53 protein-coding genes and 1 pseudogene (2 of these 54 running past the window's edge) are annotated in these 56,232 nt (G+C 70.8%); 45 read left to right on the plus strand and 9 right to left on the minus strand.

Features of this window, described 5'->3' with window-relative positions; translation table 11 throughout:
- The 7 genes from ACH0BZ_RS01340 to ACH0BZ_RS01370 all read left to right on the plus strand — a co-directional run.
- Positions 1 to 456, plus strand: partial view of a glycosyltransferase family 4 protein gene (locus ACH0BZ_RS01340; RefSeq protein WP_406896062.1) — the final stretch only. Its footprint begins 933 nt before the window's first position; 456 of the gene's 1,389 nt are visible here — the last part of the coding sequence; its start codon lies off the left edge, out of view; it ends in the stop codon at positions 454 to 456.
- On the plus strand, positions 450 to 1,175 hold the full coding sequence (locus ACH0BZ_RS01345) for a class I SAM-dependent methyltransferase (protein WP_406896063.1): 726 nt from the start codon (positions 450 to 452) through the stop codon (positions 1,173 to 1,175). Before ACH0BZ_RS01340 ends, ACH0BZ_RS01345 begins: the two co-directional genes overlap by 7 nt.
- Positions 1,176 to 1,180: 5 nt before the next feature.
- Entirely contained in the window at positions 1,181 to 2,290 is a 1,110-nt protein-coding gene (locus ACH0BZ_RS01350; RefSeq protein ID WP_406896064.1) for a prenyltransferase, read from the plus strand.
- Between the two features lie 209 nt (positions 2,291 to 2,499).
- A complete protein-coding gene (locus tag ACH0BZ_RS01355) occupies positions 2,500 to 3,357 on the plus strand; it encodes an LLM class F420-dependent oxidoreductase (RefSeq protein ID WP_406896065.1) in 858 nt (285 codons plus the stop codon).
- Positions 3,358 to 3,378: 21 nt separating this feature from the next.
- The gene (locus ACH0BZ_RS01360) at positions 3,379 to 4,275 is read left to right on the plus strand and encodes an SDR family NAD(P)-dependent oxidoreductase (RefSeq protein WP_406896066.1); all 897 of its coding nucleotides are present in this window, start codon (positions 3,379 to 3,381) and stop codon (positions 4,273 to 4,275) included.
- Positions 4,272 to 5,297 carry a pirin family protein gene (locus ACH0BZ_RS01365; RefSeq protein ID WP_406896067.1) on the plus strand — a complete coding sequence of 342 codons (1,026 nt, stop codon included), beginning with the start codon at positions 4,272 to 4,274 and terminating at the stop codon, positions 5,295 to 5,297. Before ACH0BZ_RS01360 ends, ACH0BZ_RS01365 begins: the two co-directional genes overlap by 4 nt.
- 65 nt (positions 5,298 to 5,362) lie before the next feature.
- Positions 5,363 to 5,824: a carboxymuconolactone decarboxylase family protein gene (locus ACH0BZ_RS01370; protein WP_406896068.1), complete on the plus strand. Its 462-nt coding sequence runs from the start codon at positions 5,363 to 5,365 to the stop codon at positions 5,822 to 5,824.
- 13 nt (positions 5,825 to 5,837) lie between these two features.
- Here ACH0BZ_RS01370 and ACH0BZ_RS01375 read toward each other — a convergent pair whose 3' ends face one another.
- The 5 genes from ACH0BZ_RS01375 to ACH0BZ_RS01395 form a co-directional block, all read right to left on the minus strand.
- Positions 5,838 to 6,497, minus strand: coding sequence for a class I SAM-dependent methyltransferase (locus ACH0BZ_RS01375; RefSeq protein ID WP_406896070.1), 660 nt, complete (start codon positions 6,495 to 6,497; stop codon positions 5,838 to 5,840).
- 299 nt (positions 6,498 to 6,796) lie between these two features.
- Positions 6,797 to 7,213, minus strand: a complete 417-nt coding sequence (locus ACH0BZ_RS01380; protein ID WP_406896330.1) for a carboxymuconolactone decarboxylase family protein — start codon at positions 7,211 to 7,213, stop codon at positions 6,797 to 6,799.
- Positions 7,214 to 7,272: 59 nt separating this feature from the next.
- On the minus strand, positions 7,273 to 8,259 hold the full coding sequence (locus ACH0BZ_RS01385) for an NAD(P)-dependent oxidoreductase (protein WP_406896331.1): 987 nt from the start codon (positions 8,257 to 8,259) through the stop codon (positions 7,273 to 7,275).
- Between the two features lie 83 nt (positions 8,260 to 8,342).
- On the minus strand, positions 8,343 to 9,095 hold the full coding sequence (locus tag ACH0BZ_RS01390; RefSeq protein WP_406896071.1) for an SDR family oxidoreductase: 753 nt from the start codon (positions 9,093 to 9,095) through the stop codon (positions 8,343 to 8,345).
- A 46-nt stretch (positions 9,096 to 9,141) separates the two neighbouring features.
- Positions 9,142 to 10,611 carry an aldehyde dehydrogenase gene (locus tag ACH0BZ_RS01395; RefSeq protein WP_406896072.1) on the minus strand — a complete coding sequence of 490 codons (1,470 nt, stop codon included), beginning with the start codon at positions 10,609 to 10,611 and terminating at the stop codon, positions 9,142 to 9,144.
- A gap of 125 nt (positions 10,612 to 10,736) precedes the next feature.
- On the opposite strand from ACH0BZ_RS01395, the gene ACH0BZ_RS01400 reads away from it, so the two are divergent.
- The 9 genes and pseudogenes from ACH0BZ_RS01400 to ACH0BZ_RS01440 all read left to right on the plus strand — a co-directional run bounded on the left by ACH0BZ_RS01400 (position 10,737) and on the right by ACH0BZ_RS01440 (position 19,158).
- Positions 10,737 to 11,309 carry a TetR/AcrR family transcriptional regulator gene (locus ACH0BZ_RS01400; protein WP_406896073.1) on the plus strand — a complete coding sequence of 191 codons (573 nt, stop codon included), beginning with the start codon at positions 10,737 to 10,739 and terminating at the stop codon, positions 11,307 to 11,309.
- Positions 11,310 to 11,317: 8 nt separating this feature from the next.
- Positions 11,318 to 12,511, plus strand: coding sequence for a cytochrome P450 (locus ACH0BZ_RS01405; protein ID WP_406896075.1), 1,194 nt, complete (start codon positions 11,318 to 11,320; stop codon positions 12,509 to 12,511).
- Positions 12,508 to 13,302: an SDR family oxidoreductase gene (locus tag ACH0BZ_RS01410; RefSeq protein ID WP_406896077.1), complete on the plus strand. Its 795-nt coding sequence runs from the start codon at positions 12,508 to 12,510 to the stop codon at positions 13,300 to 13,302. Before ACH0BZ_RS01405 ends, ACH0BZ_RS01410 begins: the two co-directional genes overlap by 4 nt.
- Positions 13,299 to 14,702, plus strand: coding sequence for a cytochrome P450 (locus ACH0BZ_RS01415; RefSeq protein ID WP_406896078.1), 1,404 nt, complete (start codon positions 13,299 to 13,301; stop codon positions 14,700 to 14,702). The genes ACH0BZ_RS01410 and ACH0BZ_RS01415 overlap by 4 nt, the downstream gene beginning before the upstream one ends.
- A complete protein-coding gene (locus ACH0BZ_RS01420) occupies positions 14,702 to 14,902 on the plus strand; it encodes a ferredoxin (protein ID WP_406896079.1) in 201 nt (66 codons plus the stop codon). The genes ACH0BZ_RS01415 and ACH0BZ_RS01420 overlap by 1 nt, the downstream gene beginning before the upstream one ends.
- Positions 14,903 to 14,923: 21 nt before the next feature.
- Positions 14,924 to 15,499, plus strand: a complete 576-nt coding sequence (locus ACH0BZ_RS01425; protein WP_406896080.1) for a nuclear transport factor 2 family protein — start codon at positions 14,924 to 14,926, stop codon at positions 15,497 to 15,499.
- Between the two features lie 5 nt (positions 15,500 to 15,504).
- The gene (locus tag ACH0BZ_RS01430; RefSeq protein WP_406896081.1) at positions 15,505 to 16,773 is read left to right on the plus strand and encodes a hypothetical protein; all 1,269 of its coding nucleotides are present in this window, start codon (positions 15,505 to 15,507) and stop codon (positions 16,771 to 16,773) included.
- 13 nt (positions 16,774 to 16,786) lie between these two features.
- Entirely contained in the window at positions 16,787 to 18,442 is a 1,656-nt protein-coding gene (locus ACH0BZ_RS01435; protein ID WP_406896082.1) for an AMP-binding protein, read from the plus strand.
- Positions 18,443 to 18,483: 41 nt separating this feature from the next.
- Positions 18,484 to 19,158, plus strand: a pseudogene (locus ACH0BZ_RS01440) (SDR family NAD(P)-dependent oxidoreductase).
- A gap of 145 nt (positions 19,159 to 19,303) precedes the next feature.
- Here ACH0BZ_RS01440 and ACH0BZ_RS01445 read toward each other — a convergent pair.
- A complete protein-coding gene (locus tag ACH0BZ_RS01445; RefSeq protein WP_406896083.1) occupies positions 19,304 to 21,016 on the minus strand; it encodes an AMP-binding protein in 1,713 nt (570 codons plus the stop codon).
- A gap of 185 nt (positions 21,017 to 21,201) precedes the next feature.
- Here ACH0BZ_RS01445 and ACH0BZ_RS01450 point away from each other — a divergent pair, with 185 nt between their 5' ends.
- The 5 genes from ACH0BZ_RS01450 (at position 21,202) to ACH0BZ_RS01470 (ending at position 27,416) form a co-directional block, all read left to right on the plus strand.
- Entirely contained in the window at positions 21,202 to 22,728 is a 1,527-nt protein-coding gene (locus ACH0BZ_RS01450) for a CoA-acylating methylmalonate-semialdehyde dehydrogenase (protein WP_406896085.1), read from the plus strand.
- 43 nt (positions 22,729 to 22,771) lie between these two features.
- On the plus strand, positions 22,772 to 23,923 hold the full coding sequence (locus ACH0BZ_RS01455; protein WP_406896087.1) for an acyl-CoA dehydrogenase family protein: 1,152 nt from the start codon (positions 22,772 to 22,774) through the stop codon (positions 23,921 to 23,923).
- A 3-nt stretch (positions 23,924 to 23,926) separates the two neighbouring features.
- Positions 23,927 to 24,808: a 3-hydroxyisobutyrate dehydrogenase gene (gene mmsB / locus ACH0BZ_RS01460; RefSeq protein WP_406896088.1), complete on the plus strand. Its 882-nt coding sequence runs from the start codon at positions 23,927 to 23,929 to the stop codon at positions 24,806 to 24,808.
- Between the two features lie 45 nt (positions 24,809 to 24,853).
- Entirely contained in the window at positions 24,854 to 25,717 is an 864-nt protein-coding gene (locus tag ACH0BZ_RS01465) for a LuxR C-terminal-related transcriptional regulator (RefSeq protein ID WP_406896089.1), read from the plus strand.
- Between the two features lie 268 nt (positions 25,718 to 25,985).
- Positions 25,986 to 27,416 carry an MFS transporter gene (locus ACH0BZ_RS01470; protein ID WP_406896091.1) on the plus strand — a complete coding sequence of 477 codons (1,431 nt, stop codon included), beginning with the start codon at positions 25,986 to 25,988 and terminating at the stop codon, positions 27,414 to 27,416.
- 112 nt (positions 27,417 to 27,528) lie between these two features.
- On the opposite strand, the gene ACH0BZ_RS01475 is transcribed toward ACH0BZ_RS01470, so the two are convergent.
- A complete protein-coding gene (locus ACH0BZ_RS01475) occupies positions 27,529 to 28,035 on the minus strand; it encodes a MarR family winged helix-turn-helix transcriptional regulator (RefSeq protein WP_406896092.1) in 507 nt (168 codons plus the stop codon).
- Between the two features lie 76 nt (positions 28,036 to 28,111).
- Here ACH0BZ_RS01475 and ACH0BZ_RS01480 point away from each other — a divergent pair, with 76 nt between their 5' ends.
- Positions 28,112 to 28,564 (plus strand): hypothetical protein, encoded by a 453-nt coding sequence (locus ACH0BZ_RS01480; protein WP_406896094.1) that lies wholly within the window; start codon positions 28,112 to 28,114, stop codon positions 28,562 to 28,564.
- Positions 28,565 to 28,810: 246 nt separating this feature from the next.
- Entirely contained in the window at positions 28,811 to 30,211 is a 1,401-nt protein-coding gene (locus ACH0BZ_RS01485) for an acyclic terpene utilization AtuA family protein (RefSeq protein WP_406896096.1), read from the plus strand.
- A gap of 56 nt (positions 30,212 to 30,267) precedes the next feature.
- On the opposite strand, the gene ACH0BZ_RS01490 is transcribed toward ACH0BZ_RS01485, so the two are convergent.
- Positions 30,268 to 31,923, minus strand: coding sequence for a class I adenylate-forming enzyme family protein (locus ACH0BZ_RS01490; RefSeq protein WP_406896098.1), 1,656 nt, complete (start codon positions 31,921 to 31,923; stop codon positions 30,268 to 30,270).
- 141 nt (positions 31,924 to 32,064) lie between these two features.
- Between ACH0BZ_RS01490 and ACH0BZ_RS01495 the strand changes: the two genes are divergently transcribed.
- The 16 genes from ACH0BZ_RS01495 to ACH0BZ_RS01570 all read left to right on the plus strand — a co-directional run bounded on the left by ACH0BZ_RS01495 (position 32,065) and on the right by ACH0BZ_RS01570 (position 52,253).
- Positions 32,065 to 32,817 carry a TIGR03084 family metal-binding protein gene (locus ACH0BZ_RS01495; protein WP_406896099.1) on the plus strand — a complete coding sequence of 251 codons (753 nt, stop codon included), beginning with the start codon at positions 32,065 to 32,067 and terminating at the stop codon, positions 32,815 to 32,817.
- A complete protein-coding gene (locus tag ACH0BZ_RS01500; protein WP_406896100.1) occupies positions 32,814 to 34,589 on the plus strand; it encodes an acyclic terpene utilization AtuA family protein in 1,776 nt (591 codons plus the stop codon). The genes ACH0BZ_RS01495 and ACH0BZ_RS01500 overlap by 4 nt, the downstream gene beginning before the upstream one ends.
- Positions 34,586 to 35,764, plus strand: coding sequence for an acyl-CoA dehydrogenase family protein (locus ACH0BZ_RS01505; protein ID WP_406896102.1), 1,179 nt, complete (start codon positions 34,586 to 34,588; stop codon positions 35,762 to 35,764). Before ACH0BZ_RS01500 ends, ACH0BZ_RS01505 begins: the two co-directional genes overlap by 4 nt.
- On the plus strand, positions 35,761 to 37,359 hold the full coding sequence (locus ACH0BZ_RS01510; RefSeq protein WP_406896103.1) for an acyl-CoA carboxylase subunit beta: 1,599 nt from the start codon (positions 35,761 to 35,763) through the stop codon (positions 37,357 to 37,359). Before ACH0BZ_RS01505 ends, ACH0BZ_RS01510 begins: the two co-directional genes overlap by 4 nt.
- Before the next feature lie 11 nt (positions 37,360 to 37,370).
- The gene (locus tag ACH0BZ_RS01515; RefSeq protein ID WP_406896104.1) at positions 37,371 to 39,425 is read left to right on the plus strand and encodes a biotin carboxylase N-terminal domain-containing protein; all 2,055 of its coding nucleotides are present in this window, start codon (positions 37,371 to 37,373) and stop codon (positions 39,423 to 39,425) included.
- Between the two features lie 5 nt (positions 39,426 to 39,430).
- Entirely contained in the window at positions 39,431 to 40,615 is a 1,185-nt protein-coding gene (locus ACH0BZ_RS01520; protein ID WP_406896106.1) for an acyl-CoA dehydrogenase family protein, read from the plus strand.
- 86 nt (positions 40,616 to 40,701) lie between these two features.
- A complete protein-coding gene (locus tag ACH0BZ_RS01525) occupies positions 40,702 to 40,968 on the plus strand; it encodes a hypothetical protein (RefSeq protein ID WP_406896107.1) in 267 nt (88 codons plus the stop codon).
- A 52-nt stretch (positions 40,969 to 41,020) separates the two neighbouring features.
- Positions 41,021 to 43,705 (plus strand): DNA methyltransferase, encoded by a 2,685-nt coding sequence (locus ACH0BZ_RS01530; RefSeq protein ID WP_406896109.1) that lies wholly within the window; start codon positions 41,021 to 41,023, stop codon positions 43,703 to 43,705.
- The gene (locus ACH0BZ_RS01535) at positions 43,692 to 44,480 is read left to right on the plus strand and encodes an enoyl-CoA hydratase family protein (protein ID WP_406896110.1); all 789 of its coding nucleotides are present in this window, start codon (positions 43,692 to 43,694) and stop codon (positions 44,478 to 44,480) included. The genes ACH0BZ_RS01530 and ACH0BZ_RS01535 overlap by 14 nt, the downstream gene beginning before the upstream one ends.
- A gap of 200 nt (positions 44,481 to 44,680) precedes the next feature.
- Complete coding sequence (locus tag ACH0BZ_RS01540; protein WP_406896111.1) at positions 44,681 to 45,814, plus strand: NDMA-dependent alcohol dehydrogenase; 1,134 nt, start codon at positions 44,681 to 44,683, stop codon at positions 45,812 to 45,814.
- Positions 45,815 to 45,831: 17 nt separating this feature from the next.
- Positions 45,832 to 46,455, plus strand: coding sequence for a TetR family transcriptional regulator (locus ACH0BZ_RS01545; RefSeq protein ID WP_406896113.1), 624 nt, complete (start codon positions 45,832 to 45,834; stop codon positions 46,453 to 46,455).
- A gap of 269 nt (positions 46,456 to 46,724) precedes the next feature.
- Complete coding sequence (gene rpsL, locus ACH0BZ_RS01550; RefSeq protein WP_406896114.1) at positions 46,725 to 47,096, plus strand: 30S ribosomal protein S12; 372 nt, start codon at positions 46,725 to 46,727, stop codon at positions 47,094 to 47,096.
- Positions 47,096 to 47,566, plus strand: a complete 471-nt coding sequence (gene rpsG / locus ACH0BZ_RS01555; RefSeq protein WP_406896115.1) for a 30S ribosomal protein S7 — start codon at positions 47,096 to 47,098, stop codon at positions 47,564 to 47,566. Before rpsL ends, rpsG begins: the two co-directional genes overlap by 1 nt.
- Positions 47,567 to 47,769: 203 nt before the next feature.
- The gene (gene fusA, locus ACH0BZ_RS01560; protein ID WP_406896117.1) at positions 47,770 to 49,881 is read left to right on the plus strand and encodes an elongation factor G; all 2,112 of its coding nucleotides are present in this window, start codon (positions 47,770 to 47,772) and stop codon (positions 49,879 to 49,881) included.
- Positions 49,882 to 50,057: 176 nt separating this feature from the next.
- The gene (gene tuf, locus ACH0BZ_RS01565) at positions 50,058 to 51,248 is read left to right on the plus strand and encodes an elongation factor Tu (protein ID WP_406896118.1); all 1,191 of its coding nucleotides are present in this window, start codon (positions 50,058 to 50,060) and stop codon (positions 51,246 to 51,248) included.
- Between the two features lie 186 nt (positions 51,249 to 51,434).
- Positions 51,435 to 52,253 carry a hypothetical protein gene (locus ACH0BZ_RS01570; protein ID WP_406896120.1) on the plus strand — a complete coding sequence of 273 codons (819 nt, stop codon included), beginning with the start codon at positions 51,435 to 51,437 and terminating at the stop codon, positions 52,251 to 52,253.
- 51 nt (positions 52,254 to 52,304) lie between these two features.
- Here ACH0BZ_RS01570 and ACH0BZ_RS01575 read toward each other — a convergent pair whose 3' ends face one another.
- Positions 52,305 to 52,586, minus strand: coding sequence for a hypothetical protein (locus tag ACH0BZ_RS01575; protein ID WP_406896122.1), 282 nt, complete (start codon positions 52,584 to 52,586; stop codon positions 52,305 to 52,307).
- A gap of 513 nt (positions 52,587 to 53,099) precedes the next feature.
- Between ACH0BZ_RS01575 and rpsJ the strand changes: the two genes are divergently transcribed.
- From rpsJ to rpsS, 6 genes are all read left to right on the plus strand, one after another.
- On the plus strand, positions 53,100 to 53,405 hold the full coding sequence (gene rpsJ, locus ACH0BZ_RS01580; RefSeq protein ID WP_003938093.1) for a 30S ribosomal protein S10: 306 nt from the start codon (positions 53,100 to 53,102) through the stop codon (positions 53,403 to 53,405).
- 69 nt (positions 53,406 to 53,474) lie between these two features.
- On the plus strand, positions 53,475 to 54,140 hold the full coding sequence (gene rplC / locus ACH0BZ_RS01585) for a 50S ribosomal protein L3 (protein ID WP_406896124.1): 666 nt from the start codon (positions 53,475 to 53,477) through the stop codon (positions 54,138 to 54,140).
- Positions 54,137 to 54,829, plus strand: coding sequence for a 50S ribosomal protein L4 (gene rplD / locus ACH0BZ_RS01590; RefSeq protein WP_406896126.1), 693 nt, complete (start codon positions 54,137 to 54,139; stop codon positions 54,827 to 54,829). The genes rplC and rplD overlap by 4 nt, the downstream gene beginning before the upstream one ends.
- Positions 54,826 to 55,128 carry a 50S ribosomal protein L23 gene (gene rplW / locus ACH0BZ_RS01595; protein WP_406896129.1) on the plus strand — a complete coding sequence of 101 codons (303 nt, stop codon included), beginning with the start codon at positions 54,826 to 54,828 and terminating at the stop codon, positions 55,126 to 55,128. Before rplD ends, rplW begins: the two co-directional genes overlap by 4 nt.
- Positions 55,129 to 55,159: 31 nt before the next feature.
- Positions 55,160 to 55,996 (plus strand): 50S ribosomal protein L2, encoded by an 837-nt coding sequence (gene rplB, locus ACH0BZ_RS01600; protein ID WP_406896130.1) that lies wholly within the window; start codon positions 55,160 to 55,162, stop codon positions 55,994 to 55,996.
- 14 nt (positions 55,997 to 56,010) lie between these two features.
- Positions 56,011 to 56,232, plus strand: the 5' portion of a protein-coding gene (gene rpsS / locus ACH0BZ_RS01605) for a 30S ribosomal protein S19 (protein WP_017838195.1). Its footprint extends 60 nt past the window's final position; 222 of the gene's 282 nt are visible here — the first part of the coding sequence; its start codon is at positions 56,011 to 56,013; its stop codon lies off the right edge, out of view.

A 56,232-nucleotide genomic window follows, 5' to 3' on the forward strand; every position in this document is an offset into this window, starting at 1 on the left:
TACGAGGGGTTCTCGCTGCCGGCGGTGGAGGCGATGTCGAGTGGCTGCGCCCTCGTCGCCAGCCGCGCCGGTGCGTTGCCCGAGGTGGTGGGGACCGACGACTCGGCGGCGCGGCTTGTGGAGCCCGGCGACGTCGACGCCCTGGCCCGCGAGATCTCGGCTCTGCTGGCTGATCCCGGCGAGCGCCGACGCCTGTCCGAGGGCGGCCGGGCGCGCGTCATGGAGCGCTACAGTTGGGCGGCCGTGGCCCGCCGGACCGTCGAGGTGTACCAGACCGCCATCGCTCGGGTCCGCGGCGAGGCTCTGCCGGACCTCACCGCCGGCCCGGTGATCGGGCCGGACCAGGCCGAGATCGACGAGCACCTCGCCGACGAGACCGTCACCGACGACGAGGCCGGTACCCTCCCGGGGTCCGGCCGGCACGACATCCGTGAGCAGGAGGACGCCGCATGCTGACCGTGGACTTCGACCGTCTGGGTGTACGCCCGGGCATGCGGGCCATCGACGTGGGGGCCGGGATGGGCCGACACACGTTCGAGCTCTACAGGCGTGGCGCCGACGTCACCGCCTTCGACCAGAACGCCGACGAGATGCGCCAGGTGGGCGAGATGCTCGAGGCGATGGAGGAGGTCGGCGAAGGCCTACCGGAGTCCAAGGGCGAGGCGCTCGTCGGCGACGCGCTCAACATGCCGTACGAGGACGGGACCTTCGATCTCGTGCTGATCTCCGAGGTGCTGGAGCACGTGCCGGAGGACACCAGGGCGATCTCCGAGCTCGTGCGCATCCTCAAGCCGGGCGGGCTCGCCGCCGTGACGGTGCCGCGCGAGTGGCCCGAGAAGCTGTGCTGGAAGCTCTCGGACGACTACCACTCGAACCCGGGCGGCCACTGCCGCATCTACACGGCCGAGGAGCTGGGCTACAAGCTCCGCGCCGCGGGCCTCGAGGTGACGGGCACCGGCTTCGCCCACGCGCTGCACGCCCCGTACTGGTGGCTCAAGTGCGCGGTGGGCACGGAGAACGACGACCACCCGCTGCCCAAGGCGTATCACAAGCTCCTGGTGTGGGACCTCATGAAGGGCCCGTGGGTGACGCGCACGGCCGAGAAGCTGCTCAACCCCGTGATGGGCAAGTCGATCGTGTTCTACCTGCGCAAGCCCGAGAGCGCGGGGGTCTGACGCCCGTGGCTGCTCCGACCACCGGGGACCTCCGCGCCCGTCTCGTGCCCAGCGTCCCGGGTGTGCTGTCCGAGGATGCCGTCCGCGCCTCCGGCGCCTGGATCGCGTCCGTTCAGAAGCCCAGCGGCGAGATCCCCTGGTTCACGGGCGGGCACACCGATCCGTGGGACCACGTCGAGTCCGCCATGGGCCTGTCCGTGGCCGGCCAGTGGGAGGCCGCCGAACGCGCCTACGGGTTCCTGCGCGACACGCAGCGCGCGGACGGCTCGTGGCCGATCCGCTGGCAGGACGGCGTGGTGGAGAACGACGAGACGGACTCCAACTTCTGCGCCTACGTCGCCGTCGGCGTGTGGCACCACCACCTCGTCACCGGCCGCCCGGGCTTCCTCGAGTCGATGTGGGACACGGTGCGCCGTGCGCTCGATCTGGTGCTGCTCTTCCAGGGCCCCGAGGGCCAGATGTGGTGGGGCGCGGGGGACAAGGGCTTCTGCGAGGAGGCCCTCATCACCGGCTCGTCGAGCATCCACCACGCGCTGCGGTGCGGGGTGGCGATCGCCGAGGAGCTCGGCGAGACCGCGCCGGACTGGGACGCGGCCGCCGACCGTCTGGGCCACGCGCTGCGCGCGCACCCCGAACTGTTCCTGCCCAAGCCCGAGTTCTCCATGGACTGGTACTACCCGGTTCTCGGCGGCGTCATGGTGGGCGAGCAGGCGGCCGAGCGGCTGGCCTCCCGCTGGGATGACTTCGTGGTGGAGGGCCTGGGCATCCGCTGCGTGGACCACCGGCCGTGGGTGACCGGCGCCGAGACGTGCGAGCTCGTGCTCTCGCTCGAGGCGGCGGGGCTGCACGAGCAGGCGCTCGAGCAGTTCACCAACATGCAGCACCTGCGCGACGCGGACGGCTCGTACTGGACCGGCCTCGTCTACGCAGACGGCAAGCGCTGGCCGGTGGAGCTGAGCACGTGGACGGCGGCGGCGATGCTGCTCGCGGCCGATGCGCTCTCGCGGACCACGCCGGGTAACGAGATCTTCCGCTACGTCTCCGACCACACCATGCAGCGACTGCAGTCGCTGCCGGGCGACCCCGCGGCCTGCGAGGGCGTCGACTGTCGCTGACGCGAGCGGCCCCGTCCCCGCGGCACGCGCACAACCACAAATCGGCGACCCTGCTGATGCGTCGGCGACTCCCACATGGGCTGCCGATACGCCGGCAGGGTCGCCGATTTTCGGGGGATGGTGGTGCTGTCCGCGGTGCGGTGCGCTAATCTCGGGACACCACCGCTGGACACCTGTCTGGTCACGTGTCGGGCGCACGAGGAGCACGCATGGAATTCGGTCTCACCCTGTTCACCAGCGACCGCGGGATCCGCCCCGCCACGGCCGCCGCGGCCGCCGAGCGAGCGGGGTTCTCGGCGTTCTACGTCCCCGAGCACACCCACATCCCCGTCCGGCGCGAGGCCGCCCACCCGGGGACCGGGGGCGCGGAGCTGCCCGACGAGCGGTATTGCCGCACCCTGGACCCGTGGGTGTCGTTGGCGGCGGCGTCGGCCGTGACGACGACGATCCGCCTCGGCACCGCCGTGGCCATCCCCGTGGAGAGCGACCCGATCACCCTCGCCAAGACCATCGCCTCGGTGGACCACCTGTCGGACGGCCGGACGGTTCTCGGCGTGGGCTTCGCCTGGAACCTCGACGAGCTGGCCGATCACGACGTACCGCCGGCGCGCCGTCGCACCATGCTCCGCGAGTACCTCGAGGCCATGCGCGCGCTGTGGACCCAGGAGGAGGCCGAGTTCCACGGCGAGTTCGTGGACTTCGGCCCGAGCTGGGCGTGGCCCAAGACCGCGCGCACGCCCGGGCCGCTGACACTCGTGGGCGGGGCGGGCACGGAGAAGAACCTCACGTGGATCGTCCGCAGCGCCGACGGCTGGATGACCACCCCCATCTCGACTGGCATCAACGAGAGCGTGCGTCGGCTTCGCGAACTGTGGGCCGAAGCGGGCCGGGAGGGCGCGCCCTACGTCGTGGTGCTCGACGGCAAGCCGGACCCGGAGAAGATCGCGTGGTACCGCGACCTCGGAGTGGACGAGCTCGTCTACGGCACGCCGGACCGGTCGGAGGAGGAGGTGCTCGCCTACATCGAGCGCCTGGCGGGAAAGCTCGGGCTGCAGCCACAGGACTGAGGACACCGCTACCGTCGGGGTATGAGCCCCATCAAGAACACCGCCCCCGTCGCCGTCATCACCGGAGCCGGCGGCGGCCTCGGCGCGGCGACCGCCGAGCTGTACGCCAGCCGCGGTTGGGCCGTTGTCGCCGTCGACCTCACCGCCCCCGCCGACCGTGCCGGGATCACGGGCGTGGCCGCCGACGTCACCGATTCCGCCTCGCTGGCCGCCCTCGCCGACCGCGTCCGGGACGAGCACGGCCGGCTCGACGCGGTGATCACCTTCGCCGGCGTTCTCGGGATCGGCCCGCTCGGCGAGCTGGACCCGGACCGCGTGCAGCAGGTCATCGACGTCAACGTCATGGGTACCGTCCGCACCGTCCACGCGTTGTTCGACCTGCTCCGCGGGAGCGGCGGCCGGGTCGTGCTCATCAGCTCGGAGACCGGCCCACAGCACGCCATGCCCATGAACGGCGCCTATGCCATGAGCAAGCACGCGATCGAGGCCTACGGCGACTCGTTGCGCCGCGAGCTCATGTTCCTCGGCCTCGACGTGGTGCTGGTCCAGCCCGGCCCGTTCCGCACCGGCATGACCGCCTCGATCCTGCGCCGCTTCCAGGAGTCCACCCGGCCCGGGTCGCCGTTCGCCGCCATGGCCGCCGTGATGGGCGAGCTGGCGGCGGGGGAGGACGACAAGGCGGCCGATCCCCGGACCCTGGCCGAGGCGGTGTGGACCGCCGGGACCACCTCGCGGCCCCGCCACCGCTACGCGGTGAAGTGGGACGTGAGCCGGCGCGTCATGGACTGGCTGCCCGTGTCGCTCGTGGACCGGGCGCTCCGGATGGCGCTCGGCGGGAAGATCGACGCCAAGGCCGCGGAGCTGCGCCGCGACGCAAACGCCGCCGTCACCGCCGAGGACGCGGAGGTCCGGTCGTGAGCAACCTCGAACCCCACCCCGAGGAGATGGAGTGCGAGGCCGGCGGCTCGCCCGACCCGCAGGGGCGTGGCGGCGCGGCTGTGGAGATCATCACCTCTCGCGACGTCCCGCTCGGTGGCCCCCGGGCCATGTCGGTCAAGCGCACGCTCCCGCAGCGCAAGCGCTCGCTCATCGGCGCCTGGTGCTTCGTCGACCACTACGGGCCCGACGACGTCTCGGTGAGCGGCGGCATGGACGTGGCCCCGCACCCGCACACCGGCCTGCAGACCGTGAGCTGGCTGTTCGAGGGCAACGTCACCCACCACGACTCCGGCGACAACCACGCGGTGGTCCGCCCCGGCGAGGTCAACCTCATGACCGCCGGCGCCGGCATCTGCCACTCCGAGGTCTCCACGCAGAACACCACCGTCCTGCACGGCGTGCAGCTGTGGACCGTGCTGCCCGACGCCGTCCGGGAGAGCACCGGGCGGAGGTTCGACCACCACGTACCCGAGCCGGTGGAGTTCCCCGGCGGCTCGGCGCTCGTGTTCCTGGGTAGTCTGCTCGGTTCGTCGTCACCGGTCCCCACCTTCTCCCCGCTGCTCGGCGCCGAGCTGCGGCTCGACCCCGGCGCCGAGCTCGCCCTCGACGTGGACCCCGCCTACGAGCACGGACTGCTCGTGGACTCCGGCGACGTGACCCTCGAGGGCGTCGTGGTGGAGCCCACCGCGCTGGCCTACACCGGCGTCGGCGAGGAACAGCTCACGGTGCGCAACACCGGCTCCACTCCCGCGCGGTGCATCCTCATCGGCGGAGAGCCCTTCGGCGAGGAGATCGTCATGTGGTGGAACTTCATCGGCCGCACCCACGACGAGATCGCCCACTACCGCGACCAGTGGCAGGCCGAGGCCGAGCGCTTCGGCGCCGTCGACGGCTACATCGGCCACGACCCGGCCGGGCTCACCCGGCTGCCCGCGCCCACCCTTCCCGGCACCGTGCTCAAGCCGCGCGTCAACCCCGAACCCAAGGCCCGGACCGACTGACGAGAGGACCGCCATGGCCCAGTACACCGACACGAACGGCACCGCCGCGGCCGTGGACCACGGGGGTGGCAACTGACGTGGGCGTGCCGAACATCGCCCGCGGGGCCGTCTACAAGCCGCTCGTACGCTCCGCGTTGGCCTCGCGGGAGGCCTCGGAGGAGGCGGGCCTCGACGAGGGGCTGATCGAGCTGATCAACGTGCGGGTCTCGCAGATCAACGGCTGCGCCGCCTGCCTGGACGCGCACGTGCCCGCCGCCCGGAATGCAGGGGTGTCGCAGGACCGGCTCGACATGCTCCCGGCCTGGCGGGAGATCGCGGCCTACACCGACGAGGAACGGGCCGCGCTGCGCCTGGCCGAGGCGCTCACCCGGCTCGAGGACGTGGCCGAGCTCGAGGCCGCCCAGGAGGCGGCCGCCGAGGTGTTCTCCGACGAGCAACTCACCGCGATCGAGTGGACGATCGTGCTCATCAACGCGTTCAACCGCGTATCCATCGCGAGCCGGCACCGGGTGCGGCTCGACGACTGAGCGGGCGTGCCGTTCAGGGCATCGGGGCGCCGACCTCGCCCTTGACCCGCCGCAGCACGCGCAGGGAGTCCACGGCCTTGACCTCGGTGAACTGGCCCGAATCGAGCGCGCGGCAGTAGATCTCGTACGGCGGGCGGCCGCCATCGGCCGGGTCCGGGAACACGTCGTGGATGAGCAGGACGCCGCCGATCGCGACCCACGGGGCCCAGCCCTCGTAGTCGGCCTGCGCCGCCTCCGAGGAGTGGCCGCCGTCGATGAAGACGAACGAGGCGGGCGTCCCCCAGATCCGCGCCACCTGGCGGGAGGTGCCGACCGCGGCGGTCACCACGTCGTCCAGGCCCGCGTCCCAGATCGTGTGCCGGAACTGCCCGAGTGTCTCCAACCGGCCCGTGTGCGGATCGACAAGCGAGGAATCGTGGTACTCCCAGCCCGGCTGGTGCTCCTCCGAGCCGCGGTGGTGGTCCACGGTGACGATGCTGCCCCCGGTCACCCGGGCCGCCGCGCCGAGGAAGACGGTCGAGCGGCCGCAGTACGTGCCGATCTCCACGCCCACGCCCTCGCCCAGGTACTCGCAGGCGATCTCGTACAGCGTCACGCCCTCCTCGAGGGGCATGAAGCCGGGAGCGCCGAGCGCGACGCTGAGCAGGGTGGGGTCCAGTTCCGGAGCGGTCATGGGGAACAACCTATCGGTCAGCGGTGGGGAGGCGGTCGCCGGGAGTGCCCGGCGTGGATGGAGAGTGTCGGCCGTCGCGCGCCCGTGGTTGCACCCGGGTTGGTCGACGCTGCGCAGAATCCAGTGGACAGTATTCGTGTGCGAAGGGCGCTTACTCGCGAATTCCGTTCACCGAACCCGGCAGCCCGTTCACCGGATGTGGGCGCGGGGTCGGGGTGCGGGGCGGCGCCGCGGGGTCGGGTCGCGGGGGCGGCGCCGCGGGGTCGGGTCGCGGGGGCGGCGCCGGGGTGCGGGTGGGCTCAGTCGCGCCCGGACTCGGTTTCCCCGGCCTCCTCGGACGCCTGTCGGGCGGCCTTGCGGGCGGCCTTGCGGGCGCGGGCGACGTGCGGGCCGATCACGTTGTTGAGCTTGGTGCCGCCCGGCCAGCCCGCGTAGTAGCAGAGGAACAGGGCGATCTCCTCGAGCTCGTCGGGCGTGAGTTCGCCGTTGGCCAGCGCGGCCCCCACCTGGATGTCCGCGACGTCGGTGTCGCCCCGCGCCGTGAGCGCGCCGAGAAGGAGCAGCCGCCGGTCGCGGTGGCTCAGTCCGGGTCTGGTCCACACCTCGGCGAAGAGATGGTCGGCGGTATGGGCGAAGAAGTCGCCGGGGCCGTCCGACATGTCGAAGCCGTAGACCTCGGTCATCGTGCGCAGACCGCGGGCCCGTGCCTCGCTCATTCCCGGGGACGTGGTCTCCGGAGACGCGTCCCGGACACCGTCAGGGGTGGTCTCGTCGGTCATCGGTGGGCCTCCTCGTCGTCGTCGATCGGTGCCTCGTCGTGGGTGGGGGCGCCGAATCCGGCCGCCTCCCCGAGAGACTCGGCGCGCTCGCGCGCCGCGAGCGAGATCTCGCCCGGGCCCACGCCGAGCCCGGCGCCGAGGTCCCGCAGGGCGAGCATGCCGAGCGGCAGCTCCACGCCCAGTCGCCCCGCGAGGTCGAGCGCCAGGGCGAGGTCCTTCTCGCCGAGCCCGCGGACGTGGGTGAAGACCCCGTGCCAGAAGTCGTCGGGCGCGACGGGCGTGGTGGTGTCGCGGAGCATGATCGCGCCGGCGCCGCCGGTGATGGCGTCGGTGTGGCGGACCACCCGGCCGAGCTTGGTGATGTCGATCCCCGCCGCCTCGGCCAGGCGGGAGGCCTCGGCGGCGGCGGTGAAGGAGATGAAGTGCAGCAGGTTGCGGGCGAGCTTCATCCGGGTGCCCGCGCCCACCTCGCCGGCGTGGACGGGCATGCCGGCCCACAGGGTGAAGGCGGGCTTGCACGCCTCGTAGACCTCGCGGGGGCCGCCCACCATGACGGCGAGCTCGCCGGATTCGGCCCCGTGTGCCCCGCCGGAGACCGGCGCATCGACCAGGTGCACGCCGTGCTCCGCGCACGCCGCGGCCAGCTCGACGGCCGTGGAGTCGGAGATCGTGGAGTGGACGGCCACGACGGTGCCGGGCGCGGCCGTGCGCAGGATGCCGTCGGAGCCGTCCACCACCTCGCGGACCTGGGCGTCGTCGAGCACGGTGACCGAGATGAGCCGCGCGGTCCGGGCGACCTCCGCGCCCGTCGTGGCGGCGGTGGCGCCCTCGGCGACGAACGGCTCGGTGGCCTCGGGGCGCACGTCGCACACCACCAGGCCGCCGGGCCAGGCCAACAGGCGCGTCGCGATGGGCGCGCCCATGTTGCCGAGGCCGACGAAGCCGACGGGGGCGGTGGGGTTCTCGGCCGTGCCCGGGCCGATCGAGCCGCCCGGGCCGATCGAGCCTCCGGAGTCGACCGGGGCGGGGTCGTCGCCGGCGTCGGAGTTCCTGAGCGGATGGCCGTTCACGACCGGATGACCTGTCCGCCGTCGACGTTGAAGATCTGGCCGGTGATCCACGACGCCTCGTCCGAGAGCAGGAAGAGAAGCATGCCCACCAGGTCCTCCGGCCGGCCCATCCGCTTGAGCGGCAGCTTGTCCACCATGTCCTGAACGATCGACTGCGGGGTGGTGGTGCGGTTGGCCTCGGTGTCGATGGGGCCGGGGGCGATGGCGTTGACGCGGATGTTCGACCCGCCGAGCTCGGTGGCCAGCTGCTGGGTGAGGCCGTTGACGCCGACCTTGGCCAGGCCGTAGAAGCCCGAGTACAGCCACGCCGCAGTGGAGGACTGGTTGACGATCGCGCCGCCGCCGGCCGCGGCCATCTTCTCCCAGCAGGCGCGCACCATGAGGAGCTGGCCGTTGAGATTCACCGACATGAACTTCTCGTAGTAGTCCCACGGGACGGTGATGAGGAAGTCGAGCTTCATGCCGCCGAAGATCGCCGCGTTGTTGACCAGCAGCTCCAGCGAGCCGAACTCGGCGACGGCCCGCTCGGCGCAGGCGTTCGCCGACTCCGGGTCGGAGACGTCGGTGTGCTGGTAGACGGCCTCGCCGCCGGCGGCCGTGATCTCCTGCGCCACGCGTACGCCCTGCTCGTCGTTGACGTCGGCCACCACGACCCTCGCGCCCTCGGCCGCGAGGGCCTTGGCGTACTCCTCGCCGATGCCGCCGGCGGCGCCGGTCACGATGGCGGTCCTGCCGCTGAAACGTCCCATGTCGTGTGCTCCTCGAAAGTTCGGTGGGGTGTCGGTCGGTGCCGCGCTACGCGGGTGTTGCCACGGCCTTGATCTCGAGGTACTCCTCGAAGCCCTCGCGGCCCATCTCGCGGCCGATACCGGATTGCTTGTAGCCGCCGAAGGGCACGTCGGCGCCGTACCACTGGCCGCCGTTGACGCCCAGGGTGCCGGTCCGGATGGAGGACACGACGTGCTCGACGCGCTCGGGATCGGTGCCCCAGACGGCGCCGGAGAGGCCGTAGGGGGAGTCGTTGGCGATGCGGATCGCGTCGTCGTCGCCGTCGTGCGGGATCACCACCAGGACGGGGCCGAAGATCTCCTCCTGCGCCACGCGCGCGGAGTTGTCCAGGCCCGAGATGAGGGTGGGTTCCACGAAGAAGCCCTTTTCGTGCGCCGCGGGCCGGCCGCCGCCGCACTCGATGGTGCCGCCCTCCTCGACGGCCAGGCGGATGTAGGACTCGACGCGCTCGCGTTGCGCGGCCGAAACGAGCGGCCCGCACAGGGTGCCGGGGTCGGTGGGGTCGCCGGGCGCGAAGGCGGCCATGGCCCCCTTGGCGTGCTCGATCGCCTCGGCGAGCTGTGCGCGCGGCACGACGAGCCGGGTGGTGAGTGCGCAGCCCTGGCCGGCGTGGGTGCAGGCGTTGAGGGCGGTCATGAAGCAGGCGGAGCCGAGGTCGGCGTCGTCGAGCACCACCGAGGCCGACTTTCCGCCGAGCTCGAGGAAGACCTTCTTGAGGGTCTCCGCCGCGGCGGCCATGACCTTCTTCCCGGTGGCGGTGGAGCCGGTGAACGAGATCAGGTCGACGCGCGGGTCGTTGCTGAGCTGTGCCCCCACGGCATGGTCGGCGGAGTTGACCACGTTGAGCACGCCGGCGGGGAGGTCGGTCTCCTCGGCGGCGATACGGGCGACCGCGGCGGCGATGAGCGGCGTGTCCGGCGCGGGCTTGAGGACGACGGTGCAGCCGGCGGCCAGCGCGGGGCCGATCTTGGCGAGGTTGATCTGGTTGGGGAAGTTCCACGGGGTGATGGCGCCGACGACGCCGATCGCCTCACGCCGGGTCGAGCGGAACGACCGCACGCCCATGATCTCGGACTCGCCGAGGTCCTCGGTCCACCGGTAGGCCTCCACGAGATCGGCCAGCCAGCCGAGGTCGGCGACGGGGCCCTCGAGCTGCGGGCCGGTGGTGAACATGTGGGGCGCGCCGACCTCGGCGATCGTCAGCTCGCGCAGCTCCTCGATGTGGGACTGCAGCGCGTCGCGCAGTTGGCGCAGGCAGCGGGCCCGGAAGGCGTGGTCGGTGGACCAGTCGGTGGTGTCGAACGCGCGGCGGGCGGCGGCGATCGCGGCGTCCATGTCGGCCGCCGTCGCGTCGGCGGAGTGGCCCACGACCTCCTCGGTGGCGGGGTTGAGGACCTCGAAGGTGCCGCCTCCCGTGGCGGGGCGCAGCTCGCCGTCGATGAGGAGCGGGGCGGGGTCGGTGGTGCTCGGCGACACGGTCGGCCTTCCGTCGTCGGGGATGGGGGTGTGGGTAGTGGTGGACAGCTGTCTAGACGCTAGACCAAACATGTGTCCATGGAAACCCTTTTCCTGGAATGGTGCCTAGTGTACTGTCCAGACACATGTCCAGTGATGTGCGTTACGAGTCGACCAGGCGGCGCCTGAACAGTCAGCAGGTCGAGACCGTCGACCGCCTCACGGTCGCCGCCGTGGAGGTCCTGCGGGAGAACGGGCCCGGCGGGCTCGCGGTCCGCGCGGTGGCCTCGCGGGCGGGTGTCGCCCCGGCCACCGCCTACACCTACTTCTCCTCCAAGGGGCACCTCATCTCCGAGGTGTTCTGGCGGCGGCTCGTCGACCACGCCCCCGAGGCGCCGGAGGCGGGCACGACGGCCGACCGGGTCGTCACGGTCCTGCGTGGCGTCGCGCTGCTCATGGCCGGCGAGCCCGAGCTCGCCTCCGCCGTCACCGCCGCCCTGCTCGGCGACGACCCCGAGGTCTCCCATCTGCGCGTCCGGATCGGCGCGGATATCCGGCGCCGCATCGTCGCGGCGCTCGGGCCGGAGGTCGACGACGAGGTGGTGGGTGCACTGGAGATGGTCTACGCCGGGGCGCTCGTCCGCGCGGGCATGGGCTACGGCACCTACGCCGACATGGCCGACAGCATCGAATCCGCCGCACGACTGATCCTGAGGTGACGCGACCCATGACCACCGCCACCCCGCTGGTGTTCAGCCCGTACGACTACGCCGTCCACGAGGACCCGTACCCCCTCTACGCCCGGCTGCGCGCGGAGGCGCCCGTCTACCACAACTCGGAGCTGGGCTTCTGGGCGCTGAGCCGGCACGCCGACGTGCGCGAGGCCTTCCGGGCGCCGGACGCGTTCTCCAACGCGATGGGTGTGTCGCTGGACCCTGCCGCCTACGGCCCGCACGCGTACAAGACCATGTCCTTCCTCGCGATGGACGACCCCCGTCACGCGCGCCTGCGCAAGCTCGTGAGCAAGGGCTTCACGGCCCGCCGGGTCGACGCGCTCTCCGAGGGCATCGACCGGATCTCGCGGCAGTACTGGGACGAGTGCCTGGAGCGGGGCGAGTTCGACGCCGTGGACGACTACGCCGGCAAGCTCCCCATGGACGTCATCTCCGACCTCATGGGCGTGCCCGAGGGCGACCGCGCCGAGCTGCGACGTCTGGCCGACCTCGTCATGCACCGCGAGGAGGGCGTGCAGGACGTGCCCGAGGACTCCATGATGGCCGCGCTCGACCTCATCGCCTACTACCAGGACATGGTCGCCGAGCGCCGGCGCCGGCGCACCGAGGACCTGACCTCGGCGCTCATCGACGCGGAGGTCGACGGCGAGAAGCTCGACACCGACGAGATCCTCTCCTTCCTGTTCCTCATGGTGGTGGCCGGCAACGAGACCACCACCAAGTTGCTGGCCAACGCGCTGTACTGGGGACACGAGTTCCCCGAGCAGTCGCGGCTCGTCCTCGACGACCCCGGGCGGGCGCCGGACTGGGTCGAGGAGACCCTGCGCTTCGACACCTCGAGCCAGATGGTCCTGCGCACCACCACCCGCGAGGTGACGGTCCGCGATGTGACGATCCCGGCCGACGAGAAGGTACTGCTGCTCATCGGCTCGGCCAACCGCGACGAGGAGGTGTTCGCCGACGGCGACGTCTACCGGCTCGGCCGCGACACGTCGGCGTCGTTGAGCTTCGGCCAGGGGCCCCACTTCTGCCTGGGCGCGCACCTCGCGCGCCTCGAGGGGCGGATCGCGCTCGACCAGATCGCCCGCTCCATCCGTGGCTACGAGCTCCTGCCCGGCGCCGAGCGCGTGCACTCGTCCAACGTGCGCGGGTTCGCGCACCTGCCGATGCGGGTGGAGGCGCGATGAGCCTGCGGTTCCCGCCCCTGGCCCCGGCCGCCGAGCGGCCCGCCCTCGTCACCGGCGCGTCCTCCGGGATCGGGCGGGCATCTGCCGAGGCGCTCGCCGCGCTCGGCCACCCCGTGGTGGTGGGAGCCCGCCGCGCCGAGCGGCTCGCCGAGCTCGTCGAGGCGATCCGCGGGGCGGGGGGAGAGGCCACTGCGTGCGCGGTGGACGTCACCGACCCCGACTCCGTGGCGGCGTTCGTCGCCGCGGCCGACGAGGCCTACGGCGCGCCCGACGTGCTGGTCTCCAGCGCCGGCACGCTCACCATGGGCCGGGTGTGGGAGATGGACCCCGACGCCTTCGCCGCGCAGCTCGAGATCCACCTGCTCTCGGTGCAGCGCCTGCTCCACGCCGTGATGCCCGGGATGGTCGGGCGGCGGCGCGGCGACGTGGTGCTCATCGGCTCCGATGTCGCCTACACCGCCCGGCCCCGCTCCGGTGCCTACGTGGCAGCCAAGGCCGGCCTGGAGACCATGGCCCACCAGATCCGCAAGGAGGCGGAGGGCACCGGCGTCCGGGTGGGCGTGGTCCGCCCCGGCCCGGTGATGACGGAGATGGGCACCGAGTTCGACCCGGCGACCGCAGAGGCCGTCATCAACGACTGGGTACGTCACGGCTTCGGCCGCCACCCCCGCATGTGCAAGCCCGCCGACCTCGCCCGGGGCGTCGCCGCCCTGGTGTCGATGCCGCGCGGCGCCCAGATCACCGAGCTGGAGATCCAGCCGGAAGCCCCCATCGAGGAGAACTGGACATGACCAGCACTGAACAGACGGACACGGACTTCTCCGAACTCCGCGAGCCGACCCGGGTCTCCGGCGGCGAGGGCGAGCTCGGCCACATGGACGAGCTGCGCACCGACCCGATCGGCCTGTTCTGGCGGGTGCGCGAGGAGTGCGGCGACCTGGGGATCTTCCGGATCGTCGACCGCGACATCTGCCTCGCCTCCGGGGCGGCGGCCAACGAGGCGTTCTTCCGGGCGCCCGACGAGGCCCTCGACCAGGCCGCCGCCTACCCCTTCATGACGCCGGTGTTCGGCGAGGGCGTCGTCTTTGACGCCAGCCCCGAGCGGCGCAGCGAGATGCTGCACAACCAGGCGCTGCGCGGCGAGCACATGCGCCAGCACGCCGTCACCATCCCCCGCGAGGTCCAGCGCATGGTGGCGGACTGGGGCGACGAGGGCGAGATCGACCTCCTCGAGTGGTTCTCCGAACTCACCATCTACACCAGTAGCGCGTGCCTCATCGGCCCGAAGTTCCGGGAGGAGCTCGACGTCCGGTTCGCGCACCTCTACCACGACCTCGAGCAGGGCACCGACCCGCACGCCTACATCGACCCCCACGCCGACATCCCGGCCTTCCGCAAGCGCGACGCTGCGCGCGCCGGCCTCGTGGAGTTGGTCTCCGGGATCATGGACGGGCGTATCGCGAACCCACCGGCGGACAAGGACGACCGCGACCTGCTCGACGTGCTCGTGTCGATCCGGAACGAGGACGGCTCGCTGCGGTTCAGCCCGGACGAGGTCACCGGAATCTTCATCTCGATGATGTTCGCGGGCCACCACACCACCTCCGGCACCGCGGCCTGGATGCTCATCGAGCTGCTGCGCCACCCCGACTATCTGGCCGAGGTGGTGGCCGAGCTCGACGAGGTCTACGCCGACGGCGCCGAGTACTCTTTCGGTGCCCTTCGTCAGATGCCCAAGGTGGAGAACGCCCTCAAGGAGACGCTGCGGCTGCACCCGCCGCTCATCATCCTCATGCGCGTGGCTCAGGAGGACGTGCGGATCGGCGACCACGTGGTGCGCGCCGGACAGACCGTCGCAGCCTCGCCGGCCGTCTCCAACCGACTACCCGAGGACTTCCCGGACGCCGACGCCTTCGATCCCGAGCGCTACGACGAGCCGCGGCAGGAGGACATCGTCAACCGCTGGACGTGGATCCCGTTCGGCGCGGGCCGGCACCGCTGCGTGGGCGCGGCGTTCGCGCAGCTGCAGATCAAGGCCATCTTCTCGATCCTGCTCCGCGAATACGAGTTCGAGCTCGCCCAGCCGGCCGAGTCCTACCACAACGACCACTCGAAGATGGTCGTCCAGCTCGCGCAGCCGTGCACCGTGCGCTACCGCCGGCGGCAGCGCCCGACGGAGGGAGAGCGCTGATGCGCGTCGAGGTCGACTTCGACCTGTGCCAGGGGCACGCCGAGTGCCAGGCCGAGGCCCCGGACTGGTTCACGGTCCCCCGGGGGCCCGAGGCCAGGGTCCGCGCCAAGCGCGGCGAGGTGCCCGCCGACCAGCTCGAGGCCGTCAAGGCGGCCGTGAAGTACTGCCCGACGCAGGCCCTGCGCCTCGTCGAGAACTGACCCCGTCCAGGAGAGTGTGACGTGACCCGATACGACCGCGCCGAGATTGCCGACTTCGTCCGGGAGTGGATCGACGCCAACGCCGAGTGCGAGCGCAACAAGGATTGGAAACCCCTGGCGCGCTTCTACGCCGACGACGCCACCTACGGTTGGAACTACGGCACCAAAGACGACTTCATGGCCGTGGGCAGGGACGAGATCCGCGACATCGCGCTGGGCCAGGAGATGGCCGGGCTCGACGGCTGGGAGTACCCCTACATCCGGACGATCATCGACCCGGAGACCGGCGACGTGCTGTGCCTGTGGAAGCAGATCGCCCGCGACACCGTGGACCCGAGGACCGGCGAGCCGTACGAGGTCCACGGTCTGGGCGGCTCGTGGTTCCTGTACAACGGAGACCGGCAGTGGGCGTGGCACCGCGACTTCTTCGACTTCGGCAACGTCGTGGACCTGTTCATGCGGATGTACGAGGCCGACGCGCTCACCCCGTCCATGAAGGCGCGCTTCGAGGCGGCGGGCGGCAAGCCGGCCGGCTGGTACCGCATCGAGGACAGCCCGGCGCCGCTGTGGCCCGTGTCGAGCCCGGACGAGGTCTGAGGGCCGTGTCGCCCCAGACGGATCCACTGGAGTCCCTCGATCACGCGACGCTCGCGAAACTGGTCCCCGAGCTGCTGCTCATCGGCCAGCTCATCGACCGGGCCGGGATGCCGGCGCTGCTCGGCGAGTTCGGCGTGGACGGCATGCGCGACGTCGCGATCGAGGAGTGGCAGGCCGCGAGCCCCCACTACACCCGTCGCATGAAGGAGGCCCTGTCGATCACCGGCGACGGTGTGGCCGAGATCTTCAAGGGCTTCCAGCTGGACGTGGGGGCGCCGCCGGAGTTCATGGACTTCCGCTACGCCGTGACCGACCACGACCACGGTGAGTTCTGGCTCGACCACTGCGGCGCGCTCATGGACGTCGAGCCGATGGGGGACCGCCTGGTCACCACGATGTGTCACGACATCGAGGACCCCACCTTCCCCGCGACCGCCCTGGCCACCAACCCGCGGGCGGTGGTCGAGCCCGTCCACCGCCCGCCCCGGGAGCCCGAGGGCCGCACCCCGCACTGCCACTGGACCGTGCGCATCGATCCGGACGCCGAGCCTGCGGCGCTCCCGGAGCCGGCCCGCGAGTCGGCGTCCAGCCTCGCCGTCGACGTCTCCTTCCCCCCGCCCGCCCCGCGCGACACCACGGGCGAGGGCAGCCGGGACGACTACGCGGGCCCGCTGCTGTCCGACCTGCGCTTCGACGAGTTCACCTCGGCAGCCCTGGTCCGGATCACGCGCGAGGTCTACCTGCAGATGCACCTGCTCGCGGTGGGCTTCCACCAGTCGGTCCGCCGGCGGTCCGACGCGGCCACCGCCGACCGGCTGCTCGCCTACCAGGCCACCGGCATCGCCGGGGTCGCCGCGGGCCGGCTGCGCCAGGTCCTGGGCACGGGCGGGGACGCGCCCGGTCTCGCGGCGGTGCTCCGGGTCCATCCCCTCGCGGGTCCGGTCGCGTACACCGGGTTCTCGTGCGGGACGGCCGGAGAGGACGACGACGAGGTGATCGTCCGCTGGGACCGGTCGGCCGCGGCGTTCGCCGACGACACGTGGGCGCCGTTGCTGGCCGCCGGGGACCTGCGGCCGCTGGCGGCGGCCGCCCAGGCGGTGGACCCGCGGTGGACCCTCACCGAGACGGGCACCGCTACGCATGTCGAGGCGGTGCTGCGCCTCGGAGACGAGCCGGTCCGCGAGTCCGACGAGGTGGCCGTGACCCGCATCAGCACCGGCGCCGCGTTCGCCTTCGGCCCCGCCCGCACTCCCCTGCCCATCACCCCGGTCTAGAGACGAGAAGCCCATGGCGCACCATCTTGCAGATCTGTTCGAGCACGCCGTCGACGCCTACGGCGACGACCGCCTGGCGGTGGTCGAGGGCGACCGCCGCCTCACCTACGCGGCGTTCGACGCCGAGGTCAACCGCTGGGCCGACGCCCTGGCCGGGCTCGGGGTGGGGGTGGGCGACCACGTGGGCGTGCACCTGCGCAACGGCGTGGACTGCCTGGCGGTGATGATCGCCGCACTCAAGCTGCGCGCGGTGCCGATCAGCATCAACTACCGCTACGCCGGCCCCGAGCTGCGCTACCTCTACGAGTACTCGGACACCGAGGTGCTCGTGTTCCATCGGGAGTTCGGCGCGACGGTCTCCGGCGCGGTCGCGGGGCTCGAGAGGGTGCGCCACCTCGTCGTCGTCGAGGACGGCAGCGGCGACCCGGTGCCGGACGGGGCGCACGACGCCGGGGAACTGGTCGCGGCGGCCTCTCCCGAGCGGACCCGGGTGGAGCGCAGCCCCGACGACCTCTTCCTCATCTTGACCGGCGGCACCACCGGCAAGCCCAAGGGCGTGATGTGGCGGCAGGAGGACCTGTGGCGCAGCCTCGGCGGCGGGGCGGACTACCACACGGGCGAGCCGGTCCCCGACGAGTTCCACCAGTCGCGCGCGGGCCTGGGCGGGGACCCGGTGCGGTATCTGGTCCTCATGCCGCTCATCCACACCTCGGGCATCATGCCCACGTTCACCGCGCTATTCGCCGGCGGGACCTGCTACTACCTGCCGCATTTCCGGGCCGACGAGGCCCTGGAGACGATCGAACGGGAGCAGATCCAGGTGGCGATCGTCGCCGGCGACGCCATGGTGCGCCCGCTCGTCGAGGCGATGCGGCGGACCGAGCCGGACACCTCGAGCATGTTCATGGTCTCCTCGGGCGCCGCGCTGTTCTCGCCGACCGTCAAGGCGGACCTGCTCGCGCTGCGGCCCGACCTCATGATCATGGACGCGTTCGGCACCTCAGAGGGTGGTTACGGCGGGCTCGGGATGGTGACCAGAGCTGACGTCGACAGCGGCGCGCTCTTCGCCCACCACGGCCCGCGGATCCCGCGGGGTACGACGCTGCAGCTCGTGGACGACCTCGACGAGCCGCTACCCGACGACTCGACCGAGGTGGGCTGGATCGTCAAGTCCGGCTACCTACCCAGCGGCTACTACAAGGACCCCGACAAGACGGCGGAGACGTTCCGCGAGATCGCCGGTGAACGCCGGTGCTTCACCGGCGACCGCGGCGTCTACTCCGGGCCGGAGAGCATCATCATGTTGGGCCGGGCCAGCCAGGTGATCAACTCGGGCGGCGAGAAGATCTTCGCCGAGGAGGTCGAGGCCGCCCTCAAAGCCGTGGACGGGGTGGAGGACGCCGTGATCCTCGGGGTGCCCGACGAGCGGTTCGGCGAGCGCGTCGGCGCGGTGGTCCAGTGGTCGGGCACGCCGCGCGGCTTCGAGGAGATCGACGCCGCGCTGCGCTCGAGCCTGGCCGGCTACAAGGTCCCCGCGGCGTACTGGGTCGTTGACGCGGTGGGCCGACACCCGAGCCGAAAGACCGACTACGGCTGGGCGCGCCGCCTGGTCGCCGATCGCGCCCCGGACCACGACCGACGGGTCGACGCGGGCGGGCCGAGCGCGTGACGGGCACCGTGGGCGGCGCGGACGGCCCGGCGGGCGGGGGCCTGCGGCTCGACGGGAAGGTCTTCGTCGTTGTCGGCTCCTCCCACGGCATCGGCGCGGCGGTCGCCGCGGACCTCGCCGGCGCGGAGCCGGCGTCGTGCTCAACGGCCGCGACGCCGCTGCGCTCGAGACGAGGGTGGAGGCCCTCGCCGCACGCTCGCGCGGCCGGATCGTCGGAGTCCGGGGGCGGCCCACCGTCCGGAGGTCGCGGAGACGCTGCTCGAGGCGGCGCGAGGTGACGACGGCGAGGTGGCCGGTCTCGTCACGTGTGCGGGCGTGGCCGAGCCGGCCGGCTCCTCGATCCTCACGGCGACCCACGACGAGTTCGCCGGTCTCCTCGACGCCCACCTGGGAACGGTGTTCGCCCCGTGCCGGGTGTTCGCGCCGTACTTCGTCGCAGCCGGGGGCGGGGCGATCGTCACCACGTCGTCGTTCGCCTGGACGGGCGACTACGGTGGCACGGGCTACCCTGCGGGCAAGGGTGCGGTCACCTCGCTGCGCCGCTCTACACCTATCTCGTCTCCGAGCTGTCGGCCGGGATCACCGGGCAGGTCTTCGCCGGCGCGGGCGGGTTCGTCGGCCGGTTCCCCGCGCCCGAGGCCCGGGTCCTCGCCTACCGGGACGCCCGCGAGGCGCCGCCGTGGACCCCGGAGGAGATCGACGCCCTGGTGCGTTAGTGAGGGCGCACGCCGCGGGCCCTCCCCGCCCCCGAAAATCGGCGACTTAGCTGCGTGGTCGGCGACCCCCACAGGGGCTGCCGATCCAGCGGTAGAGTCGCCGATTTCGGGGAGGAGGGCGGGCGAGGGGGAGGGGTCAGCGGAATTACTCCTCGCGGAACTCGCCCGGGAAGTCCACGGCCGGGCCGTTGGCGCTCTCGCCCTTGCGCAGCTCCACGCGGCGGATCTTGCCCGAGATCGTCTTGGGCAGGTCGGTGAACTGCAGGCGGCGGACCCGCTTGTAGCCGGCGAGGTGGGTGCGGGAGTGCTCGAAGATCACGCGGGCGGTCTCCTCGGTGGGCTCCCATCCGGCGGCCAGGACGATGAACGCCTTGGGCACGCTCAGCCGCACCGGGTCGGGGGAGGGGACGACGGCCGCCTCGGCCACGGCCTCGTGCTCGAGCAGGACGGACTCGAGTTCGAACGGCGAGATCCGGTAGTCGGAGGACTTGAACACGTCGTCGGTGCGGCCGACGTAGGTGATGTAACCCTCGTCGTCGCGTTCTCCCACGTCACCGGTGTGATAGAAGCCGTCCGCGTACGCGGCTTCGGTGCGCTCCGGATCGCCGTGGTAGCCCACCATGAGGCCGAGCGGGCGCGGGTCCAGGCGCAGGCAGATCTCGCCCTCGACGCCGGGGCCTGTGACCTCCTCGCCGGTGGCGGGGTCGACCAGGGCCACGTCGAAGCCGGGGCAGGGGCGGCCCATGGAGCCGTCCTTGATGGGCTGGCCGGGGGTGTTGGCGATCTGCACGGTGGTCTCGGTCTGACCGAAGCCATCGCGGATCGTCACGCCCCAGGCGTCGCGGACGCGGCCGATCACCTCGGGGTTGAGCGGCTCGCCGGCGCCCACGGCCAGGCGCGGGGGGTTCGCGAGCTGTGTGAGGTCGGCCTGGATGAGCATCCGCCACACGGTGGGCGGGCAGCACAGGCTGGTGACGCCGCAGCGGTCCATCTCGCGCATCATCGCGGTGGCGTCGAAGCGCGAGTAGTTGTAGATGAACACGCACGACCCGGCGATCCAGGGTGTGAAGACGTTGGACCAGGCGTGCTTGGCCCAGCCGGGCGAGGAGATGTTGAGGTGGACGTCGCCGGGCTGCAGGCCGATCCAGTACATCGTCGACAGGTGGCCGGCCGGGTATGAGGCGTGCGTGTGTTCGACGAGCTTGGGCTTGCTCGTGGTGCCCGAGGTGAAGTACAGCAGCAACGTGTCGTCGGCGTGGGTGGTGTGACTCGGCTCGAAGTCCGGCGAGGCGTCCATGGCCGCGGCGAGGTCGATCCAGCCCTCGGGGGCGCCGCCTACGGTGATGCGCTGGTAGTCGCCGGAGATGGTGGCGAAGCGCTCGGCGAGCTCGGCGCGGACGATGACGTGCTTGATGCCGCCGCGCGCGATACGGTCCCGCAGGTCGCCCTCGGCCAGCAGTGTGGTGGCGGGGATGACGACGGCGCCGAGCTTGATCGCGGCGAGCATGACGTCCCACAGCTCGACCTGGTTGGCGAGCATGAGCAGGACGCGGTCGCCCGGGGCGACGCCGCGGTCGCGCAGCCAGTTGGCCGTGCGGTCGGACCGGACACGCATCTCGTCGAAGCTGTACTTCGCCTCGGTGGCCTCACCCTCGCCGTCGCTCTCCTCGACGATCCACAGCGCCGGGTCCGTGTTGCCCTCGGCTTGGACGTCGAACCAGTTCAGGGCCCAGTTCCACTCGTCGAGCTCGGGCCAGGCGAAGCCGGCGCGGGCGCCGTCGTAGTCCTCTGCGTGGGCCTGGAGGAAGTCGCGGGCGGCACGGAACTTCTCGGTTGCGGCGGTGGAGAGGGGGGACATGGACGCTCCTCACAAGGGACGACAGCGACGTGAACCAGGTCACACTATTCTGGCCCGCGCGGGGGCGAGTACACCCGAAAGAGGAGGGGTGGGGGTGGGGTCGGGGTGCGCCCCTGGATTACTAGGAGTTGCAAGTATATGGTGACTGGCATCACCCCAGCACCTCCCGACCACGAAGGGTTGTCATGTCGGATCTCAGGCAGGTCGAGCACTACATCAACGGCAAGAGGGTCACCGCCACCGGCGGCCGCACCCAGGAGGTGCTCAACCCGAGCACCGGTAAGGCGCAGGCGGTCGTCCCGCTGGCCTCGACCTCCGAGGTCGACGACGTGATCGCCAAGGCCGCCGAAGCCCAGAAGGAGTGGGCGGCGTTCAACCCGCAGAAGCGGGCCCGCGTCCTCATGCGCTTCGTGGACCTGGTCAACCAGAACATGGACGAGCTCGCCGAGCTGCTCGCGATCGAGCACGGCAAGACCACCCCGGATGCCAAGGGCGACATCCAGCGCGGCATCGAGGTCATCGAGTTCGCCATCGGCATTCCGCACCTGCTCAAGGGCGAGTACACCGAGAACGCCGGCACCGGCGTTGACGTCTACTCGATGCGTCAGCCCCTCGGCGTGGTTGCCGGCATCACCCCGTTCAACTTCCCGGCCATGATCCCTCTGTGGAAGGCCGGACCGGCCCTGGCCTGCGGCAACGCCTTCGTCCTCAAGCCCTCCGAGCGCGACCCGTCGGTTCCGGTCCGCCTCGCCGAGCTGTTCACCGAGGCCGGCCTGCCGGACGGTGTCTTCCAGGTCGTCCACGGCGACAAGGAGGCCGTGGACGCGATCTTGAACAACGACACGATCAAGGCCGTCGGCTTCGTCGGCTCCACCCCGATCGCGCAGTACATCTACGAGAACGCGGCCCGCACCGGCAAGCGCGCCCAGTGCTTCGGCGGCGCCAAGAACCACATGATCATCATGCCGGACGCCGACCTCGATCAGGCGGCGGATGCCCTGGTCGGAGCCGGTTTCGGCTCGGCCGGTGAGCGTTGCATGGCCATCTCTGTGGCGGTGCCGGTGGGCGAGGGCACCGCCGAGGCCCTGCTCGAAAAGCTCGTCCCCAAGGTCAAGGCCCTCAAGGTGGGCCACAGCCACGACCCGCAGGCGGACTACGGCCCGCTCGTGACCCCCGAGTCCAAGAAGCGCGTCCTGGACTACATCGACCAGGGCGAGGCCGCGGGCGCCGAGATCCTCATCGACGGCCGCCAGGTCGGCGCCTACACCGGTGAGTTCAACGGCGAGGACATCTCCGAGGGCTACTACGTCGGCCCCACGCTCATGGACAAGGTCACCACCGACATGAGCGTCTACACCGACGAGATCTTCGGTCCCGTCCTCGTGGTGGTCCACGCCAAGGACTACGAGGAGGCCCTGCGCCTGCCCAACGAGCACGAGTACGGCAACGGCGTGGCCATCTTCACCCGCGACGGCGACGCCGCCCGCGAGTTCGTCTCGAACGTCCAGGTGGGCATGGTCGGCGTCAACGTCCCGATCCCCGTCCCGATCGCCTACCACACCTTCGGTGGCTGGAAGAAGTCCGGTTTCGGCGACCTCAACCAGCACGGCCCGGAGTCGATCAAGTTCTACTCCAAGGTCAAGACGGTCACGCAGCGCTGGCCCTCCGGCATCAAGGAAGGCGCCGAGTTCGTCATCCCCACGATGGACTGACGACCCGCCGCCACGACACCTGTAGACGAAAGGAGCCATCCCCATGCCGGTGATGGATGACGACGACAAGATCATCGTCGACGCCGCGTACGACTTCGCCGCCAAGCGCCTCGCGCCCAAGGCGTTGGAGTGGGACGCGCAGCACCACTTCCCGAAGGACGTCCTCCGGGAGGCCGCCGGCATGGGGATGGGCGCCATCTACGTGTCCGAGGACGTCGGGGGCAGCGGTATGCGCCGCCTCGACGGCGTCCGCATCTTCGAGCAGCTGGCCCGCGGCTGCCCGGCCGTCGCCGCCTACCTGTCCATCCACAACATGTGCGTGTGGATGATCGACGAGTTCGGCACCGACGCCCAGCGGCAGCAGTGGATCCCGCCGCTGGCCGCGATGGAGCACTTCGCGTCGTACTGCCTCACCGAGCCGGGCGCCGGCTCGGACGCGGCGGCGCTGCGCACCAAGGCCGTCCGGGACGGCGACGACTACGTGCTCACCGGCACCAAGCAGTTCATCTCCGGGGGCGGCCGGTCGGACGTCTACGTGGTGATGGCCCGGACCGGCGACCCCGGCCCCAAGGGCATCTCGGCCTTTCTCGTCCCCGCGGACGCCGAGGGCCTGAGCTTCGGCCCGAACGAGGACAAGATGGGGTGGAACGCCCAGCCCACGGCGCAGGTGATCATGGAGGGCGTTCGTGTGCCGGCCGCCAACCTCATCGGCGAGACCGAGGGCCTCGGCTTCACCATCGCCATGCGCGGCCTCAACGGCGGCCGCATCAACATCGCGGCCTGCTCGCTCGGCGGGGCACAGGATGCGTACTCGCGGGCCGTGGCCCACCTGCGGGACCGCGAGGCCTTCGGCGGCCCGCTCATCGACGAGCCGACCATCCGGTTCACGCTCGCCGACATGGCGACGAACCTCGAGGCGAGTCGGCTCATGCTGTGGCGGGCCGCGGAATCGCTCGACGCCAAGGAGCCGGACCACGTCGAGCAGTGCGCCATGGCCAAGCTGTTCGTCACCGACCGGTGCTACGACATCGCCGACACGGCGCTGCAGCTCCACGGCGGTTACGGCTATCTGGCCGAGTACGGAATCGAGAAGATCGTCCGAGATCTCCGGGTACACCGCATCCTGGAGGGGACGAACGAGATCATGCGCGTGGTCGTCGGCCGGGCCGTCGCCGCGCGAGGACTGGGAGCGTAAGTCATGACCACTGTTGCATTCCTCGGGCTCGGCAACATGGGCGGCCCCATGGCCGCCAACCTCGTCGGCGCCGGACACGACGTCCGCGGCTTCGACCCGGTGCCGGCCGCCCAGGACGCGGCCCGCGAGTCCGGCGTCACCGTGTGCGAGACCCCCGTCGAGGCGGTGCAGGGGGCCGACGCCGTCGTCACCATGCTCCCCAACGGTGCGCTCGTGAAGTCGACCTACGCCGACGTCCTCCCGGCCGCCGGGAAGGGCACGCTCTTCATCGACTCCTCGACCATCTCGGTCGACGATGCCCGCGAGGTCCACGAGCAGGCGGTCTCCGCCGGGATGCTTCAGGTGGACGCTCCGGTTTCCGGCGGCGTCAAGGGCGCCACCGCGGGCTCGCTCGCCTTTATGGTGGGCGGCGAGGACGAGGCGTTCGCCGCGGCCCAGCCCGTCCTGGAGCCGATGGCCGGCAAGATCATCCACTGCGGTGTGCCCGGCGCGGGCCAGGCCGCCAAGGTGTGCAACAACATGGTCCTGGCGGTCCACCAGATCGCGATCGGCGAGGCGTTCGTCCTGGCCGAGCGACTGGGGCTCGAACATCAGGCTCTTTTCGACGTGGTGACCGGCGCCACCGGCAACAGCTGGGCGCTGCACACCAACTGCCCGGTCCCCGGTCCGGTCCCCACATCCCCGGCGAACAACGACTTCAAGCCCGGGTTCGCCACGGCCCTCATGAACAAGGACCTCGGGCTCGCGCTCGCGGCCCTCGAGAGTACCGGCACGGTCGCACCGCTCGGTGCGGCGGCGGCAGCCCTGTACGACGAGTTCGCACAGGAGCACGGCGGCGAGGACTTCAGCGCCATCATCACCAGCATCCGCGACTCGTCGGCCTGACCCGGCCGACGGGAGCTGACATCACTCCACTCTCGGGAGCCCACCATGTCCACCCTCCGTCCCAACGATTCCGACGCCGTCCTGGCCGCCCTGCGCGACCTGAGAACCGGGACGGGCCTGCCCGTCGTGTTCGCCGGGGAGGTGGAGGGGGAGACCGCCAAACTCAACCGGTTCATCGGCGTCCGCACGGACTCGATGCAGGGCCTGGCGGTGGCCAAGGGGCGCGGCCTGGGCGGCCACGTCATGGCCTCCGGCCGCCCGGCCACGGTGCGCGACTACCGGGAGTGTGAGGCGATCACCCGGCACTACGAGACCGCGGTCGAGCGCGAGGGCCTGCGCTCGATCATCTCGGTCCCGGTCATGGTCTCCGGGGTGGCGCGCACGATCCTCTACGGGTCGGTCCGCGTCGCTTCGCAGCTCGGCGACCAGGTCACCAAGGCGTTCGTCTCGGTGGCCGGCGAGCTGGCCACCGAGTTCCACGTGCGCGATGAGGTGGACCGCAGGCTGCGCATGAGCGAGCTGGCGGTGGCCGAGCAGCGGCACGGCCTGGAGTCCAGTGACCGTGAGCGGCTGCGCGTCCTGCACGGCGAGCTCCGCGCGATCGCGGCCGAGCTCGCCGACCCCGCGTTACGGGAGCGTCTGCTGGCGGCCGGGTCCGCCCTCGCCGGTGTCGGGTGGGCGCCGGGCACCGACGCCGCGCCCGTCACCACCTCCCCGGTCCTGTCGCCGCGCGAGATCGACGTGCTCTCCCAGGTGGCCCTGGGCTGTTCCAACGCGGAGGTCGCGGCGCGGCTGTCGCTCTCGCCGGAGACCATCAAGGCCTACCTGCGCAATATCGGCACCAAGTTGGGCACCCGGTCGCGGATGGAGTCCGTGGCCCGCGCCCGTCTGCTCGGCGCCCTGCCCTGAGCCGGCGCCGCACCGGATCGCCCCGGACGACCCCACGGTCGTCCGGGGCGATTGGCGTCCGAGGGGGTGCCGGGGTACCGCCGGGGTGGCCCGGTTCACCCAGAATCAGCCGCCTGACCTGCGGCTTGTGATCCGCGTCACCAGCCATCCACTTTCGGGTGTACCGGGGTGTGACCCATGCCACTTACTGTCCTCTTATCCGGCTGCAGTGAGTCGGAGTTCGCTCGCCTCGATCACACTCTCGGGGCTACCTCATCAGGAGACGCAAGTGACGACGCAGATCATCGACGCGAAGGGGGCCGGTAAGCCCACCTCCCTCAAGCGTGTCGCCGCGGCGAGCTCGATCGGCACCACGATCGAGTTCTACGACTTCTTCATCTACGGCACGGCCGCGGCCCTCGTGTTCCCGCACATCTTCTTCCCCAACCAGAGCGCCGCCGCCGCGACTCTCTCGTCGTTCGCGACGTTCGCCGTCGCGTTCTTCGCCCGCCCGGTCGGCGCGATCGTCTTCGGTCACTTCGGTGACCGGATCGGTCGCAAGAAGACCCTCGTGTCGACGCTGCTCATCATGGGCGTCGCCACCGTGTTCATCGGCCTGCTCCCGGGCTACTCGACCGGCGCGTTCGGCATGTTCTCGAACGGAATCGGGATCTGGGCGCCCACCCTGCTCGTGCTGATGCGCTTCTTCCAGGGTTTCGCCGTGGGCGGTGAGTGGGCCGGCGCCACGTTGCTCACCGCGGAGTACGCCCCCAAGGGCAAGCGCGGCATGATGGCGATGTGGCCGCAGCTCGGCCCCGCCTTCGCCTTCTTCCTCTCGTCGATGACCTTCCTCATCTTCACCCGCGGCGACAACACGAGCACCGACAGCTTCTTCATGACCGTCGGCTGGCGCATCCCGTTCCTGCTCTCCGCGCTGCTCGTGCTGGTCGGCCTGTGGATCCGCCTCGCGGTGGACGAGACCCCCGTGTTCAAGGAGGGGGAGCGCCGCCTCGGGCAGGACCCGGAGAAGAAGCTGCCCTTCCTGGACGCCATGCGTTACCAGTGGAAGGAGATCCTCATCGCCGGCGGTGCGCTGGCCTCGCTGTTCTCCCTCTTCTACATGGGCACCTCGTTCTTCACGAACTTCGCCACCAAGTACCTCGGCCACAGCATGCCGTTCGCCCTGTCCATGGGGATGCTCGCCGCGGTGATCTTCGGGCTCTCGATCGCCGCCTCGGCCATGTGGTCGGACAAGATCGGCCGACGTAAGGTCATCATGATCTCCTGCACCCTCGCCGTCATCTGGGCGCTCGCGGTGTTCCCGATCATGGAGACGGGCAGCAAGGCCGCGTTCGCGGTCGGCCTCATCGGCACCCTGATCATCTTCGGCATCGCCTACGGCCCGGCCGGCGCGGCCCTGCCCGAGTTGTTCCAGGCCCGCTACCGCTACACGGGCGCCGGCCTCGGCTACAACCTCGCCGGCATCTTCGGTGGCGCCATCCCGCCGCTGTTCGCCGCCCAGTGGGTCTCGCAGGGCAACGTCCTCTACGTGGGCATGATGCTGGCCGGACTGTCCGCGGTCTCGGTCCTGTGCACCTACTTCATGGTCGAGTCCAAGGACACGGAGATGGGCCAGGACCACGTGGCCCCGAGTGCCGCGCGCAAGGATCAGGCGCAGCAGCTCGCCCAGTCCGAGGTCCTCGCCTCCGAGGTGCCGTGATCGCACCGGCCTGACACGGGCGCCCCACCGGGTCCACCCGCCGGACCCACCCCAGCAGCCGCGCCCGGCCCCACCCGAGAGGGGGCCGGGCGCGGTGTCGTGTGTGGCGCGGTCAGAAATCGCCCGAGGAGTGGCGCAGGGTGGCGATCGCGTCGATGAGCGCGACCTGCTCCGCGTCGCTCATGCCGGGTTCGGCGAACACGCCGGCGTTGAGCGCCTCGGTGGCCTCGGCGACCACGTCGCGGCCGGCGTCGGTGATCTCGACGAGCGTGGTGCGCCCGTCCGTGGGGTGCGGGCGGCGCTCGACGAGTCCGGCCTCGAGCAGACGCTTCATGGCGCTCGTGACGCTGGTGACGTGCACCTGCAGGCGCTCGGAGGCCTTGGTGATGGGCATCGAGCCGGTGCGGGAGAAGGCGAGCAGGCGCAGCAGCTCGTAGCGCGGGAACGAAAGGTTCCACGGCCGTAGAGTCTCCTCGACGCGGGCGAGCAGGATCTGGTGCGCGCGCATCACCGATGTCACCACGGTCATCCCCTGGGCGGCTTCGGTCCAGCCCTCCCGTTCCCAGTTGGCGCGCGCCTGGTCGATCCGGTCGGGGGTCGGGGAGGTCTTCGGGGGCACGGTTCACTCCTCGAAGGCTGGGGGGATGGGATGATCAGGTGATTCTATCCGTAGAGCACGAGGAGGCCGAGCCGCCGTGGCCGAGGACCGACCGACCTCCGGAGCCGACGTCCCGCCGGAACGGGAGGTGGCGCCCGCGCCGAGCGTGCACTCGCTCGCGTCCGAGCTCCTCGCCGCCGCGGACGTCGCGGCGCCGGACCTGCGAGGGGGAACGGTGCTGGCGATGGCGGAGGCCTCCGATCCCGTCGCGCCGCCACGGGTCGAGGCCGCGGGCGGTGGCTGCGGCGGCGGCCGCCGTATCCTGCTCGACGGCGCAGCCACCACGTTGACCGACGGCGACCGGCCCACCCATCTGCTCGTGCGCGCGGTGGGACCGGACGGGTCCGGGGTCCTGGTGCTGGTCGAGCGCGGTGAGAGGGGCGTGGAGCCCTGGCCGCGCGGGGGCGAGCGGACGGGGGAGGTCGTCTTCCGGGCGGTCCGGCTCGACGCCGACCGGGTGGTCACCGGTGAGGTCCGCGACCCCGCCTGAGCTACTACGGCACGACGCTGCCGCCGAGCCGTAAGTCCATCCAGCTCACGCACGCCGACAAGCGGATCGGGCGCCAAGGGAGGGGCGGTCTCGTCGATCGTGCCCATCGTCCCGCACGGCCGGCCCGACGCCGACTGAACCCCGCATATCCTCGAGGAGGCGTTCTCGTTCCACACCCGCCTCGCGGAGACGGGGACCATGCTGGGGTAGGGAGAGTCCCGCCCACCGCCCGGAATCGGAGGACCGATGACGACGACCACCCGCCCGCTGCGGATCGGCAACGTGTCCGCCTCTCGTGGCGACCGTGCGAGCGCCACCGCAGAGTTCCTCGCCGCCGCCTCGCTGGACGTGCTCGCGCTGGACATGCTCTCGGACGAGGCGGTTCTCGAACGCGCGGAGGCCCGGGCCGCCGGAGGGCCGGGCTACGAGCCCGCGCTGCTCGACCAGCTGGAGCTGTGCCTGGACCGGCTGGGTCCGGGCGGGGTCCGGATTGTCACCAACGCCGGCGCGCTCGACCCGGCCGGGCTGGCGGTAGCGCTGCGTGAGCGCGCCGCGGAGGCGGGCGTACAGCTCGCGGTGGCGGCGGTCGACCCCGGCGACGTGACGGACCGGGCCGCCGAACTCGGACTGGGGGAGGCCGACGTGGCGACGGTGCGTCACGGCGCCTTCGGGATCGCCGCCGCGCTGCTCGCGGGTGCCGCCGTCGTCGTCACCGGGCGGGTGAGCCGGGAGGCGCTCGTGACGGGCGCCGCGGCCGCGCACCACGGCTGGACCCCGGCCGCCCTCGACGCGCTCGCCGGATCGGTGGCCGTGGGCCACGTCCTGTCGGGTGGGCCCGGCGCGACCGGCGTCGTGGACTCCTCGACCGACGTCACCCGCACCACGGACCCGGTCACCGGCGGCTACCCAATCGCAGAGATCGCGGGCGACGGCACGGCCGTCATCACCCGCCATCCGTCCGCGTTCGGTTCGGTGACCGTAGGCACCGTCACAGATCAGCTCCTCGACGGTGTGGCCGGGGCTCGGTACGCGGCGCCCGACGTCGTCCTGCGCCTGGACACCGTCCGCCTCGCCCAGGAGGGCACCGACCGCGTGCGCCTCACGGGTGCACGCGGCGAGCCGGCCCCGTCGGTTGTCGCCGTGGTGGCGATGACGGCGGGCGAGGGACGGCCGACAAGGGTGGCGCGGCCGCTGGAGCAGGAGCTTTCCGGGCACACCGTGGTCCTTCCCGACGGCCGACGCGTCGCTGTGCCGGTGCCACCGGAGACCGCCGCCATCGGGCCCGGCGAGCTGCCCTCCCCGTGGACGCCCGGCGCCGTGCCGGGCGGGCGGCCCCGGCCGGCGCCACTGGGCAGCGTGGCCGGCGTGCGGTGCGGAGTCGTGGGCCGAGGGGTCAACCTGGCCGTGTGGACGTGGGACGACTCGGCGTTCGCGTGGCTGGCCGGCGAGCTCACCACCGACCGGCTCACCGATCTCGTCCCCGGCCTCGACGGGCTCGACCTGCGTCGCTATGTGCTCCCCAACCTGCGGGCCGTCAACGTGGTGGCGCGACCCCCACGTGGACAGGTGATCGCCCCGGCGCTGGGGGCGGGCCTCGCCGGTGCGGTGCTGGAGATCCCCTCGGAACTACTCGAGGTGGATCCCTAGCGGAGTGCGCGGCCCATCCCGCCCCGTCCAACCAGCCCAGCTCGTACGACCCGCACCTACAGTGACCTCCGCAGCTCCGCCTTGCGAATCTTGCCCGTCGCGGTCCGGGGGATGGTGTCGACCACCACGACCTCGCGCGGTCGCTGCGCCGAGGACAGGTGCTCGGCGCCGAACGCCAGGACCGATTCACGTACGGAGTCGTCGTCGGTCGCTTCCTCTGCGGGGACGACCACGGCCACCACGATCTCCCCCCACCTCGGGTCCGGCCGTCCGAGACAGGCCACCTCGGCGATGTCCGGATGGTCGAGGAGCACCCGCTCGACGTGTAGGGAGGAAACGTTCTCGCCACCGGTCTTGACGATGTCCTTGACCCGGTCGGAGAACCAGACCACCCCGTCGGCGTCGATTCGGCCGAGGTCTCCGGAGTGCATGTGCCCGCCTCTGAAGACCTCGGCGTTGGCCTGCGGATTGTTCCAGTAACCCTCCATGACGGTCGGGCCGCGGTATGCGAGCTCGCCGTCGGCGTCATGCCCCAGGACCTGTTCGTCGCCCGGTTCGCAGATGCGGTTCTCGGCGACGGGGGTGGGGTAGCCCCACGAGTCCGGCTTGTCGGACCCGAGCTCGGGCCATTGCATGACGGTGGCGGGGGTGCACTCGCTCATGCCGGAGCCGAGGACGATCCTGGCGTCCGGGAGTGCGGCCTCGAGCCGGCGGCGCATCTCGGCGGACATCGGGGCCATCGCGTACAACGCGACCTCGACGGAGGTGAGGTCGAGCCCGCGTTCGGCTCCGTCGGCGAGGGCCTCGAGCATGAGCGGCAGGGCCACCAGGTGGGTGGCCCGGACGCGGGCGACGGTGTCTGCGTACCGCACCGGCTCGAAGCCGGACAGCAGGTGCACGGTCGCGCCCATGGTGATGCCCGCGATCAGCACTCCGTTGAGGCCTGCGGTGTGGAACAGCGGTAGCGGGAGGACCATCACCGACCCCGCGGTTCCCCAGCGTAGGCCGAAGATCGCGCCGTTGGACAGGCCGGCCATGGTGACGGCGAGGTGGGAGGTGAGCACCCCCTTGGGGCGCGAGGTGGTGCCGGAGGAATACAGGCACTGCACCACCTGGCGGTCGGCGATGACGGTCTCGGGGTTGGAGGGGTCGTCGGAGAGGAGCTCGTCCCAGCCGAGGAGCACGGGACCGCCGGCCGGGGCCTCGACTCCCTCGGGTACCGGGCCGAGGACGGCGACGGTGCGCAACGCCGGAAGGGCGGAGGCGGCGCCGAGAGCGAGTTCGGCGAGTGAGGGTTGGACCAAGAGGATCCGCGCGCCCGAATCGGCCAGGGCGTGACTGATGTCGTCGAGGCCGGACAGGAGGTTGAGGGGCAGGGCGACCATCCCGGCCTTGGCAGCGCCGAAGTAGGCGGCCACGAATTCGCGACAGTTGGTCGAGAGGATCGCCACCGGGTCGCCGGCCTGCGTACCGAGCGCGACCAGACCGTGCGCGAGGCGGTTGGCGGTGGTCTCCAGCTCGGTGTACGTCCACTCTCCGGCCTCGTCCGTCACCGCGACGCGGTCCGAGAAGGTGGCCGCGGCGCGGGTGGGGATGTCGCCGACGGAGCATCGCCGGGCGAGGGCGTGGTCGGTGGGGTCGATGCCGGTCAGGTCCAGTTCCACGAGCTCTCCCAGGGTTCCGTCCCCGACACGCTGTGTGTCGGGGATCACAGAGAGGAGAATCGCACGGCGCCCGAAAAAAAACAAGCATGCATGCTTGCTTTGTGTCGGGCGGGGTGAGACTGTGGTGTGGTGCACGACACGACACCGCCCCGGACGGCGCCCTCGGACCCACACCCGGCACTCGCCTCGTTGAACGACAGGCTGGACGCGCTCGTCGAGCAGGCCGGCCCCGAGGCCTGGACCACGGCCACCCCGGCCGAGGGGTGGGACGTGGGCATGCAGATCGCCCACCTGGCCTGGACCGACGAGGTCTCGCTCACGGCCATCACCGACCCGGACGCCTTCCAGGGCGTGGTGGAGCAGGCGATGCAGGACCCGACGGGCTTCGTCGACGTCGGCGCCGCCGCCATCGCCGCCACCGGCCGGGACCAGGTCCTCGCCCGCTGGCGCGCCGCCCGCGACGGACTCGGCCGCGCCCTCGCCGAGACCGACCCCGGCACGCAGATCCCGTGGTTCGGCCCACCGATGCGGCCCAGGTCGATGGCCACCGCCCGGATCATGGAGACCTGGGCTCACGGGACCGACGTGGCCGACGCGCTCGGGACGACGCTCGACGTACCCGAGGCGCTGCCCCACGTGGCTCGGCTCGGCTACCGCACCCGGGGCTTCTCCTACACGATGCACGGCCGGGAGGCCCCCGCCGCCGAGGTCCGGGTGGAGCTCGTAGGACCAGACGGTGCGGTGCACACCTTCGGCCCCGACGACGCCCCCCAGCGGGTCACCGGCTCACTCGAGGACTTCTGCCTGCTGGTCACGCAACGCGTCCACCGCGCGGACACCGACCTGGCGGCCACGGGCGCCAGCGCCGAGGAATGGCTCGGAATCGCCCAGGCCTTCGCAGGACTGCCCGGTGACGGACGCGAGGAGGGATCGCGCGCATGACCGAACTGACCACACCGACCGTGCTCCGCGTGGGCAACATGTCCGGCTTCTACGGCGACCGCATCTCCGCGATGCGGGAGATGCTCGAGGGCGGGGAGCTCGACGTGCTCACCGGCGACTACCTCGCCGAGCTCACCATGCTCATCCTCGGCCGCGACCGGATGAAAAGTGAGGAGCTGGGCTACGCCAAGACGTTCCTGCGCCAGCTCGAAGACTGCCTCGGCCTGGCGCTCGACTCCGGCGTGAAGATCGTCGCCAACGCCGGTGGCCTCAACCCGGCCGGGCTGGCCGGCGCGATCCGCGAGCTCGACGAGCGCCACGGCCTCGCCCCGAGGGTCGCCCACGTCGAGGGCGATGACCTCATCGCGCGGATCGGCGAACTCGAGATCCCGGCCGATGCCGGGCATCCCCTCACCGCCAACGCCTACCTTGGTGCCTTCGGGATCGCGCGCTGTCTCGACGCGGGCGCCGACGTCGTCGTCACCGGTCGGGTCACCGACGCCTCGGTCATCGTGGGCCCGGCCATCAGCCACTTCGGGTGGGGTCGCGACGACCTCGACGCCCTCGCCGGCGCCACCGCCGCCGGCCATGTCATCGAGTGCGGCACCCAGGCCACCGGTGGCAACTACGCCTTCTTCAACCGCGGCGAGATCGCTGATCCCCTCCACCCCGGCTTCCCGATCGCCGAGATCGCCGCCGACGGCACCTCGGTGATCACCAAGCACGCCGGCACCGGGGGAGCGGTCACCGTCGGCACGGTCACCTCGCAGCTGCTCTACGAGGTCACCGGCGCGCGCTACGGCGGTCCTGACGTGGTGACGCGCCTCGACACGGCCGTCGTCGAGCAGGAGGGACCGGACCGTGTCCGGATCTCCGGTGTGCGCGGCGAGACCCCGCCGCCCGAGACCAAGGTGTCGGTGACGTGCCTCGGCGGCTTCCGCAACGAGGTCACGTTCCTGCTCACCGGCCTGGACATCGAGGACAAGGCCGACCTGGTGCGCCGCCAGCTCACCGCGGGCCTGGCCACGCAGCCCGCCGAGATGGACTTCCGTCTCCACCGGACCGATCACCCCGACGCCGACACCCAGGCCGCGGCGACCGCCCTCTACACCTGCGTGGCATGGGACCCTGACCCCGAGGTCGTCGGCCGAGCGTTCTCGGACGCCGCCGTGGCCATGACCCTCGGCAGCTACCCGGGCGCCACCCCGAGCGCCCCGCCCGGACGCGGCGGCCCCTACGGCGTCTACATCCCCGCGTTCGTCCCACAGGCGTCGGTGCCGCACGTGGCGGTTCTGCCCGACGGGACCCGCGAGGACATCGCGCCGCCGGAGCGCACCGAGCCGATGGGCGACGGCCACGCCTCGGACGGCCTCGACGCCGCCGGTGCCCTGATCGACGACGACGAGGTCGGCGCCGCGACCGGCGGTTCCGCGCGCCGCGAGCCGCTCGGGACAATCCTCGGGGCGCGCTCGGGTGACAAGGGCGGCACCGCCAACATCGGCCTGTGGGCGCAGAGCGACGAGGCGTACCGCTGGATGCGCGAGACGCTCACCGTCGAGGAGCTGCGCCGTCTTCTGCCCGAGACCGCCGAGCTGCCGGTCGAGCGGTACGAACTGCCGCGCCTGCGGGCGATCAACTTCGTCGTGGACGGCCTGCTCGGCAAGGGCGTCGCCCACGGCTACCGCTGGGACCCGCAGGCCAAGGGGCTGGCCGAGTGGCTGCGCTCACGCGTCGTCGACATCCCCGAATCCCTCCTGGAGGAGTCCCCGTGACCATCCCTCCCCACGTACCGGGCGACCCCTGGTACACCGACGAGCGGCTCGCCCTGCGCGAGACCGCCAACCGTTTCGCCGAGCGCGAGATCCTGCCCTACCAGGACGAGTGGGAGGCCGGCGGCGCGATCCCTCGCCAGCTGCACCGCAAAGCCGGCGACCTGGGCCTGCTCGGCGTCTCGTTCCCCGAGGAAGTCGGCGGCGGCGGGGGTGACATCCGCGATTCGATCGTGGTGTGCGAGGCCCTGCACGAGTCCGGCGTCTCCAGCGGTGTGTTCGCCTCGCTGTTCACCTGCGGTATCGCCACCCCGCACCTCGCCACGTCGGGCCGGCCGGACCAGATCGAGCGCTGGGTCGCACCCACGCTCGCCGGCGAGATGATCGGCTCGCTCGCGATCACCGAGCCCGGCGGCGGCTCGGACGTCGGGCACCTCACGACCACCGCGCGGCGCGACGGCGACCACTACGTCGTCAACGGCGCCAAGACGTATATCACGTCCGGCACCCGCGCCGACTTCGTGGTGACGGCTGTGCGCACCGGCGGCGAGGACCTCCCTGGCGCGGCGGGCGTGAGCCTGCTCGTCATCCCCACCGACACCTCCGGCTTCCACCGCTCGGCCCCGCTCGACAAGCTGGGCTGGCGCGCCTCCGACACCGCCGAGCTGACGTTCACCGACTGCCGCGTGCCGGTGGAGAACCTCGTGGGCGAGGAGAACAGCGGCTTCGCGCAGATCGCCCTCGGCTTTGTGGGTGAGCGCGCCGCGCTGGCCTGCCAGGGCTACTCGCACGCCCAGCGCTGCCTCGACCTCACCCTGGACTGGGTGCGCGAGCGGGAGACCTTCGGCCGCCCGCTGCTGTCCCGCCAGGCCGTGCAGAACACGGTCACCGAGATGGCCCGCCGCATCGACGTGGCCCGCACCTACACGCACCGCTGCGTGGACCTCGCCGCGTCGGGCCACGACGCGATCGCCGAAGTCTGCTTTGCCAAGAACACCGCCGTGGAGTGCGCCGAGTGGGTGGCCAACCAGGCCGTCCAGCTCTTCGGTGGCCTCGGCTACATGACCGAGTCCGAGGTGAGTCGCCAGTACTGGGACGTGCGCCTGCTGGGCATCGGCGGCGGCACCACCGAGATCCTCACCACCCTCGCCGGACGACGATTGGGATACACGGCATGACCATTCTGCGATCCACCCTCGATACCACGGGCGCCGAGTTCGACGCCGCCCGCACCGCGATGGAGGCCAAGCTCGAGCAGCTGGCCACCGACCTCGAGCCGGCCCTGGCCGGCGGCGGCGAGCGCAAGGTCGCCCGCCACCGCGCGCGCGGCAAGCTCACCGCGCGCGAGCGTATCGACTCGATCCTCGACCGTGAGTCCCCGTTCCTGGAGCTGTGCGCGCTCGCTGCCTGGGGCTCGGACTTCCAGACCGGCGCCTCCGTGGTGGCCGGCATCGGCGTGGTCGAGGGCGTGGAGTGCCTGCTCATCGCCAACGACCCGACGGTCAAGGGCGGCACCTCCAACCCGTGGACGCTACGCAAGATCCTCCGCCTCAACGACGTGGCGCTGAAGAACCGGCTGCCGGTGATCAGCCTCGTCGAGTCCGGCGGCGCGGACCTGCCCACGCAGAAGGAGGTGTTCGTCCCGGGCGGCGCGCTCTTCCGCGACCTCACCCGCCTGTCCAAGGCCGGCATCCCCACCATCGCCGTGGTGTACGGCAACTCCACCGCCGGCGGCGCCTACGTTCCCGGCATGAGCGACCACGTGGTGATGATCGAGGGCCGCTCGATGGTGTTCCTCGCCGGCCCGCCGCTGGTCAAGGCGGCCACGGGCGAGATCGCCGACGAGGAGACGCTCGGCGGCGCCGACATGCACGCCCGGGCCTCCGGCCTGGCCGACCACCTCGCCGTGGACGAGAAGGACGCCGCCCGCATCACCCGGGGCATCGTCCGCCGCCTCAACTGGACCAAGGTCGGCCGTACGCCGCGCGCCGAGGTGGCCGAGCCGCTGTACTCCGACGAGGACCTGCTGGGGATCGTCCCCGAGGACCTCAAGATCCCGTTCGACCCGCGCGAGATCATCGCCCGGATCGTCGACGGATCCGACTTCGACGAGTTCAAGCCGCTGTACGGCGCGAGCCTGTGCACCGGCTGGGCCGAGATCCACGGCTACCCCGTGGGGATTATCGCCAACGCGCGTGGTGTGCTGTTCTCCGAGGAAGCGCAGAAGGCCACGCAGTTCATCGAGCTGGCCAACCGCTACGACACCCCGCTGCTGTTCATGCACAACACCACCGGCTACATGGTGGGCTCGGAGTACGAACGCGGCGGGATCATCAAGCACGGCGCCATGATGATCAACGCGGTCTCCAACTCGGAGGTCCCGCACCTCTCGCTCATCACGGCCGCCTCCTACGGCGCCGGCCACTACGGCATGTGCGGCCGCGCCTTCGACCCGCGCTTCCTCTTTACCTGGCCCAGCGCCAAGTCGGCCGTCATGGGCGGGCAGCAGCTCGCCGACGTCGTCACCTCCGTCGCCGCCGCCGCCTCCGCCGCCCGCGGCGAGGAGATGGACCCCGAGAGCATCGAGGGCCTCAAGACGATGATCGCCGACCAGATCGAGAAGGAGTCGTTGCCCGCCTTCCTGTCGGGGATGCTCTACGACGACGGCGTGATCGACCCCCGCGACACCCGGACGGTGCTGGGCCTGGCCCTGTCCGCGATCCACTCCGGCCAGGTCGCCGGAACCGACCGCTTCGGCGTCTTCCGGATGTGAGGAACCAGACCATGACCACGCAGATCACCTCTGTCCTGGTGGCCAACCGCGGCGAGATCGCCCGGCGCGTCCACCACACCGCCCGGTCCCTGGGCATGACCACCGTCGCCGTGTACTCCGACGCCGACTCCGACGCCCCCCACGCGCGGGAGGCCGACGCGGCCGTCCGGCTGCCGGGCAACACCCCGGCCGAGACGTACCTGCAGGGCGAGGCCGTCATCGAGGCCGCCCGCGCCGCCGGCGCCGACGCGATCCACCCCGGCTACGGCTTCCTGTCCGAGAACGCCGGCTTCGCCCGCGCCGTCATCGACGCCGGCCTGACCTGGGTGGGCCCGCCGCCCGCGGCGATCGACGCCATGGGTTCCAAGATCGAGGCCAAGAAGATGATGGCCGCCGCGGGCGTCCCGATGCTCACCGACCTCGAGCCCGGCGACGTCACCGAGGACATGCTCCCGGTGCTCGTCAAGGCCTCCGCCGGCGGCGGCGGGCGCGGCATGCGCGTCGTCCGCACGCTCGACGCCCTGGAGGGCGAGATCGCGGCCGCGAAGCGCGAGGCGCTCTCGGCCTTCGGCGACGACGCCGTGTTCTGCGAGCGCTACCTCGAACGAGGCCGCCACATCGAGGTCCAGGTGATGGCCGACGCCCACGGCACCGTGTGGGCGGTGGGGGAGCGTGAGTGCTCCATCCAGCGTCGCCACCAGAAGGTCATCGAGGAGGCGCCGAGCCCGCTCGTCGAGCGCACGCCCGGGATGCGGGAGAAGCTCTACACCGCGGCCCGCGACGCCGCGGCCGCGATCGGCTACACCGGTGCCGGCACCGTGGAGTTCCTCGCGACGGATGCCGGCGAGTTCTTCTTCCTCGAGATGAACACCCGTCTCCAGGTGGAGCACCCCGTCACCGAGGCCACCACCGGCCTGGACCTGGTGGCGTTGCAGCTCGACGTGGCGGCCGGCCTGCCGCTGCCCTCGGCCGAGCCGCCGGCCGCCCACGGCTGGTCGATCGAGGCGCGCCTCTACGCCGAGGATCCTGCCAACGACTACACGCCCGGCTCGGGGACGCTGTGGTCGCTCGAGGTGCCGGGCGTGGTCTCCCGGTTCGAGGGCCCGCACCGGCCGGGGATCCGGCTGGACAGCGGCTTCGAGCCGGGCGAGACGGGCGCGGAGATCGGCGTGCACTACGACCCGATGCTCGCCAAGGTCATCTCCTACGGACGTACCCGCGCCGAGGCGTGCGCCTCGCTCGCCGGCGCCCTGGCCCGCGCCGAGGTTCACGGCCTCATCACCAACCGCGCCCAACTCGTGCGCGTGCTGCGGCACCCGGAGTTCGTGGCCGGCAACCTCTCGACGGCCTTCCTCGACGAGCACGGCGGCGAGGACGCCCCGGACGGCCCGGCCCTGGCGGCCCCGCTCGCCGACGCCGAGGCCACGGCGATCTCCGCCCTGGCGGCGGCCCTGGTCTCGGGGACCGCCGAGCACGCGGCCGGCCCGGTCCCGCGCGCCCGGCCGGGCTTCCGCAACGTCGGCCGCACGCTCCAGAAGCGGACCTACCGCTCCGGCTCCGACGAGCTCGAGGTGGCCTACGTGCGTAGCCGCTCCGGGGCGAGCCCCGACGGCGAGCTGGCCGACGTGGTGACCGTCGAGGAGGTGGGCCCGGACGCGGCCGTCTTCTCCGTCCGCGGCGTGCGCCGGGCCCTCCGGGTGTCCCGGTACCCGGTGCCCGGCGCCGACACCGTGGTCGAGGTGGACTCGCCGCTGGGCCCGGTCTCGCTCACCGAGCCGCCCCGCTACACCGACCCGGCCGCCGAGGTGGCCGCCGGCTCACTGCTCGCCCCGATGCCCGGCGCGGTCATCCGCGTCGCGGTGGAGGTGGGCGACACCGTGACCGCCGGCCAGCCGCTGCTGTGGATGGAGGCCATGAAGATGGAGCACACCATCGCCGCGGCCGTGGACGGGGTCGTCACCGAGCTGCCCGTCGCCGTGGGCGACCAGGTGGCCTCCGGCGCGGTCCTCGCCGTCGTCTCCGAACCCGATACCGATACCGATCCCGACAACGCCGCGCAGGAGTGACACCGATGACCCCCGACCCCAGCCAGATCCCCAACCCGGTCGTCGACACCGACGAGCAGGCCCAGCTCCGCACGGTCGCCTACGACCTCGGCTCGCGCTACGGCATCGAGTACATGCGCGAGAAGTCCGACGCGGGGGAGACCACCGACGAGCTGTGGACCGAGGCGGGCCGCCTCGGCCTGCTCGGTGTGAACCTGCCCGAGGAGTACGGCGGCGGTGGGGCCGGAATGACCGAGCTCGCGATCGTCGAGGAGGAGCTCTCCGCCGCGGGCGCCGGGCTGCTCATGATGGTGGTCTCGCCGGCCATCAACGGCACGATCATCTCGCGCTTCGGCACCGAGGAGCAGAAGAAGCGGTGGCTGCCCGGCATCGCGTCGGGCGAGACCATCACCTCGTTCGCGATCACCGAGCCCGACGCCGGCTCCAACTCGCACGCCATCACCACCACCGCCCGCCGCGACGGCTCCGACTTCCTGCTCAAGGGCCAGAAGACGTACATCTCGGGCGTGGACCAGGCGGACGCCATCCTCGTGGTGGCCCGCCTCGAGGGCTCGAACAGCGGGCGGCTCGAGCCGGCGCTGTTCATGGTTCCCACCGACGCGCCGGGCCTGGAGGCCACGCACATCCCCACCGAGGTGCGCACGCCCGAGCGGCAGTTCCAGCTGTACTTCGACGACGTCCGGCTGCCCGCCGAGGCGCTCATCGGCGACGGCGACACGGCGCTGCTCATGCTCTTCGCCGGCCTCAACCCCGAGCGGATCATGGCCTCGGGCATGGCGTGCGGCACCGCCCGCTTCGCGCTGAACCGGGCCACGACGTACGCCAACGAGCGGCAGGTGTGGAAGACCCCGATCGGCGCCCACCAGGGCGTGTCGCACCCGCTCGCGCAGTGCAAGATCGAGCTCGAGCTGGCACGGCTCATGATGCGCAAGGCCGCGGCCCTCGTGGACGCCGGGCTCGACGACCTCGCCGGCGAGGCCGCCAATATGGCCAAGTACGCCTCGGGGGAGGTTTCCGCGCGGACCGTGGACCAGGCCATCCAGACGCTCGGCGGCAACGGCCTGTCGGTGGAGTACGGGCTCGCGGGCATGCTCGCCGCCTCGCGCCTGCCGCGGATCGCGCCGGTGAGCCGCGAGATGATCCTCAACTACGTGGCCCAGCATTCGCTGGGCCTGCCCAAGAGCTACTGAGGGCCGGCGGGGACTGTCGGTGACTGCCGGTAGGATGTGCCCACCCGGGAAGACTGACGACGACGCTCACGACGACGAGGTGTGCCATGGCCAGGACCAAGCCTGCTCACGACCTGCGGTCCGACGAGCAGTTCCTCCACGAGGAGGCCATGACCGACGTCTCGGACGTCCTGCTGTGCATCGAGGACGCGGTCAAGCGCGCCCGCAAGGCGCTCAAAACGCTCGGGGACACGCCGTCGGAGCGGAACACCACGCTCGCGCTGCAGCAGACGGTGGACTCCCTCACCTCGGTGCGCAAGCGTCTGGAGTGGGACACCCTCTACGCCGACCCGGACTCGCCGCGGCTCCTCTGACCGTGCGGTGGGGCACCACCCGGTGTCCGACCGGCGTGTCAGGGTGAGGGCCATGCGGAGTGGCCAGGAGATCCAGGAAGCGCTCGAGGGGTTCGTCGAGCGGTGGAAGGACTACACCGGGAGTGAGAAGGGCGAGGCCCAGACCTTCCTGACCGAACTGTTCCGTGCGTACGGAACCGACCGGGTCGAGGTGGGGGCGCGCCTGGAGGACTTCATCTCCACCGCGGGCTTCCTGGACCTGCACTGGCCGGGGGTCTGCATCATCGAGATGAAGGCTCCGCACGTCTCGGTGGAGACCGCCCGCGAGCAGGTCAAGGCGTACTGGGAGGAGTCGTCGACGGACGACACTCCGGCGGCGCGCTGGGTGGTGATCTGCAACTTCCGTGAGTTCGAGGTGTGGGAGCCGGGGCGGTACCCCAAGTCACCGCGGATCCGGTTCTCGCTGGGTGAACTACCGCAGCGCCTCGAAGCCCTGTCGTTCCTGCAGGGCGAGGACCAGGTTCCGAGCTTCCTCGAGCACCACAAGGAGCTCACCACGCGGACGGCGGCGTGGGTCGCCGAGGCCTACCACTCGATGGCGGACCGCCGCGCTGCGCCGTCGAGTGAGATCCAGCGTTTCGTCATGCAGTCCGTGTGGACGATGTTCGCCGAGGACCTGGGGTTGCTTCACGGGTCGCCCTTCCAGAACACCGTGGAGCTCCTGCGCAAGGATCCGTCCCGGAACTCGGCTGCCGAGCTGGGCTACCTGTTCCGGGTGCTCAACCAGAAGGGCAAGCACAACCGCAAGGGGCTGCTGGCCGGCACCGCGTACGTCAACGGCGAGCTGTTCGCGCAACCGGCCGAGGTCGAGCTGAACGCGGCCGAGCTGGAGTTGTTCGCCAAGGCCAGCGCGTCGGACTGGAGCAAGGTCGACCCGACCATTTTCGGCTCGCTCATGGAGCTGGTGATCGGGCAGGAGAAGCGCTGGGAGCGCGGCGCGCACTACACGCACGAGGCCGACATCATGAAGATCGTCGGCCCCACCATCGTGCGGCCGTGGCAGGAGCGCATCGACGCCGCGACGAGCCCGCAGGAGGCGGCCGATCTTCTCGACGAACTGTGCGCCTTCCGTGTACTCGACCCGGCCTGTGGCTGCGGCAACTTCCTCTACATCGCCTACCGCGAGCTGCGCGGGCTGGAATCGGAGCTCAATCGTCGGATCGACGACCTCGCCTCGGAGACCGGCCTGCCGGCTCCCGCCGGCCCCCGGCCGTTCTATCCGGTGACCAATCTCCTCGGGCTGGAGATCGAGCGGGTCTCCGTGCTCATCACCCGGGTCACCCTGTGGATGGGGCAGCGGCAGATGATCGACCGCTTCGGCCCCGCCGAGGACCCGCTGCCCCTGGTCGGTCTGCCGGGGATCCAGCACGCCGACGCCCTGCGGACGCCGTGGCCGGAGACCGACTGCATCATCGGCAATCCGCCGTTCATGGGGTCACAGCGTGTCCGGGCGAGCCTCGGTGACCAGTACACGGAGTGGCTCAAGACGCAGTTCGGCGTCGGGGTCAAGGATCTGTGCACGTACTGGTTCCGGATCGCGCAGGATCATTTGAAGGTGGGGCAGCGTGCGGGCTTGGTCGGCACCAATTCCGTCGCACAGAACAAGGGCCGGGCGGCCTCACTCCAGTACATCGCTGACAACGGCGGTGTGATCACGGACGCCGTCTCAAGCCAGAAGTGGCCGGGGGAGGCCAAGGTCCACGTATCCCTGGTGAACTGGGTGAAGGGGGAGCAGCCCGAGCAGTTCATCCTCGACGGCGAAGAGGTCGAGGGGATCTCGACGAGCCTCGGGCCGGTCATGGGCTGGGAGCCTGTCAAACTGACGGCGAACAAGGGTAAGAGCTTTCAAGGGGCGACCCCTGGTAACGCAGGGTTTCTCGTGTCGGCGGAGAAGGCATCGGAGTTCGTCGGAGAGCATTACGAGAACCGCAGTGTCGTGAAGCGGTCGATGACCGCGAACGACATCACTGAAGAATGGAATCAAGAGCCGACCCGATGGACGATCGATTTCGGAGTTCTGGCGCTTGAAGACGCACTTCAGTATGGCGGCCCTTTAGCGGTGGTAAGGGAAAAGGTCCGCCCCGAACGAGAGTCGAATAACCGAGCCTCCTATCGGAAGTACTGGTGGCGATTCGTGGAGCCACGACCGGCGATGCGGGCCGCGCTGGCGCCACTTTCCCGGTTCCCGGTGATCGCGATTCACGCAAAGCGATTCGCGATGGCGTGGGCGGAGAAGGACTGGCTTCCGAGCAACGCGATCATCGCCTTCGCCTTCGACGACGACTTCTCGATGGGAGTCCTCCAGTCGAGCGCCCACGTCGCGTGGGCGTGGTTCCGCTCGTCGACCCTTGAAACCCGGCTCCGATACACCCCCACGTCGTCTTACCAGACATTCCCCTGGCCGGACCGGATGACCGAAGCCCAGCGGGAGGCGGTCGCCGCCGCCGGCCGCGCCATGCTCGCCGAGCGCACTCGCATCTGCACGGAGCGGCAGATCGGTCTCACCGAGCTCTACAACCTCGTCGACGAGGGCGCCTTCGCGGAACTGAAGACCCTCCACAAGAAGCTCGACGTGGCCGTCGCCGCCTGTTACCGGTGGCCGGCCTCGATCGCGCAGGACCACGACGAGCTCGTCCGGCGCCTCCTCGACCTCAACAGAAAGATCAGCCAAGGAGAACGCGACTATGACCCCTTCTGACGCCGAGATCGTCCGGTACGAGTCCCGCGGCGGCGCCGCGTACGTCACGCTGGACTCCCCGCACAACCGCAACGCCATCTCCACGGCGCTCGTCGAGCAGCTGCTCGCGGCGCTCGAGCGGGCGGCGACCGACGACACCGCGCGCGTCGTGGTGCTGGGCCACACCGGCGGCACGTTCTGCGCCGGCGCGGACCTGTCCGAGGCGTCCGCGAGCACCGGCAGCCCGGAGGAGCAGGCCGCGCAGCGGACCCGCGTCTTCCTGGGCCTGCTCCGGGCGATCGTCGCGCACCCCAAGCCGGTGATCGCGGCCGTGGACGGCCACGTCCGCGCGGGCGGGATGGGCCTGGTCGCGTCCTGCGATCTGGCGCTGGCGGGACCCTCGTCGTCGTTCGCCCTCACCGAGGTGCGACTCGGCCTGGCCGCCGCGATGGTCTCCGTGCCCCTCGCCGCGCGGGTCGAGGCCCGGGCGCTGTCCCTGCTCCTGCTCACCGGCGAGAAGATCGACGCGGCCCGGGCCGCGGAGATCGGCGTGCTCACCGCCGCCGTGGACGACCTCACGGCGGCCGTGGGCGAGCTCGTCGAGGCCTTCCGGCCCTGCTCGCCCCAGGGGCTCACGGAGAACAAGGCGCTCCTCGCGGCGCCGCTGCTCGCCGAGCTCGACGCCCGCGGGGACGAGCTGGCGGGTGTGACGGCGAGGTTGTTCACCACCCCGGAGGTGGCCGAGGGGATGACCGCCTTCCTCGAACGTCGCCCGCCGTCCTGGGCGACGGCGTAGGTCCCAGAGGCCCGCTGCACCATCGCCCCGACCACCACCACGCATCCGAGGACGAGGAGCAGGACCGTGCCGCGAGGCTATCCGCCGGAGGTGCCGCCGAGACACCCCGGGACGGCTACCGTATGCGGTGGCACTGATATGTGATCAGGACCACATCGCACCCGGTTCTCACCGGATCCGCTGAAGCGAGGAGCACGAGAATGCGTACCAAGGCCGCCATCATCCGCGAGCCCAAGCAGGACGGCTGGGAGATCGTCGAGGTGGACATCGACGATCCCAGGGCCGGTGAAGTCCAGGTCAAGCTGGCCGCCTCCGGACTCTGCCACTCCGACGAGCACCTGCTCACCGGCGACCTGCAGTTCGAGTCCTACCCGATCATGGGAGGGCACGAGGGTGCAGGCGTGATCACCAAGGTCGGGGAGGGCGTCATCGGCCTCGAGGAGGGCGACCACGTCGTCCTGGCCTTCATCCCCGCCTGCGGCACCTGCCCGCCGTGCTCGGAAGGCCTACAGAACCTCTGCGACAACGGTGCCGGGCTGCTGTCCGGCAAGGCGATCAGCGACGGCGACTTCCGCGTTCGGCTGCCCGACGGCGAGGGCGTGGCCACCATGTGCGTGCTCGGTACCTTCGCCCCGCACGTCACCGTGCACCAGTCGTCGGTCATCAAGATCGAAAAGGACATCCCGCTCGACAAGGCCGCGCTGCTCGGCTGCGGCGTGTGCACCGGCTGGGGCTCGGCCACCGAGATCGGCGGCGCCTCCGAGGGCGACGTCGTGGTGGTGGTGGGCATCGGTGGTATCGGCATCAACTCGGTGCAGGGCGCGGCCGCGGCCGGCGCCCGCGCCATCGTGGCGGTGGACCCGATCGAGTTCAAGCGCGAGAAGGCGATGGAGTTCGGCGCCACCCACACGTGCGCGTCCATGGATGAGGCCATGGGCATCGTCGGGGAGATCAGCTGGGGGCGGATGGCCGACCTCGTCGTCCTCACCATGGGCGTCGTGGAAGGCAAGGATCTCCTGCCGGGCCTGCTGCTCACCGGCAAGGGGCGCCGCTGCGTCGTGGTGGGCCTGGGCGACATGATGGCCGTGGACGCCCAGATCTCCATCCTCGACCTGGCGATGCAGCAGAAGACGCTGCAAGGCGCCATCTTCGGCGGGACCGGCCCGCGTAAGCAGATCCCGCACCTGCTCCACCAGTACCGTGCGGGCAACCTCAAGCTGGACGAGCTCATCACGAAGACGTACAAGCTCGAGGACATCAACCAGGGCTACCAGGACATGCGCGACGGCAAGAACCTGCGCGGTGTGATCATCTACGACGAGAACGACTGGTGACCCGATGAGGAGGCCACATGGCGGCACCCGAGCAACGTGCTCCCAAGCAGGACCGCAGCCGGCTCACGCGTGAGCGGCTGCTCGCGGCCTCCATCGACCTTCTCGCCACGCAGGGCTGGGCGGCGACCACCGTGGGCGCGGTGGCCGCCGCCGCCGGCGTCTCCCGCGGCGCCGCCCAGCACCACTTCCCGACCCGCGAGGACCTCATCACCGCGGCGCTCGAGCACATGATCGAGCAGCGCCTGGGGCAGGTCCGTGCCGGCGGTGTCGACCTCCCGGAGCCCGGGCCCGAGCGGACACTCGCGGTGGCCCGGCTCATCGTGGAGCACTACACCTCGGACCTGTTCAAGGCCGCGCTGCACGTGTGGACCGCGGCGGCCTCCGATCCGGCGCTGCGCGACCGCGTGCTCCCGCTGGAAGCCCGCATGTCCCGCGAGGTGCTCACCATCTCCGCCGACTCCCTGGGCGTGGACCCGGACGACGTCCGTGTGCGCCGCGCGCTGCAGATCACCCTCGACCTGGCTCGCGGCCTGGGGCTCACGGACGTGCTCTCCGACGACGCGGCGCGTCGCGAGAAGATCGTCGCGGCGTGGGCCGGGATGCTCGACGACGTGATCCGCCGGGCCGGCACCCGCGGGTGAGGCGGCCGGCACCCGGGGCCTGTTTTGACCGCCTGGCCCGGCGGCGGTTAGGCTTGACCATCGTGCTCGCAGTATGCGAGCTGGAGGATCGTGCCCCGTAGGCCAGCGAGAGCGGCTGACGAGGTCACCCATGCGCCCGAGCGGACAGAGAATTCGCAGGTGGGACCCGGGGGCCAGGCCCGGCGGGAGCGCGAGACGACAGTACAGACGCAACGTCCCAGTGACCGGTGGTCGCCGCCCGGAGGCCGCCAGCTAGAGAAAGTCGGTTCATGCCAACCATTAACCAGCTGGTCCGCAAGGGCCGCACTGACAAGAAGTCGGCGACGTCGACGGCCGCCCTCAAGGGCTCGCCGCAGCGTCGTGGCGTGTGCACGCGTGTGTACACCACGACCCCCAAGAAGCCGAACTCCGCGCTCCGGAAGGTCGCCCGTGTGCGCCTGACGAGTGGCGTCGAGGTCTCGGCCTACATCCCCGGTGAGGGCCACAACCTCCAGGAGCACTCGATGGTGCTCGTCCGTGGCGGTCGTGTGAAGGACCTTCCGGGTGTCCGGTACAAGATCATCCGCGGCTCGCTCGACACGCAGGGCGTCAAGGACCGCAAGCAGGCCCGCTCCCGCTACGGCGCCAAGAAGGAGAAGTAATGCCTCGTAAGGGTCCCGCCCCCAAGCGCCAGCTCATCAGCGATCCGGTCTACGGGTCGCCGCTGGTGACGCAGCTCGTCAACAAGATCCTCCTGGACGGCAAGAAGACGACCGCCGAGCGCATCGTCTACTCGGCCCTGGAGATCTGCCGCGAGAAGACCGGCACCGACCCGGTCATCACGCTCAAGAAGGCCCTGGACAACGTCCGTCCCGCCCTCGAGGTGCGCAGCCGCCGCGTCGGTGGCGCCACCTACCAGGTGCCGGTCGAGGTCCGTCCGGGTCGCGCCACCACGCTGGCCATGCGCTGGCTGGTGACCTTCTCGCGTCAGCGTCGCGAGAAGAGCATGATCGAGCGGCTCGCCAACGAGATCCTCGACGCCTCGAACGGCCTGGGTGCCGCGGTCAAGCGCCGCGAGGACACCCACAAGATGGCCGAGGCCAACCGGGCGTTCGCGCACTACCGCTGGTGACCCGGCCGGACCCGGTCGGGTAGGGGTCGGCGACGACCTCCCCCCGTACCGGGTCCCCGCCACCGGCTGGTGGCATCATTGACCAAGGGTCTGCGTCCCGCCCACAGGCGGGGGCCGGCCACGACACGACACACCGACCCGGTTCGGACGGTCGAGACAAGACCGCACGGGCCACCTGACGACTGAACGATCGGGGAGATTCCGTGGCACAGGACGTGCTGACCGACCTGAACAAGGTCCGCAACATCGGCATCATGGCGCACATCGACGCCGGTAAGACCACCACGACCGAGCGCATCCTGTTCTACACGGGTGTCAACCGCAAGGCCGGCGAGACGCACGACGGTGCCTCGACGACCGACTGGATGGAGCAGGAGAAGGAGCGCGGCATCACGATCACCTCGGCCGCGGTGACCTGCTTCTGGGACAACAACCAGATCAACATCATCGACACCCCCGGTCACGTCGACTTCACGGTGGAGGTCGAGCGCTCGCTCCGCGTCCTCGACGGCGCCGTCGCCGTCTTCGACGGCAAGGAGGGTGTCGAGCCCCAGTCCGAGCAGGTGTGGCGCCAGGCCGAGAAGTACGACGTCCCCCGCATCTGCTTTGTCAACAAGATGGACAAGCTGGGCGCGGACTTCTACTACACCGTCCAGACCATCATCGACCGGCTCGGTGCCAAGCCGCTCGTCCTCCAGCTGCCGATCGGCGCGGAGGACGCGTTCGACGGCGTCGTGGACCTGCTGGAGATGAAGGCCCACGTCTGGCCCGGCAAGACCGAGATCGGCACCGAGGCCCAGATCCAGGACATCCCGGCCGAGCTCCGGGAGAAGGCCGAGGAGTACCGCGAGAAGCTCCTCGAGGCCGTCGCCGAGAGCAGCGAAGAGCTCATGGAGAAGTACTTCGGCGGCGAGGAGCTGACCCTCGACGAGATCAAGACCGCCATCCGCAAGATGACGGTCAACTCCGAGATCTACCCGGTCCTCTGCGGCTCGGCGTACAAGAACAAGGGCATCCAGCCCATGCTCGACGCCGTCATCGACTTTCTCCCGACCCCGCTCGACATCGGCGAGGTCCACGGCCACAAGGTCGGGGACGAGGAGACCGAGCTGGTGCGGAAGCCGGCCAAGGACGAGCCGTTCTCGGCGCTCGCGTTCAAGATCGCGGTGCACCCGTTCTTCGGCAAGCTCACCTTTGTCCGCGTCTACTCGGGCCGCGTCGAGCCGGGCGCCCAGGTCGCCAACTCGACCAAGGGTAAGAAGGAGCGCGTCGGCAAGCTCTTCCAGATGCACGCCAACAAGGAGAACCCGGTCGACGAGGCCGTGGCGGGCAACATCTACGCGTTCATCGGGCTCAAGGACACCACCACCGGTGACACCCTGTGCGACCCGAACGACCAGATCGTGCTCGAGTCCATGACGTTCCCGGACCCGGTCATCGACGTCTCCATCGAGCCCAAGACCAAGGCCGACCAGGAGAAGCTCGGTACCGCCATCCAGAAGCTCGCCGAGGAGGACCCGACCTTCACCGTGCGCCTGGACGAGGAGACCGGACAGACGGTCATCGGCGGCATGGGCGAGCTCCACCTCGACGTGCTGGTGGACCGCATGAAGCGCGAGTTCAAGGTCGAGGCCAACGTCGGTAAGCCGCAGGTCGCGTACCGCGAGACCATCAAGGGCAAGGTCGACAAGTACGACTACACCCACAAGAAGCAGACCGGTGGCTCCGGTCAGTTCGCCAAGGTGCAGATCCGCCTCGAGCCCCTGGACCAGGAGTCCGTGGAGGAGGGCGAGACCTATTCCTTCGGCGACGAGGTCACCGGCGGCCGCGTGCCCAAGGAGTACATCCCCTCCGTGGACGCGGGCATCCAGGACGCCATGCAGTACGGCATCCTCGCCGGCTACCCGATGGTCAACGTCAAGGCCACCCTCGTGGACGGCGCGTACCACGAGGTGGACTCGTCCGAGATGGCGTTCAAGGTCGCCGGCTCGATGGCCTTCAAGGAGGCCGCCCGTCAGTGCCAGCCCGTGATCCTCGAGCCGCTCATGGCCGTCGAGGTCATCACGCCGGAGGACTACATGGGCGACGTCATCGGCGACCTCAACTCCCGCCGCGGCCAGGTCAACGCGATGGAGGAGCGCTCCGGCGCCCGCGTCGTCAAGGCCCACGTGCCGCTGTCCGAGATGTTCGGCTACGTCGGCGACCTCCGGTCGAAGACGCAGGGCCGGGCCAACTACTCGATGGTCTTCTCCCACTACGCCGAGGTCCCGGCCTCGGTCTCCAAGGAGATCATCGCCAAGGCGACCGGCGAGTAACCGGTAGTGGTGTCGCCCGCCCCACGCGGGAGGGGCGGTACCGCGGCCGGCGGCGCACGGTCGAACCTCCGGGTGGCCGCCGGACGTGCCTCACGGCACGATGAGTAAGATCAACACCCACACATCACGAATGTGCCCACAACCCGTGGGGACAGACCAGTCCAGGAGGACATCAAGTGGCGAAGGCGAAGTTCGAGCGGACGAAGCCGCACGTTAACATCGGCACCATCGGTCACGTCGACCATGGCAAGACCACCACGACCGCGGCCATCACCAAGGTCCTGGCGGACACCTACCCGGAGCTCAACGACGCCTTCGCGTTCGATGAGATCGACAAGGCGCCGGAGGAGAAGGCTCGTGGTATCACGATCAACATCTCCCACGTCGAGTACCAGACGGAGAAGCGCCACTACGCGCACGTCGACGCCCCGGGTCACGCCGACTACATCAAGAACATGATCACCGGTGCCGCCCAGATGGACGGCGCGATCCTCGTCGTGGCCGCCACCGACGGCCCGATGCCGCAGACCCGCGAGCACGTGCTGCTCGCCCGCCAGGTCGGCGTGCCCTACATCCTCGTCGCCCTGAACAAGTGCGACATGGTCGACGACGAGGAGATCCTCGAGCTCGTCGAGATGGAGGTGCGTGAGCTCCTCGCCTCGCAGGACTTCGACGAGGACGCCCCCGTCGTCCACATCTCGGCGCTCAAGGCGCTCGAGGGCGACGAGAAGTGGGTCAAGTCGGTCGTCGAGCTCATGCAGGCCTGCGACGACTCGATCCCGGATCCGCAGCGCGAGACGGACAAGGACTTCCTCATGCCCGTCGAGGACGTCTTCACCATCACCGGTCGCGGCACCGTCGTCACCGGCCGTATCGAGCGCGGTAAGATCAACGTCAACGAGGACGTCGAGCTGATCGGCATCAAGGACAAGGCCACCAAGACCACCATCACGGGCATCGAGATGTTCCGTAAGCTGCTCGACTACGGCGAGGCCGGCGACAACGTGGGTCTGCTCGTCCGTGGCCTCAAGCGCGAGGAGGTCGAGCGCGGCCAGGTCGTCATCAAGCCGGGCGCCTACACCCCGCACACCACGTTCGAGGGCCAGGCGTACATCCTGTCCAAGGACGAGGGCGGCCGCCACACGCCGTTCTTCAACAACTACCGCCCGCAGTTCTACTTCCGTACCACGGACGTGACCGGCGTCGTGACCCTCCCCGAGGGCACCGAGATGGTCATGCCGGGCGACAACACCGAGATGAGCGTCGAGCTCATCCAGCCGGTCGCCATGGACGAGGGCCTGCGCTTCGCCATCCGCGAGGGCGGCCGCACCGTCGGCGCCGGCCAGGTCACCAAGATCATCAAGTGATCTGAGCGATCCGGGCGCCGAGTCCGGATCGGGCACCAGCCACGAGGCGCCGCCCCCACCGTGTTCGTCACGGCGGGGGCGGCGCCTTGTCGTCTGGCCGGGGGACCCCGGTCGGTCGGCGGCCGCCGGCGGCCGCGGTGAGGATATTCTTCCGGAGAGCGAACCGACGAGGGGAGGAGGCGGACGATGGCCGACGACCGGCGTGAGACCCGGGCCTGGGGTGCGGAACCGGACCCCTGGTCCGAGCAGCCCGATACCTGGGCGCAGAGCCCCGACGCCTGGGCGGAGCCATCCGACACCTGGGCGCAGCAGTCCGATCTCTGGGCGCAGTCGCCGCTGCACCAGCCGCCGCAGCAGGCCGACGGATGGTGGGCCGACCCCGGGCCCCGGCGGGCGCCGGAGCGCGGCAGCGGGACGGCGGGGATCGCGGTGGGCGCCGCGGTCATCGCGTTGCTCGCGGTGGTGGGGCTCGTCGCGGTCCTGGTGCTCAACGGCTCGCCCGACGACGAGGGGACCGTCGCCGCCGACGAGGTCACCGGCAACCCGGGCTGGACCACCGAGCCCGGCGCCGGGGGCACGAACACCGGGGACACCGGGACGACCACGACCACGACGCCGGCCACCGGCGGAGGGGGAGAGCGACTCGACGACCTGGTTGCCGAGAGCGCCTCGCTGGTGGAGGCCGTCGAGGATCGCTGGGTACCGCAGCTCGGTGCGATGCGGATCGGTACCGGCTCGGCGGCGGACGAGTGGACGGAGGACGACATCGTCGAGGCCTTCGAGGACTACCAGGACCGCTTCCCCGAGGCCGCGATGCTGCGCTCGGGGGACTGGTCGGTGTACTCGGAGCCCTACTGGTACGTGGTGATCGTGGCCCGGCCGTTCTCCGACCCGGACACGGCGCTGCGCTGGTGCCGCGACCAGGGCTTCGACCGAGACGGCTGCCTCGCAAAAAACCTCCATCGCGGCGGCTCGCCCGAGGGGGCGACGCGGCTCAACGGGTGAGGGCCGGGGGAGAAAACGCGTTCGGGGACGTCGTCACCCCCTTCCGGCGAGTCAGCGCCGCCGGCCCAGCAGCGCCGTGGCCACCGACAGGCCCACGGCGGCGGCGCCGGCGAGGACGGTGACGGCAAGGGCTGCGACCTGCTCTGCCGACGGGGTCGTCTCCGGGCTCATCCGGGGCAGCACCCCGTGTCGCCGATCGACCTCCTCGAGCGCGCGAAGCATCTCGTCGGGGTCCCCGCCCTTGTCCGGGTGGTGCCGCAGGACGGCCTGACGGCGGTCCCGCTTGTACGCCTCGGGGTCTCGCGGGGGACGACGGCGCTGCGGTCCCGTCATGGGGGCCTCCTCGGGGCTCGGGGAAGGGCGGTGGGCGGGGGATGACCCGGTGATTTTGTGGTGCCGGGGGCTCTGGGGCATACTGAACGGGTTGCCCTGACATGGCGAGGAGCCCGGGCGCCTGGATCTCCCTGAGGTCCCAGCGTACGGCACACTCCTCGGGATGGCGGGGCGAGCACGACCGTGGCGGGTGAGCGATCACCCGCCGGAGAAGTGGGAGGGCGACACGCCCGACCGCGTGGGCGCGTCGTGACACATCAACAGCGGCAGCGGATCGGTCCGCCGTCCTCTCGCCCTGCGCGAGGTGCGGCACCTACGTCCACTGGAGGGCTCGAGGCGTGTCACGGACGTGTGCACGCACCGGGGCCGCCATGACGGGGCACCGATGCACACGGCCAGGCCGGTCCTGGTTGACGGTGTCACGAATGACAAGCGAACACAGCAGCGTTCCCCGCACGGCGAGGGCGCTCACGACAGCCGCCCTCGCGAGGGGCGGGAGGAGAAGAGGACGAAGTGGCGGGACAGAAGATCCGCATCCGGCTCAAGGCCTATGACCACGAGGCCATCGACGCCTCGGCGCGCAAGATCGTCGAGACCGTCACCCGTACGGGCGCTCGTGTCGTGGGCCCGGTGCCGCTGCCCACCGAGAAGAACGTCTACTGCGTCATCCGCTCGCCGCACAAGTACAAGGACTCGCGCGAGCACTTCGAGATGCGTACCCACAAGCGGCTGATCGACATCCTCGATCCCACGCCGAAGACCGTGGACGCGCTCATGCGTATCGACCTGCCTGCCAGCGTCGACGTCAACATCCAGTGACCCTCGGGCCGCTCGGCGGCCGGCAAGCGAATCGCGTAGCAAATACAGTGCAGCGGAGACAGTGAGCAGATGAGTAACACCGAGATCAAGGGCATCCTGGGCGCCAAGCTCGGCATGACCCAGGTCTTCGACGAGAACAACCGGGTCGTCCCGGTGACCGTCATCAAGGCCGGGCCGTGCGTCGTGACCGGGATCCGTACCGAAGAGACCGACGGCTACAACGCCGTGCAGATCGCGTTCGGCGCGATCGACCCCCGCAAGGTCACCAAGCCCGTCGCGGGCCAGTTCGCCAAGGCGGGCGTGACCCCGCGGCGCCACGTGGCGGAGATCCGCCTCGACTCGGCCGAGCAGGCCGCCGGCTTCGAGTTGGGCCAGGAGCTCGGCGCGGACGTGTTCGACGACGGCGCGTTCGTCGACGTCACCGGCACCTCCAAGGGCAAGGGCTTCGCCGGCACCATGAAGCGTCACGGCTTCGCCGGCCAGGGCGCCTCGCACGGTAACCAGGCCACCCACCGCAAGCCGGGCTCGATCGGTGGCGCCGCCACCCCGGGCCGCGTCTTCAAGGGCAAGGCCATGGCCGGCCGCATGGGCAACGAGCGCGTGACCACCATGAACCTCAAGGTCCACAAGGTCATCGCCGAGGAGGGCGTCCTCCTCATCAAGGGCGCCGTCCCGGGCCGCAACGGCGGCCTCGTGATGGTCCGCTCCGCCGTGAAGGGCGGTGCGCACGCATGAGCAGCACTACGGAGAACACCGTGAACCTCAAGCTGGACGTCCGGACCCCCGCCGGTTCCACCGATGGGGCGGTCGAGCTCCCCGCCGAGATCTTCGGCGTCGAGCCCAACCTCCCGCTGATGCACCAGGTCGTCGTGGCCCAGCTCGCCGCGGCGCGCCAGGGCACCCACTCGACCAAGACCCGCGGCGAGGTCCGCGGCGGTGGTCGCAAGCCGTTCCGCCAGAAGGGCACCGGCCGCGCCCGCCAGGGCTCGACCCGCGCTCCCGCCTACACCGGCGGCGGCACGGTCCACGGACCCAAGCCGCGCGACTACTCGCAGCGCACGCCCAAGAAGATGAAGGCCGCCGCCCTCCGCGGCGCCCTCTCCGACCGGGCGGCGAACGACCGGATCCACGTCGTCACGGAGGTCGTCGAGGGCCAGACCCCCTCCACCGCCAAGGTGCGTGACTTCCTGGGCTCGCTCTCCGAGCGCAAGAAGTTCCTCGTCGTGGTGGGTCGCGAGGACGTCGCCGCGTGGCGCTCGGTCGCCAACCTGGACACCGTCCACCCGATCGCGCCCGACCAGCTCAACACCTACGACGTCCTCAACGCCGACGACGTCGTGTTCACGGTGGAGGCGCTGGACGCGTTCGTGAACCAGGCCGCGCGCGCGTTCGCCGGCAAGGCTGAGAAGGAGGCCGAGAAGTGACCACCGTCGCCGATCCCCGTGACGTGATCCTCGCCCCGGTCGTCTCCGAGAAGGCCTACGGCCTGCTCGAGCAGGGCGTGTACACGTTCCTGGTGGCCCCGGACGCCAACAAGACGCAGATCAAGATCGCCGTGCAGGAGATCTTCGGTGTCAAGGTGGAGTCCGTGAACACCGCCAACCGCCAGGGCAAGCGCAAGCGCACCCGCACCGGTTTCGGTCAGCGCAAGAGCACCAAGCGCGCCATCGTGACCCTCGCGGCCGACAGCAAGCCCATCGAGATCCCGGGTCTGACCGCCTGACGGCGGGACGAGTCAAGAACGAGAGAACCTCATGGCTATCCGCAAGTACAAGCCCACGACGCCCGGTCGTCGCGGCTCGAGCGTCTCGGACTTCGCCGAGATCACCCGCTCGACGCCGGAGAAGTCGCTGCTGCGCCCGCTGAGCAAGTCCGGCGGCCGCAACGGCCACGGCCGGATCACCACCCGCCACAAGGGCGGTGGCCACAAGCGCCAGTACCGTGTCATCGACTTCCGTCGGAACGACAAGGACGGTGTGCTCGCCACCGTCGCGCACATCGAGTACGACCCCAACCGCACCGCCAACATCGCCCTCCTGCACTACGCGGACGGCGAGAAGCGGTACATCATCGCCCCACGCAACCTCAGGCAGGGCATGAAGGTGGAGTCGGGCGCGACCGCCGACATCAAGGTCGGCAACAACCTTCCGCTGCGCAACATCCCGGCCGGCACCATGGTCCACGCCGTGGAGCTGCGCCCGGGCGGCGGCGCCAAGATGGCCCGCGCGGCCGGCTCGGGGATCCAGCTCCTTGGCAAGGAGGGCACCTACGCGTCCCTCCGCATGCCGTCGGGTGAGATCCGCCGCGTCGACGTGCGCTGCCGCGCCACGATCGGCGAGGTCGGCAACGCCGAGCAGATCAACATCAACTGGGGTAAGGCCGGCCGCATGCGGTGGAAGGGTGTCCGCCCGACCGTCCGTGGCGTCGTCATGAACCCGGTCGACCACCCGCACGGTGGTGGCGAGGGCAAGACCTCGGGTGGTCGCCACCCGGTCAGCCCGTGGGGCCAGAAGGAAGGCCGCACCCGTAAGCCCAACAAGGCGAGCGACAGCATGATCGTCCGTCGCCGTCGCACCGGTAAGAAGCGCTAAGGAGGGAAACTAGGATGCCTCGTAGTCTCAAGAAGGGTCCGTTCGTCGACGAACACCTCCTCGCGAAGGTGGACGCGCAGAACGACAAGGGCACCCATCAGGTCATCAAGACCTGGTCGCGTCGCTCGACGATCCTGCCCGATTTCATCGGTCACACGTTCGCCGTCCATGACGGCCGCAAGCATGTGCCCGTGTTCGTGTCCGACTCGATGGTGGGTCACAAGCTCGGCGAGTTC

It is taken from the genome of Dietzia sp. 179-F 9C3 NHS, assembly GCF_045369825.1.
In the GTDB taxonomy this organism is placed as follows: Bacteria; Actinomycetota; Actinomycetes; order Mycobacteriales; family Mycobacteriaceae; genus Dietzia.

What these genes read in the sequence shown, in the direction of transcription:
- ACH0BZ_RS01345 (WP_406896063.1), top strand. Translation starts at nt 450, where the DNA reads ATGCTGACCGTGGACTTCGACCGTCTGGGTGTACGCCCGGGCATGCGG.
- ACH0BZ_RS01355 (WP_406896065.1), top strand. Translation starts at nt 2,500, where the DNA reads ATGGAATTCGGTCTCACCCTGTTCACCAGCGACCGCGGGATCCGCCCC.
- ACH0BZ_RS01360 (WP_406896066.1), top strand. Translation starts at nt 3,379, where the DNA reads ATGAGCCCCATCAAGAACACCGCCCCCGTCGCCGTCATCACCGGAGCC.
- ACH0BZ_RS01375 (WP_406896070.1), bottom strand. Translation starts at nt 6,497, where the DNA reads ATGACCGCTCCGGAACTGGACCCCACCCTGCTCAGCGTCGCGCTCGGC.
- ACH0BZ_RS01380 (WP_406896330.1), bottom strand. Translation starts at nt 7,213, where the DNA reads ATGAGCGAGGCACGGGCCCGCGGTCTGCGCACGATGACCGAGGTCTAC.
- ACH0BZ_RS01390 (WP_406896071.1), bottom strand. Translation starts at nt 9,095, where the DNA reads ATGGGACGTTTCAGCGGCAGGACCGCCATCGTGACCGGCGCCGCCGGC.
- ACH0BZ_RS01400 (WP_406896073.1), top strand. Translation starts at nt 10,737, where the DNA reads ATGTCCAGTGATGTGCGTTACGAGTCGACCAGGCGGCGCCTGAACAGT.
- ACH0BZ_RS01405 (WP_406896075.1), top strand. Translation starts at nt 11,318, where the DNA reads ATGACCACCGCCACCCCGCTGGTGTTCAGCCCGTACGACTACGCCGTC.
- ACH0BZ_RS01410 (WP_406896077.1), top strand. Translation starts at nt 12,508, where the DNA reads ATGAGCCTGCGGTTCCCGCCCCTGGCCCCGGCCGCCGAGCGGCCCGCC.
- ACH0BZ_RS01415 (WP_406896078.1), top strand. Translation starts at nt 13,299, where the DNA reads ATGACCAGCACTGAACAGACGGACACGGACTTCTCCGAACTCCGCGAG.
- ACH0BZ_RS01420 (WP_406896079.1), top strand. Translation starts at nt 14,702, where the DNA reads ATGCGCGTCGAGGTCGACTTCGACCTGTGCCAGGGGCACGCCGAGTGC.
- ACH0BZ_RS01435 (WP_406896082.1), top strand. Translation starts at nt 16,787, where the DNA reads ATGGCGCACCATCTTGCAGATCTGTTCGAGCACGCCGTCGACGCCTAC.
- ACH0BZ_RS01445 (WP_406896083.1), bottom strand. Translation starts at nt 21,016, where the DNA reads ATGTCCCCCCTCTCCACCGCCGCAACCGAGAAGTTCCGTGCCGCCCGC.
- ACH0BZ_RS01450 (WP_406896085.1), top strand. Translation starts at nt 21,202, where the DNA reads ATGTCGGATCTCAGGCAGGTCGAGCACTACATCAACGGCAAGAGGGTC.
- ACH0BZ_RS01455 (WP_406896087.1), top strand. Translation starts at nt 22,772, where the DNA reads ATGCCGGTGATGGATGACGACGACAAGATCATCGTCGACGCCGCGTAC.
- mmsB (WP_406896088.1), top strand. Translation starts at nt 23,927, where the DNA reads ATGACCACTGTTGCATTCCTCGGGCTCGGCAACATGGGCGGCCCCATG.
- ACH0BZ_RS01465 (WP_406896089.1), top strand. Translation starts at nt 24,854, where the DNA reads ATGTCCACCCTCCGTCCCAACGATTCCGACGCCGTCCTGGCCGCCCTG.
- ACH0BZ_RS01485 (WP_406896096.1), top strand. Translation starts at nt 28,811, where the DNA reads ATGACGACGACCACCCGCCCGCTGCGGATCGGCAACGTGTCCGCCTCT.
- ACH0BZ_RS01500 (WP_406896100.1), top strand. Translation starts at nt 32,814, where the DNA reads ATGACCGAACTGACCACACCGACCGTGCTCCGCGTGGGCAACATGTCC.
- ACH0BZ_RS01510 (WP_406896103.1), top strand. Translation starts at nt 35,761, where the DNA reads ATGACCATTCTGCGATCCACCCTCGATACCACGGGCGCCGAGTTCGAC.
- ACH0BZ_RS01515 (WP_406896104.1), top strand. Translation starts at nt 37,371, where the DNA reads ATGACCACGCAGATCACCTCTGTCCTGGTGGCCAACCGCGGCGAGATC.
- ACH0BZ_RS01520 (WP_406896106.1), top strand. Translation starts at nt 39,431, where the DNA reads ATGACCCCCGACCCCAGCCAGATCCCCAACCCGGTCGTCGACACCGAC.
- ACH0BZ_RS01525 (WP_406896107.1), top strand. Translation starts at nt 40,702, where the DNA reads ATGGCCAGGACCAAGCCTGCTCACGACCTGCGGTCCGACGAGCAGTTC.
- ACH0BZ_RS01530 (WP_406896109.1), top strand. Translation starts at nt 41,021, where the DNA reads ATGCGGAGTGGCCAGGAGATCCAGGAAGCGCTCGAGGGGTTCGTCGAG.
- ACH0BZ_RS01535 (WP_406896110.1), top strand. Translation starts at nt 43,692, where the DNA reads ATGACCCCTTCTGACGCCGAGATCGTCCGGTACGAGTCCCGCGGCGGC.
- ACH0BZ_RS01540 (WP_406896111.1), top strand. Translation starts at nt 44,681, where the DNA reads ATGCGTACCAAGGCCGCCATCATCCGCGAGCCCAAGCAGGACGGCTGG.
- ACH0BZ_RS01545 (WP_406896113.1), top strand. Translation starts at nt 45,832, where the DNA reads ATGGCGGCACCCGAGCAACGTGCTCCCAAGCAGGACCGCAGCCGGCTC.
- rpsL (WP_406896114.1), top strand. Translation starts at nt 46,725, where the DNA reads ATGCCAACCATTAACCAGCTGGTCCGCAAGGGCCGCACTGACAAGAAG.
- rpsG (WP_406896115.1), top strand. Translation starts at nt 47,096, where the DNA reads ATGCCTCGTAAGGGTCCCGCCCCCAAGCGCCAGCTCATCAGCGATCCG.
- ACH0BZ_RS01570 (WP_406896120.1), top strand. Translation starts at nt 51,435, where the DNA reads ATGGCCGACGACCGGCGTGAGACCCGGGCCTGGGGTGCGGAACCGGAC.
- ACH0BZ_RS01575 (WP_406896122.1), bottom strand. Translation starts at nt 52,586, where the DNA reads ATGACGGGACCGCAGCGCCGTCGTCCCCCGCGAGACCCCGAGGCGTAC.
- rplC (WP_406896124.1), top strand. Translation starts at nt 53,475, where the DNA reads ATGAGTAACACCGAGATCAAGGGCATCCTGGGCGCCAAGCTCGGCATG.
- rplD (WP_406896126.1), top strand. Translation starts at nt 54,137, where the DNA reads ATGAGCAGCACTACGGAGAACACCGTGAACCTCAAGCTGGACGTCCGG.
- rplB (WP_406896130.1), top strand. Translation starts at nt 55,160, where the DNA reads ATGGCTATCCGCAAGTACAAGCCCACGACGCCCGGTCGTCGCGGCTCG.